This window comes from Amycolatopsis sp. VC5-11 (assembly GCF_037034185.1).
Taxonomy (GTDB): Bacteria; Actinomycetota; Actinomycetes; order Mycobacteriales; family Pseudonocardiaceae; genus Amycolatopsis; species Amycolatopsis nivea.
On record NZ_JBAGKF010000004.1, the window covers coordinates 1 to 56,598 of the forward strand.

The 56,598-nt window shown below is 68.7% G+C and carries 53 protein-coding genes, 1 tRNA gene, 1 other RNA gene and 3 pseudogenes (1 of these 58 only partly in view); 32 read left to right on the forward strand and 26 right to left on the reverse strand.

The window, feature by feature from the left end; translation table 11 throughout:
• The first annotated feature begins 301 nt into the window (after positions 1-301).
• From WA670_RS14810 to WA670_RS14840, 7 genes are all read left to right on the forward strand, one after another.
• Positions 302-375 (forward strand) — tRNA-Met (locus tag WA670_RS14810).
• Between the two features lie 241 nt (positions 376-616).
• The gene (locus WA670_RS14815; protein WP_043832318.1) at positions 617-1,117 is read left to right on the forward strand and encodes a PadR family transcriptional regulator; all 501 of its coding nucleotides are present in this window, start codon (positions 617-619) and stop codon (positions 1,115-1,117) included.
• 64 nt (positions 1,118-1,181) lie between these two features.
• A complete protein-coding gene (prfB, locus tag WA670_RS14820; RefSeq protein ID WP_037818293.1) occupies positions 1,182-2,285 on the forward strand; it encodes a peptide chain release factor 2 in 1,104 nt (367 codons plus the stop codon).
• A 98-nt stretch (positions 2,286-2,383) separates the two neighbouring features.
• Positions 2,384-3,073 carry a cell division ATP-binding protein FtsE gene (gene ftsE, locus WA670_RS14825; RefSeq protein WP_009073292.1) on the forward strand — a complete coding sequence of 230 codons (690 nt, stop codon included), beginning with the start codon at positions 2,384-2,386 and terminating at the stop codon, positions 3,071-3,073.
• A 45-nt stretch (positions 3,074-3,118) separates the two neighbouring features.
• The gene (gene ftsX / locus WA670_RS14830; RefSeq protein ID WP_037818294.1) at positions 3,119-4,012 is read left to right on the forward strand and encodes a permease-like cell division protein FtsX; all 894 of its coding nucleotides are present in this window, start codon (positions 3,119-3,121) and stop codon (positions 4,010-4,012) included.
• A gap of 51 nt (positions 4,013-4,063) precedes the next feature.
• Positions 4,064-4,546: an SsrA-binding protein SmpB gene (gene smpB / locus WA670_RS14835; RefSeq protein ID WP_037818295.1), complete on the forward strand. Its 483-nt coding sequence runs from the start codon at positions 4,064-4,066 to the stop codon at positions 4,544-4,546.
• Complete coding sequence (locus WA670_RS14840) at positions 4,543-5,439, forward strand: amidohydrolase family protein (protein WP_238608433.1); 897 nt, start codon at positions 4,543-4,545, stop codon at positions 5,437-5,439. Before smpB ends, WA670_RS14840 begins: the two co-directional genes overlap by 4 nt.
• Here WA670_RS14840 and WA670_RS14845 read toward each other — a convergent pair.
• From WA670_RS14845 to WA670_RS14865, 5 genes are all read right to left on the reverse strand, one after another.
• Positions 5,429-6,730, reverse strand: a complete 1,302-nt coding sequence (locus tag WA670_RS14845; protein ID WP_336158031.1) for an acyltransferase family protein — start codon at positions 6,728-6,730, stop codon at positions 5,429-5,431. The genes WA670_RS14840 and WA670_RS14845 overlap by 11 nt on opposite strands.
• A 102-nt stretch (positions 6,731-6,832) precedes the next feature.
• Positions 6,833-7,051 (reverse strand): hypothetical protein, encoded by a 219-nt coding sequence (locus tag WA670_RS14850; protein ID WP_037818298.1) that lies wholly within the window; start codon positions 7,049-7,051, stop codon positions 6,833-6,835.
• Positions 7,052-7,130: 79 nt separating this feature from the next.
• Entirely contained in the window at positions 7,131-7,772 is a 642-nt protein-coding gene (locus WA670_RS14855) for a response regulator transcription factor (protein ID WP_037818299.1), read from the reverse strand.
• 57 nt (positions 7,773-7,829) lie between these two features.
• Positions 7,830-8,963, reverse strand: coding sequence for a sensor histidine kinase (locus WA670_RS14860; RefSeq protein ID WP_037818300.1), 1,134 nt, complete (start codon positions 8,961-8,963; stop codon positions 7,830-7,832).
• Entirely contained in the window at positions 8,960-9,652 is a 693-nt protein-coding gene (locus tag WA670_RS14865; RefSeq protein ID WP_037818301.1) for a sensor domain-containing protein, read from the reverse strand. The genes WA670_RS14860 and WA670_RS14865 overlap by 4 nt, the downstream gene beginning before the upstream one ends.
• A gap of 165 nt (positions 9,653-9,817) precedes the next feature.
• Between WA670_RS14865 and ssrA the strand changes: the two genes are divergently transcribed.
• The 3 genes from ssrA (at position 9,818) to WA670_RS14880 (ending at position 12,261) form a co-directional block, all read left to right on the forward strand.
• Positions 9,818-10,192, forward strand: a transfer-messenger RNA (tmRNA) gene (gene ssrA, locus WA670_RS14870).
• 223 nt (positions 10,193-10,415) lie between these two features.
• Complete coding sequence (locus tag WA670_RS14875; RefSeq protein WP_336158032.1) at positions 10,416-11,495, forward strand: type IV toxin-antitoxin system AbiEi family antitoxin; 1,080 nt, start codon at positions 10,416-10,418, stop codon at positions 11,493-11,495.
• A complete protein-coding gene (locus tag WA670_RS14880) occupies positions 11,464-12,261 on the forward strand; it encodes a hypothetical protein (RefSeq protein WP_336158033.1) in 798 nt (265 codons plus the stop codon). The genes WA670_RS14875 and WA670_RS14880 overlap by 32 nt, the downstream gene beginning before the upstream one ends.
• Positions 12,262-12,344: 83 nt before the next feature.
• Here the strand turns inward: WA670_RS14880 and WA670_RS14885 are convergent, their stop codons facing one another.
• Positions 12,345-13,130, reverse strand: coding sequence for an IclR family transcriptional regulator (locus WA670_RS14885; RefSeq protein WP_238608151.1), 786 nt, complete (start codon positions 13,128-13,130; stop codon positions 12,345-12,347).
• A 170-nt stretch (positions 13,131-13,300) separates the two neighbouring features.
• On the opposite strand from WA670_RS14885, the gene hutH reads away from it, so the two are divergent.
• The 8 genes from hutH to WA670_RS14925 all read left to right on the forward strand — a co-directional run bounded on the left by hutH (position 13,301) and on the right by WA670_RS14925 (position 23,098).
• Positions 13,301-14,827 (forward strand): histidine ammonia-lyase, encoded by a 1,527-nt coding sequence (hutH, locus tag WA670_RS14890; RefSeq protein WP_037818304.1) that lies wholly within the window; start codon positions 13,301-13,303, stop codon positions 14,825-14,827.
• Positions 14,828-14,829: 2 nt separating this feature from the next.
• On the forward strand, positions 14,830-16,491 hold the full coding sequence (hutU, locus tag WA670_RS14895) for a urocanate hydratase (protein ID WP_043832335.1): 1,662 nt from the start codon (positions 14,830-14,832) through the stop codon (positions 16,489-16,491).
• Positions 16,488-17,684: an allantoate amidohydrolase gene (locus WA670_RS14900; protein ID WP_336158034.1), complete on the forward strand. Its 1,197-nt coding sequence runs from the start codon at positions 16,488-16,490 to the stop codon at positions 17,682-17,684. Before hutU ends, WA670_RS14900 begins: the two co-directional genes overlap by 4 nt.
• Complete coding sequence (locus tag WA670_RS14905) at positions 17,681-18,985, forward strand: formimidoylglutamate deiminase (RefSeq protein ID WP_336158035.1); 1,305 nt, start codon at positions 17,681-17,683, stop codon at positions 18,983-18,985. The genes WA670_RS14900 and WA670_RS14905 overlap by 4 nt, the downstream gene beginning before the upstream one ends.
• A complete protein-coding gene (hutI, locus tag WA670_RS14910) occupies positions 18,973-20,118 on the forward strand; it encodes an imidazolonepropionase (protein ID WP_037818308.1) in 1,146 nt (381 codons plus the stop codon). Before WA670_RS14905 ends, hutI begins: the two co-directional genes overlap by 13 nt.
• A gap of 182 nt (positions 20,119-20,300) precedes the next feature.
• Positions 20,301-21,506, forward strand: a complete 1,206-nt coding sequence (locus tag WA670_RS14915) for an FAD-dependent oxidoreductase (protein ID WP_336158036.1) — start codon at positions 20,301-20,303, stop codon at positions 21,504-21,506.
• A gap of 228 nt (positions 21,507-21,734) precedes the next feature.
• Complete coding sequence (locus tag WA670_RS14920; RefSeq protein ID WP_336158037.1) at positions 21,735-22,865, forward strand: inorganic phosphate transporter; 1,131 nt, start codon at positions 21,735-21,737, stop codon at positions 22,863-22,865.
• Positions 22,866-22,876: 11 nt separating this feature from the next.
• Positions 22,877-23,098 (forward strand): hypothetical protein, encoded by a 222-nt coding sequence (locus tag WA670_RS14925; RefSeq protein WP_134663390.1) that lies wholly within the window; start codon positions 22,877-22,879, stop codon positions 23,096-23,098.
• Here the strand turns inward: WA670_RS14925 and WA670_RS14930 are convergent.
• A complete protein-coding gene (locus WA670_RS14930) occupies positions 23,095-23,823 on the reverse strand; it encodes a hypothetical protein (RefSeq protein WP_043832345.1) in 729 nt (242 codons plus the stop codon). The two genes, WA670_RS14925 and WA670_RS14930, sit on opposite strands and share 4 nt — an antisense overlap.
• The gene (locus WA670_RS14935) at positions 23,820-24,029 is read right to left on the reverse strand and encodes a hypothetical protein (protein ID WP_336158038.1); all 210 of its coding nucleotides are present in this window, start codon (positions 24,027-24,029) and stop codon (positions 23,820-23,822) included. The genes WA670_RS14930 and WA670_RS14935 overlap by 4 nt, the downstream gene beginning before the upstream one ends.
• An 81-nt stretch (positions 24,030-24,110) precedes the next feature.
• Between WA670_RS14935 and WA670_RS14940 the strand changes: the two genes are divergently transcribed.
• Positions 24,111-25,655, forward strand: a complete 1,545-nt coding sequence (locus tag WA670_RS14940) for a sensor histidine kinase (RefSeq protein ID WP_238608148.1) — start codon at positions 24,111-24,113, stop codon at positions 25,653-25,655.
• The gene (locus WA670_RS14945) at positions 25,652-26,299 is read left to right on the forward strand and encodes a response regulator (protein ID WP_037818314.1); all 648 of its coding nucleotides are present in this window, start codon (positions 25,652-25,654) and stop codon (positions 26,297-26,299) included. The genes WA670_RS14940 and WA670_RS14945 overlap by 4 nt, the downstream gene beginning before the upstream one ends.
• Here WA670_RS14945 and WA670_RS14950 read toward each other — a convergent pair.
• The gene (locus tag WA670_RS14950) at positions 26,271-27,410 is read right to left on the reverse strand and encodes an FAD-dependent monooxygenase (RefSeq protein WP_336158039.1); all 1,140 of its coding nucleotides are present in this window, start codon (positions 27,408-27,410) and stop codon (positions 26,271-26,273) included. The two genes, WA670_RS14945 and WA670_RS14950, sit on opposite strands and share 29 nt — an antisense overlap.
• Before the next feature lie 51 nt (positions 27,411-27,461).
• Here WA670_RS14950 and WA670_RS14955 point away from each other — a divergent pair, with 51 nt between their 5' ends.
• On the forward strand, positions 27,462-28,013 hold the full coding sequence (locus tag WA670_RS14955; RefSeq protein WP_442893099.1) for a TetR/AcrR family transcriptional regulator: 552 nt from the start codon (positions 27,462-27,464) through the stop codon (positions 28,011-28,013).
• On the opposite strand, the gene WA670_RS14960 is transcribed toward WA670_RS14955, so the two are convergent.
• The 4 genes from WA670_RS14960 to WA670_RS14975 all read right to left on the reverse strand — a co-directional run bounded on the left by WA670_RS14960 (position 28,014) and on the right by WA670_RS14975 (position 33,009).
• Positions 28,014-28,772 (reverse strand): ABC transporter permease, encoded by a 759-nt coding sequence (locus WA670_RS14960; protein WP_037818317.1) that lies wholly within the window; start codon positions 28,770-28,772, stop codon positions 28,014-28,016.
• Positions 28,769-29,683 carry an ATP-binding cassette domain-containing protein gene (locus WA670_RS14965; protein WP_037818318.1) on the reverse strand — a complete coding sequence of 305 codons (915 nt, stop codon included), beginning with the start codon at positions 29,681-29,683 and terminating at the stop codon, positions 28,769-28,771. Before WA670_RS14965 ends, WA670_RS14960 begins: the two co-directional genes overlap by 4 nt.
• A 78-nt stretch (positions 29,684-29,761) precedes the next feature.
• Positions 29,762-32,182 carry an ATP-dependent helicase HrpB gene (gene hrpB / locus WA670_RS14970; protein ID WP_336158040.1) on the reverse strand — a complete coding sequence of 807 codons (2,421 nt, stop codon included), beginning with the start codon at positions 32,180-32,182 and terminating at the stop codon, positions 29,762-29,764.
• Positions 32,179-33,009, reverse strand: coding sequence for a glutamate ABC transporter substrate-binding protein (locus tag WA670_RS14975; RefSeq protein WP_275295457.1), 831 nt, complete (start codon positions 33,007-33,009; stop codon positions 32,179-32,181). Before WA670_RS14975 ends, hrpB begins: the two co-directional genes overlap by 4 nt.
• A gap of 98 nt (positions 33,010-33,107) precedes the next feature.
• On the opposite strand from WA670_RS14975, the gene WA670_RS14980 reads away from it, so the two are divergent.
• From WA670_RS14980 to WA670_RS15005, 6 genes are all read left to right on the forward strand, one after another.
• The gene (locus tag WA670_RS14980; protein ID WP_336158266.1) at positions 33,108-33,617 is read left to right on the forward strand and encodes a MauE/DoxX family redox-associated membrane protein; all 510 of its coding nucleotides are present in this window, start codon (positions 33,108-33,110) and stop codon (positions 33,615-33,617) included.
• Between the two features lie 5 nt (positions 33,618-33,622).
• Entirely contained in the window at positions 33,623-34,423 is an 801-nt protein-coding gene (locus WA670_RS14985) for a DsbA family protein (RefSeq protein ID WP_275295456.1), read from the forward strand.
• A 78-nt stretch (positions 34,424-34,501) separates the two neighbouring features.
• Positions 34,502-34,816, forward strand: a complete 315-nt coding sequence (locus tag WA670_RS14990) for a hypothetical protein (protein WP_037818322.1) — start codon at positions 34,502-34,504, stop codon at positions 34,814-34,816.
• Positions 34,813-35,925: a C40 family peptidase gene (locus tag WA670_RS14995; protein WP_037818323.1), complete on the forward strand. Its 1,113-nt coding sequence runs from the start codon at positions 34,813-34,815 to the stop codon at positions 35,923-35,925. The genes WA670_RS14990 and WA670_RS14995 overlap by 4 nt, the downstream gene beginning before the upstream one ends.
• Entirely contained in the window at positions 35,926-36,306 is a 381-nt protein-coding gene (locus tag WA670_RS15000; protein ID WP_336158041.1) for a YbaB/EbfC family DNA-binding protein, read from the forward strand. It abuts the gene before it with no gap.
• Positions 36,303-36,809, forward strand: coding sequence for a YbaB/EbfC family nucleoid-associated protein (locus WA670_RS15005; RefSeq protein ID WP_134663381.1), 507 nt, complete (start codon positions 36,303-36,305; stop codon positions 36,807-36,809). Before WA670_RS15000 ends, WA670_RS15005 begins: the two co-directional genes overlap by 4 nt.
• Positions 36,810-37,242: 433 nt before the next feature.
• Here WA670_RS15005 and WA670_RS45185 read toward each other — a convergent pair.
• From WA670_RS45185 to WA670_RS15015, 4 genes and pseudogenes are all read right to left on the reverse strand, one after another.
• Positions 37,243-39,324, reverse strand: a pseudogene (locus WA670_RS45185) (DNA gyrase subunit A); the annotation flags it as partial.
• A 390-nt stretch (positions 39,325-39,714) separates the two neighbouring features.
• Positions 39,715-40,605: pseudogene (locus WA670_RS45190) on the reverse strand (LAGLIDADG family homing endonuclease); the annotation flags it as partial.
• Positions 40,606-40,608: 3 nt separating this feature from the next.
• Positions 40,609-41,019, reverse strand: a pseudogene (locus WA670_RS45195) (DNA gyrase subunit A); the annotation flags it as partial.
• Positions 41,020-41,051: 32 nt separating this feature from the next.
• Positions 41,052-43,103 (reverse strand): DNA gyrase/topoisomerase IV subunit B, encoded by a 2,052-nt coding sequence (locus WA670_RS15015; RefSeq protein WP_037818420.1) that lies wholly within the window; start codon positions 43,101-43,103, stop codon positions 41,052-41,054.
• Between the two features lie 241 nt (positions 43,104-43,344).
• Between WA670_RS15015 and WA670_RS15020 the strand changes: the two genes are divergently transcribed.
• Both WA670_RS15020 and WA670_RS15025 read left to right on the forward strand, forming a co-directional pair.
• Entirely contained in the window at positions 43,345-44,430 is a 1,086-nt protein-coding gene (locus WA670_RS15020; protein ID WP_037818326.1) for an LLM class flavin-dependent oxidoreductase, read from the forward strand.
• Positions 44,431-44,460: 30 nt separating this feature from the next.
• Complete coding sequence (locus WA670_RS15025; protein ID WP_037818327.1) at positions 44,461-45,066, forward strand: FMN reductase; 606 nt, start codon at positions 44,461-44,463, stop codon at positions 45,064-45,066.
• On the opposite strand, the gene WA670_RS15030 is transcribed toward WA670_RS15025, so the two are convergent.
• The gene (locus tag WA670_RS15030; RefSeq protein ID WP_336158042.1) at positions 45,063-45,683 is read right to left on the reverse strand and encodes a class I SAM-dependent methyltransferase; all 621 of its coding nucleotides are present in this window, start codon (positions 45,681-45,683) and stop codon (positions 45,063-45,065) included. The genes WA670_RS15025 and WA670_RS15030 overlap by 4 nt on opposite strands.
• Position 45,684: 1 nt before the next feature.
• Positions 45,685-46,341, reverse strand: coding sequence for a GNAT family N-acetyltransferase (locus WA670_RS15035; protein WP_336158043.1), 657 nt, complete (start codon positions 46,339-46,341; stop codon positions 45,685-45,687).
• Between the two features lie 108 nt (positions 46,342-46,449).
• Here WA670_RS15035 and WA670_RS15040 point away from each other — a divergent pair, with 108 nt between their 5' ends.
• Entirely contained in the window at positions 46,450-46,857 is a 408-nt protein-coding gene (locus tag WA670_RS15040; protein ID WP_037818330.1) for a PGPGW domain-containing protein, read from the forward strand.
• Between the two features lie 48 nt (positions 46,858-46,905).
• On the opposite strand, the gene WA670_RS15045 is transcribed toward WA670_RS15040, so the two are convergent.
• Genes WA670_RS15045 through WA670_RS15065 form a run of 5 tightly spaced genes read right to left on the reverse strand, consistent with a single transcriptional unit; the run spans position 46,906 to position 54,012 of the window.
• A complete protein-coding gene (locus WA670_RS15045; RefSeq protein ID WP_336158044.1) occupies positions 46,906-49,395 on the reverse strand; it encodes a LamG-like jellyroll fold domain-containing protein in 2,490 nt (829 codons plus the stop codon).
• Positions 49,396-49,447: 52 nt separating this feature from the next.
• Positions 49,448-50,431 carry an ABC transporter permease gene (locus WA670_RS15050; RefSeq protein ID WP_275294231.1) on the reverse strand — a complete coding sequence of 328 codons (984 nt, stop codon included), beginning with the start codon at positions 50,429-50,431 and terminating at the stop codon, positions 49,448-49,450.
• Positions 50,428-51,387: an ABC transporter permease gene (locus tag WA670_RS15055; protein WP_336158045.1), complete on the reverse strand. Its 960-nt coding sequence runs from the start codon at positions 51,385-51,387 to the stop codon at positions 50,428-50,430. Before WA670_RS15055 ends, WA670_RS15050 begins: the two co-directional genes overlap by 4 nt.
• Positions 51,359-52,936: a sugar ABC transporter ATP-binding protein gene (locus tag WA670_RS15060; protein ID WP_336158046.1), complete on the reverse strand. Its 1,578-nt coding sequence runs from the start codon at positions 52,934-52,936 to the stop codon at positions 51,359-51,361. Before WA670_RS15060 ends, WA670_RS15055 begins: the two co-directional genes overlap by 29 nt.
• Positions 52,936-54,012 carry an ABC transporter substrate-binding protein gene (locus WA670_RS15065; RefSeq protein ID WP_043839564.1) on the reverse strand — a complete coding sequence of 359 codons (1,077 nt, stop codon included), beginning with the start codon at positions 54,010-54,012 and terminating at the stop codon, positions 52,936-52,938. The genes WA670_RS15060 and WA670_RS15065 overlap by 1 nt, the downstream gene beginning before the upstream one ends.
• Positions 54,013-54,215: 203 nt before the next feature.
• On the opposite strand from WA670_RS15065, the gene WA670_RS15070 reads away from it, so the two are divergent.
• The gene (locus tag WA670_RS15070; RefSeq protein ID WP_336158047.1) at positions 54,216-55,220 is read left to right on the forward strand and encodes a LacI family DNA-binding transcriptional regulator; all 1,005 of its coding nucleotides are present in this window, start codon (positions 54,216-54,218) and stop codon (positions 55,218-55,220) included.
• On the opposite strand, the gene WA670_RS15075 is transcribed toward WA670_RS15070, so the two are convergent.
• Positions 55,217-55,813 (reverse strand): LysE family transporter, encoded by a 597-nt coding sequence (locus tag WA670_RS15075; protein ID WP_336158048.1) that lies wholly within the window; start codon positions 55,811-55,813, stop codon positions 55,217-55,219. The two genes, WA670_RS15070 and WA670_RS15075, sit on opposite strands and share 4 nt — an antisense overlap.
• A gap of 161 nt (positions 55,814-55,974) precedes the next feature.
• On the opposite strand from WA670_RS15075, the gene WA670_RS15080 reads away from it, so the two are divergent.
• The gene (locus WA670_RS15080) at positions 55,975-56,304 is read left to right on the forward strand and encodes a hypothetical protein (RefSeq protein WP_336158049.1); all 330 of its coding nucleotides are present in this window, start codon (positions 55,975-55,977) and stop codon (positions 56,302-56,304) included.
• 3 nt (positions 56,305-56,307) lie between these two features.
• On the opposite strand, the gene WA670_RS15085 is transcribed toward WA670_RS15080, so the two are convergent.
• Positions 56,308-56,598 carry the 3' end of an alpha/beta fold hydrolase gene (locus WA670_RS15085; RefSeq protein WP_336158050.1) on the reverse strand. It continues 393 nt past the right edge of the window, so the window shows 291 of its 684 coding nt (coding positions 394-684); its start codon lies off the right edge, out of view; it ends in the stop codon at positions 56,308-56,310.

Below are 56,598 nucleotides of genomic sequence, written 5' to 3' on the forward strand. Positions count from 1 at the left end.
GCTGCGAAAAGGCAACGATTGCCGTCGGAAGCACCATGACTTTTCTCGTTGTGGGGGTTGTGTGTTGGCTGTGTGGAATATTCCAATGCTCCCAACGGTTTTTGACTCTCTACACCGGACGCGAGTAGAGGTCTAAACCTGTCGAGTTCTGGGGGCGGCTGGCTTGCGGTCTGGGTTTTGGTCTTTGGGTGAGGTTGATCTGGCAGGGCGGGGCGGGGTGGGGTGTTTTTGCTGGTGAGGGGGTTTTGTGGGGGTGGTGTCGGAGGGGTTTTTCGGGGGTGTAGAGTTGTTTTTACAACGACGCGGGGTGGAGCAGCTCGGTAGCTCGCTGGGCTCATAACCCAGAGGTCGCAGGTTCAAATCCTGTCCCCGCTACGTGGAACGAAAGCCGGGGCTCGTGCGGATGCACGGGCCCCGGCTTTTTTTGTGCGCCATTTGGCCGTCGCTCGGGTGGTGGTTGCGGCGCGGTGATCGTTTCGGCGGTGGTTGCTCAGAGTGGCAGAGTCTATTGTGGACATACCTGCGGACTGGGCTGTTAGAGGGGTTGCCGCTGGCCACAATGGACTGATTGGTGACCACTGTGGACACAGCGGCGGATAAGTGGGACCGTAGAGGGGTGTCCGAATTGAATGCAACCGCCGCCGCTCTGCTCGGTCTGCTCCACGACGGTCCCGCCACCGGCGGGCAGCTCGTGTCGGGCGCCGACGAGCGCTTCGGCGCCTTCTTCAGTGTCACCCGCAGCCAGGTCTACCGCGAGCTCCCGGCGCTCTCGAAAGAGGGTCTCGTCCGGCTCGGCAAGCAAGGGCCCCGCTCGAGCCAGCAGTACGTGCTCACCGCGGCGGGCAAGAAGGCCTTCAAGACGTGGCTCACGTCCGAGGCCGGACCCGACCACCTGCGCAGCCCGCTCATCCTGCGGCTCGTGCACGCCGGCTCCCTGACGGCCAAGCAGCGCGGCGCCCTGCTCGACAGCGCCCGCACCACCTACCAGGCCCAGCTCGAAGAGGCCAAGAACGCCGCCAAGACCGCCGACGGCCCCTACGCCAAGGCAGTCGCCGAGTTCGCCCAGGCGCAGGCCAAGGCCGCCCTGAAGCTGCTCGACTCGATCCCGCAGGCCTGAGCGCCGCCCCGGCCCCACGACCGGTTCGCGACCGGTCGTGGGTTTTGCCGTAACCTTGTCCGACGTGAGCGATGAGTTCGATGCGGCACTGAAGGACCTGACCGGCAAGCTGACGCAGATCGAGTCGGTGATGGACCTCGAAGCGCTGCGCGCGCAGGTCGCCGAACTCGAGGAACAGGCGTCCAGCCCGACCCTCTGGGACAACGTCGAGGAAGCCCAGCAGGTCACCAGCCAGCTGTCCCACCGGCAGGCCGAGCTGCGCCGCGTCTCCGAACTGCGGCAGCGCCTCGACGACCTCGGCGTCCTCTACGAGCTCGCCGCCGACGAAGGCGACACCGGCAGCATGACCGAGGCCGAGGGCGACCTCGCCGACCTCGCCAAGGACATCGACGCGCTCGAGGTCCGCACCCTGCTGTCCGGCGAATACGACGCCCGCAACGCCGTCGTCAACATCCGCTCCGAAGCGGGCGGCGTCGACGCGGCCGACTTCGCCGAAATGCTGCTCCGGATGTACCTGCGCTGGGCCGAGCGGCACGGCTACCCCACGGACGTCTTCGACATCTCCTACGCCGAAGAAGCGGGCATCAAGTCCGCCACCTTCAAGGTGAGCGCCCCGTACGTCTACGGCACCCTCTCGGTCGAACAGGGCACCCACCGCCTCGTGCGGATCTCGCCGTTCGACAACCAGAGCCGCCGGCAGACGTCCTTCGCGCACGTCGAGGTCCTGCCCGAGGTCGAGGAAGTCGACCACGTCGACATCCCGGAAAAGGACATCCGCGTCGACGTGTACCGCTCGTCCGGCCCCGGCGGGCAGAGCGTCAACACGACCGACTCCGCGGTCCGCCTCACCCACATCCCGACCGGCATCGTCGTCTCCTGCCAGAACGAGAAATCGCAGCTGCAGAACAAGGCGGCCGCGATGAAGGTCCTCCAGGCGCGCCTGCTGCAGCGCAAAAAGGAGGAGGAACGGGCCGAAATGGACGCGCTCAAGGACGGCGGCTCCAGCTGGGGCAACCAGATGCGCTCCTACGTGCTGCACCCGTACCAGATGGTGAAGGACCTGCGCACCGAATTCGAGGTCGGCAACCCCACCGCGGTCCTCGACGGCGACATCGACGGCTTCCTCGAGGCCGGGATCCGCTGGCGCAAGCAGGCGAACGCGGCCTGATCCGCGTCGCCGCGGCGACCCGCGCCGGGACGAGGCGCGGGTCACCCAAGGTACCGGCAACCCGGGCTTAACGGGGCCCATGGGTAGGATGCCGAACCGTGATCCGGCTCGAAGAGGTTTCCAAGGTCTACAAGACCTCGACCCGTCCCGCCCTCGAACGGGTGTCGGTCGAGATCGACAAGGGTGAGTTCGTCTTCCTCATCGGCCCGTCCGGTTCCGGGAAGTCGACGTTCCTGCGGCTGCTGCTGCGCGAAGAGGTGCCTTCCAAGGGCCGGGTCATGGTGTCGAACTTCGACGTCGCCAAGCTCGCCCGGCGCAGGGTCCCCCGCCTGCGCCAGACCATCGGCTGCGTGTTCCAGGACTTCCGGCTGCTGGCCAACAAAACCGTCGCGGAAAACGTCGCGTTCGCCCTCGAGGTGATCGGGAAACCGCGGCCCACGATCCGCAAGGTCGTGCCCGAGGTGCTCGAACTCGTCGGCCTCGACGGCAAAGCCGACCGGCTGCCCAACGAGCTCTCCGGCGGCGAGCAGCAGCGCGTCGCGATCGCCCGCGCGTTCGTGAACCGGCCGCTCGTGCTGCTCGCCGACGAGCCGACCGGGAACCTCGACCCGGACACCAGCCAGGACATCATGCTGCTGCTGGAGCGGATCAACCGCACCGGCACCACGGTGCTGATGGCCACGCACGACCATTCCATCGTGGACTCGATGCGGCGGCGGGTCGTCGAGCTGCAGCTCGGTCGCGTGATCCGCGACGACGCCCGCGGCGTCTACGGCATCGGCCGCTGACGCACCCCGCCCTTTTCCGCCCCGACCCAAGGAATTACGAGAGCGATGCGTGCCAGTTTCGTCTTCAGCGAGGTCGTCACCGGTTTGCGCCGGAACGTCACGATGACCATCGCGATGATCCTCACCACCGCGGTCTCGCTCGCCATGCTCGGCGGCGGTCTGCTCGCCGTGCGCACGATCGACAAGATGAAGGCGAACTTCCTCGCCGAAGTCGAAGTTTCGGTCACGCTGGTCGACGACGTGAGCGCGAACGACAAGAACTGCACGCAGGCGCTCTGCACCGGGCTCCGCCAGTCGCTGCAGAACAACCCCGGCGTCGAATCGGTCGTGTACGAGAACCGCGACCAGGCCTACGACCGGTTCAAGAAGATCTTCGCGAGCCAGCCCGAACTGCTCGAGCTGACCGGCCCCGAGGCGCTGCCCGCGTCGCTGCAGGTGAAGCTGAAGGACCCGGACCGGTCCGACGCGATCATCAAGCAGTACACCGGCCAGCCCGGCGTCAAGAAGGTCGACGACCAGAAGAAGTTCCTCGACCGCGTGTTCAACGTCTTCAACGGCGTCCGGAACATCGCGTTCGTGATGGCGCTCATCATGGCCGTCGCCGCCTTGCTGCTGATCGCGAACACTATTCAGGTTTCGGCGTTCACGAGGCGGACGGAAGTCGGCATCATGCGCCTGGTGGGCGCGACGCGGTGGTATACCCAGCTGCCGTTCCTCCTGGAGGCGGTGGTCGCCGGCACGGTCGGCGCCGTGCTCGGGGTGGTGTTCCTGCTTCTGACGAAGCTGTCCTTCCTCGACACGGTCTTCACCGGCGAAGTGTTCCCGCAGATCACCACGCTCGAGGTGCTGTTCCCGGTCGCGCCGATCCTGCTCGCGGTGTCGATCGTGATCTCGGCGATCACCGGGTACGTCACGCTGCGCCTGTACGTGCGGCACTAGCGGAAAGAAATCCGCTGCTCGCCGTCGGACACATCACGTAAAGTGGTCGGTATGCCCAAGGAACGTGGACAGAAGGTCATCGCGTCGAACCGCAAGGCTCGGCACGACTACTCCATCCTGGACACCTATGAGGCCGGGATGGTGCTGCAGGGCACCGAGGTGAAGAGCCTGCGCGCAGGCAAAGCCTCCCTTGTGGACGCGTTCGCGACGGTGGACGACGGCGAGGTGTGGCTGCGCAACGTCCACATCCCGGAGTACACCCAGGGCACCTGGACCAACCACATGCCGCGGCGCACGCGGAAGCTGCTGCTGCACCGGCGCGAGATCGAACGGCTCATCGGCAAGACCAAGGAAAGCGGTCTGTCGCTCGTGCCGCTGTCGATGTACTTCAAGGACGGCAAGGTCAAGGTCGAGATCGCGCTGGCCAAGGGCAAGAAGGCCTACGACAAGCGGCAGTCGCTCGCCAAGCGCGACGCGCAGAAGGACATCAGCCGTGCGATGGGGCGGGCGTTGAAGGGCCGGTTCACGGAGTGACGGCGGGTCCGGCCACCGACGCCGACGTCCCGGGCTGGATCGCCGGGCTCGGCCTCGACGGCATCGTGGACCTGCACGTCCACTTCCTGCCGAAGCCCGTGCTGGACAAGGTGTGGGCGTATTTCGACCGTGCCGAGCAGCACTACGGCATGCCGTGGCCGATCCACTACCGCACGCCGGAGGCGGAGCGGATCGACACGTTGCGCGCGCTGGGCGTGAAAGCCTTCGCACCGCTGGTGTACCCGCACAAGCCGGGCATGGCGGAGTGGCTCACGTCGTGGGTGCTGGAGTTCGCCGAGCAGGTGCCGGAAGCGGTGCCCACCGGCACGTTCTACCCGGAGCCGAGCGCGGCGTCCTATGTGGACAATGCGTTGCGCGCCGGAGCCCGGTGTTTCAAGGCGCACGTGCAGGTCGGGGCGTACGACCCGCGGGACGAGCTGCTCGACCCGGTGTGGGGCTCGCTCACCGAAGCGGGCGTGCCGGTCGTGATCCACTGTGGACACGGACCGTTGCGCGGCGATTTCACCGGGCTCGAGGTGTTCGAGGAAGTCCTGCAACGGCATCCTCGGCTCACCGCCGTCCTCGCGCACGCGGCGATGCCGCAGTTCGCCACCGCGTTCGAGCTGCTGGCGCGCTACCCGCGCGTGCACCTCGACACCACCATGGTCGGCGTGCCGTTCGCGGAGGCGATGTCGCCGCTGCCGCCGGACTGGACGGTCCGGTTGGCGGAGGTGGCCGACCGCGTCGTCCTCGGCACCGACTTCCCGAACATCCCGTACTCCTACGCCACCCAGCTGCGGGCGATCGCCGGCTGGGCAGCCGACGATCGCCTTGGCGAGCCGTTCCTGCGGGCGGTGCTGCACGACACGCCCGCGAAGCTCCTCAGCGTTTGACCGCCACGAGAGCCCGGCTGCGCGTCATCGACACCTGACGTCCGGCCAGTGCGTACCCGGCCGCGACCAGCGCCACCCACGGCAGCGGACCGGTCAGCAGGTTGTCGTTGAGCGGGGCGAACCCGTGCGCGGCCAGTCCCAGTAGACCGCCGGAGGCGAGCAATCCCGCCAGCACCAGCTGCGGCGTCCGAGCGGTCACGACCAGGCTGTCCGGCTGCGTTTCGAAGCGCTCGAACAGGCGCAGCAGACCCAGCAGCACCGCGCCGCACACGGCGATCCAGGCGGGCGCCATCAGGAACCACATCGACGAACCCGGGGTCGGCGTCGAGTAGCCGAGGCCGAGGACGGTCACGCCGGAAACCACGACCAGCGCCGGCATGTGCCAGAGGTAGACCGACATGAACCGCGGGCTGAGCCAGCTGAGCGCAGCGGTGACGCGGGGGAGCGAGACGAGCTTCTCGCGGAACGCCAGCAGGAACCCGATCTGGCCGAGCGCGAGGAACAGCAGCAGGACGGTGGGCGGGCTCATGTTGGACACCGGCGCGCCCGGCATGCCGATCATGCTCGCCGGGTACGGACCGAACGCGACCAGCAGCGCCGTCACCCCGAAACCGGCGGCGGAAACGGCCAGCGCGGCACGGCGGCTGAGCGAGCCGAGGCGGCCCTCGACGTAGTGGAAACCGAGCTGGTGCACGGCGACCCAGACGATGACGGCGTTGGCGTATCCGATCATCCCGAGGTCGGAGAACCGTGCCACGTCCACGAGAACGCCCAGTCCGGCCAGCACCGCCGGAACCGCGAGACCCCAGCGGCGGTGCGCGGCGACCATCAGCGGCGTGAGCAGCACGGTGAGCAGGTAGACCGAGAGGAACCAGAGCAGTTGCGCGGCGATCGCGCTGGCCACCTGGACCGGTTGCGGCGGAACTCCCATGCCGCGCAACAGATCCGGCACGACGAGCCACACCGCCATCAGCGGCAGCACCGGAATGAGCAGCCGGCGAACGCGTCCGGCGAACCAGGCGCGGGTGGATTCCGCACGGCGCAACGAGATCAGGTTCGCCGCGCCGCCTGCGAAGAAGACGAGGGGCATGACCTGCGAGGCCCAGGTGATGATCCACCAGCCAGGCGTCGCGAGGGCGTTTCCGGTGGCGAGAGTGTTGCCGGAGAAGGAAAGCACCGGCATCGTCCAGTGCTGCGCGACCACCGCGAGGATCGCTCCGGCGCGTACCACGTCGAGAAATTTGTCCCGGGTCGCCCTGGTGCCGCGGGTCTGCAGCTGGCTCGTCGTCATGCTGAAGAGCCTGTCGGTTTCCGGGCTCCGAGACAGCGGTGCAGACCACCGAAAACGGGGTTGGGTCAGCAGTAGGCGAAAGGTGGGGTTTGCCCTACCGGGCTAGGACAGGGTGTCCGGCTCCGGTTCGGATTCGTGCGCCTGCACCCGGTACGCCCAGCCGTCCTCGGTGAGGCCGAGTTCGTACCGCGTCTCGATTTTCGGTCCGCCGTGCAGGTGGATGTGCCGCACGACGGTGCCCGGAACCGGTTCCTCGTCGGCGAGTTCCTGCACCCGGCCGTCGAGCGGGCCGCCGAAGAAGCGGACGCTGCGGTCGGACATCGGGTTCTCCTCGCTCGGCATCAGTCCATGGTAGGCGAGGGACCGCCGCCGGGGCTGCCGTCAGTTCGAGTGAGGGGTTTCAGCGGCCGAGGTAGGTGAGCACCGCGCGAACCCGGCGATGTTCCTCGGAACTGGCCTCGAGACCGAGCTTCGAGAAGATGTTGCCGATGTGCTTTTCGACCGCTCCGTGCGACACGACCAGCGAGTTCGCGATGGCGTTGTTCGACAGGCCCTGTGCCATCAGGCCGAGCACCTCGGACTCACGCGCGGTGAGCGCATCCAGAGGGTTGCGGCGGCCGCGAGCCATCAATTGGGCGATGACGTCGGGGTCGATGGCGGTGCCGCCGTCCGCGACGCGACGGACCGCGTCCAGGAACTCGTCCACGTCGGCGACGCGCTCTTTCAGCAGGTAACCGACGCCTCCCGCGCCGCCGGACAGCAGCTCGACCGCGTAGCTTTCCTCGACGTACTGGGACAGCACGAGCACCGGCAGACCGGCGATCTCCTTGCGGGCCGCCAACGCCGCGCGCAAGCCCTCGTCGGTGAACGTCGGCGGCATCCGGACGTCGACAATCGCCAGGTCAGGACGGTGTTCGGTGATCGCGCCGAGCAGATCGTCGCCGTTGTCGACCGCGGCGACGGTCTCAATGCCCTCGTCGGCGAGCAACCGGGTGACCCCGGCCCGAAGCAACACGGCGTCTTCGGCGATCACTACTCGCATCAAGGCCCCCAGGTCCGTGAGTGAAAAGCTCCCGGAGGCTATTCACTCACGGACGGGTCACCATTGACACGGCAGGTCCGCCCTGATGACCGTCGGGCCGCCGACCGGGCTCACGACGGTGATCACGCCGTCGATGGTCGCTGCTCGGTCGGCCAGCCCGGCGAGCCCGCCGCCGGGGCGTACCTCGGCGCCGCCGTGGCCGTTGTCGGTGATTTCGGTGATGACGTGGGTGTCCGAGCGCCACACCTTCACCATCGCCTCGGTCGCGCCGGAGTGCTTGGCGATGTTGGTGAGGGTCTCGCCGACGATGAAGTACGCGGTGGTCTCGACCGCGGCCGGCGGGCGGGGCTCGACGTCGACGTGCACGTCCACCGGGATCGGCGACTTCGCGGCCTGTGCGGACAAAGCCGCGTCGAGACCGCGGTCGCCCAGTACGGCGGGGTAGATGCCGCGGGCGAGGTCGCGCAGTTCGGAAACGGCGAGCTTGGCGTCCGAATGCGCCTCGTCGATCAGGTCGCGCACCGCGTTCGGGTCGTTGTCGAACTTCGACTTCGCCCGGCCGAGGCTCATCGCGACCGCCACGAGCCGCTGCTGGGCGCCGTCGTGCAGGTCGCGCTCGATCCGGCGGCGTTCGGCCTCCGCGGCGTCCACGCCCCGAGCCCGCGACGCCTGCAGGTGCTCGGCCTTCTTCTCCAGCTTCTTCGTGCGGTTCGGGCCCAGCAGCGACAGCGCCAGGTTGCCGTGCAGCCAGCCCAGCCACGGCGTCACCCAGATCGCCATCGGCAGCAACACGATCGACGCGAGCGCGATCGGCAGCTCGACGATCGACAGGGGGAACGCGGCCAGCAGATAGGCCAGGTCGCGCCAGGTCGTCGGGTCGGACAGCCGGGTCAGCCAGCGACGGGTCATCGGCTGCCCTTCCAGCGGCAGCCGTTCGACCGGGCCCAGCGGGGTGCCGAGCATCCGGCGGGCCCAGCGCCGCTCGAGGTCGCCGGACCAGCGGATGAAGCCGGTGACGGCCAGCAGGATCGGGAAGCCGACCCAGATGATCAGCGTCGCCGTGCCGACGGTCGCGCCGACCACGATCAGGATGAACTGCAGCAGACGCAGCACGAACGTCGGAATCATGTACCCGATCGTGCGAGCCGGATGCGGACGAGGGTGCTCCGGAGGCGGGTCTTGCGCAGTCATCCGGCCACCGTGATCCCGTCGATCTCGTTCCAGGAGCGCTCCATGCGCCGCCGCTGAGCGACCGTCGGCCGCAGGAACCCGGCCGCGAACGCGGCGTGCAGGGCCGCCAGCCCCTTGGTGAGGGCCACGGCGATCGCGGCGAACAGCACCCCCAGCGCCGCCCAAGGCAGCGCGGCCACCGTCGAGTCGACGACGAACCACTGCACATCGTAGCTCGGGAAGGCGTAGACCCCGTCCGGAAGGAAGCGGTAGTAGATCGGCAGTGCGACCAGGCCGAGACTGACCGCCCACACCGTCACGACCAGCACGAACTCCACCAGGCCGAGCGGGAAGAGCAGGAAGAGGTAGGACAGGTCGCGCCAGGTCGCCGGGTCCTTCAGCCGGGTCAGCCAGCGCTGCTTCTGCCCCGACGGCGGCAACGGCAGATACGGATCGTCGATGTACACGTCGAGCAGCGCGAACACCCGCCCCCGCTCGACCCGCCCCGCGGTCCGCGCGAACAGGACCAGCAGCGCGAGCAGCGGAACGCCGAGCCACACGACGATCGTCCCCAGCCCGGCCGACCCCAGCGTCACGATCAGCGTGAACGAGAGGATCCCGATAGGCAGGTTGAGCAGGAGATACGCCAGCGCCCCGCCCAGCGGCGGAGTGCGGCGCCCAAAACTGCGACCGGCGGGCACGGTGACCATGGCGGGGCTCCCTCACTGCGGAAACTGACCTGCTCAGCATGGCCGGGCCGGCACCGGGCAACCAGGGGGCGAGCGGGCATCTTCGAGGTGGGGACAGCCCTACCCCGTGCCGGAATTATCGGGTTGCCGGGCGGGTTATGATGGTGAGGTTACAAGCACCTACAAGGGGGTGAACGGTTTCGACTCTGGACGTTGAATCAAGGGAAGCGTGCCGGTGCAGGCGAGAGACCACCGTAAGCGTCATCGCAACCTAATAAGCGCCAAGGCCAATAGCCAGCGCGACTTCGCTCTCGCTGCCTGATCGCAGTAGAGCAAGTCTGTCGGCCCGGGGTCGCCTCCGACCCGGTCGCCGGCATCAGCTAGGAGGCTTACCGCCGGTCCCGGCCACGGGGCCCGGTAGGGAAGCAAACAGTGGCTGGGCTCGTCACTTCAGCTTGTTCGCGTGACTGAAGGGGCCAAGCAGAGACATAGCGGACTGCGCACGGAGAAGCCTTGAGGAGGCGCTAGAGGACCCGGGTTCAATTCCCGGCACCTCCACTCGATTCGCGGGAGAGCCCTGCCAACGCTTGCGCGTTGGCCAGGGCTCTTCTTCGTATCCGTCTTTGGGGGTCGGACCCCCAAACCCCCGCCAGGGGGCTGCGCCCCCTGGACCCCCATCGTGGTGGTTGCGTTGCGTGGGCTGGTTGCGCTGGGTGCGTTGGGTGGCTGGGTGGGTTGGGTGCGTGGGTTGCGGGGGAGGGTGGGGTGTGTTCAAAATATGAGCATGTTCAGTTCAGATGAACATGCGGGTTTGCTGAACGCGATGGGCTGGCCTGCTGAGGTGCGAGCCAGGCTCGAGGAACTTGGCTTGCGGGTCGAGGTGCTCGACGCCGAGGCATCGGCTCCCGATGGCCCGCGCGGACGTCAGATGGATGCCGTCGTGCGGCTCACCACGGAGTCTGGTGCCGTCCGGACGTACGGGGTCGAGATCAAGCGGCGGATGACCGCGGAGCTGGCCACGGCGGTCCATTTCCCGTCGGCGCTTCCGCCGCTGTTGTTCACCGCGCACCTCGGTGATCCGGTCGCCGAACGGCTGCGTGCCCGGGGGATCGACTACGTGGACACTGCGGGCAATGCCCACCTCGCGTGGGATGACGTTCTGATCGACGTACGAGGCCGCCGCAAGCCTGCCGCGTCTGCAGGGCGAGCCTCGATGCGAGGCGCGGGAGCCTTTGGCCGAGCTGGCCTTCAGGTTCTGTTCGTCCTGCTCAGCTGGCCGGAGGTGACTGGCTTTTCCTACCGTTTGCTGGCTGCGCTGAGCGGTGTGTCGCTCGGTACGGTCAAGACGGTCATCGACGAACTCACTAATGCCGGTTACTTGTACCAGGCAGGAGACGAGCGACGGCTTGCCCGCGGAGCCGAACTGCTTGACCGGTGGTCGGAGGCGTACACCATCACTCTGGAACCTGCGCTTGCCCTCGGCGAATTCGAGGCCGCAGACCTTTCGTGGTGGCGGAATTCGCAGGAAGCCCTTTTTTCCCTGCAAGCCCAAGTAGGCGGGGAAGCGGGGGCCAGCCTCCTCGATCCGCATTTGCGGCCCGCCTCACTCACGCTTTACGTCGAAAGCTTGCCTGTCCGGCTCATCGGTCAGCATCGCATGGCCCGGGCGGAAAAAGACGGCAACGTGCACATCCGGACCCGGTTCTGGAAGGAGCCCGCGCCCCAGCCGTGGTCGGAGTCCTGGATCGTGCCCTCTCCCCTGATCTACGCCGACATGCTTGCCTCCGGAGATCCGCGCCAGCGCGAGCACGCAGACCGTATTCGGAGCAGTGATGATCGACTTAAGCGCATCGACCGAACCTGATCTTCATCTCGCCGCGAAAGTACTGACTCGGGTGGACGCCGTCGCCAAGGCGGTGAAAGTCGATTATCTCGTGGTCGGGGCAACGGCACGCACGATCTTGTCGGTCGGACTGGTCGGCAGCCCGCCTGAACGGGCCACCCGGGACATCGACATCGCCGCTGCGATGGGCAACTGGGACGATTTCGAACGATTTGCGGCCAGGCTGAAACGGCGTGGCAGGAGCGTCCATTCTTTTCTGGTAGAGGGCGTCGAAGTCGACGTGGTGCCCTACGGCGGCATCGAGGAGGAAGGCCGGACCATACTCTGGCCCGACGACCATCGGATGAACGTCCGGGGGCTGAGCGAAGCCGTTGCGTCGGCCGAGCAGGTGCTGCTGCCCGGCGGGCTCGTCGTCAAGATTCCCGCAGTGCCCGCGTTGGCCCTGCTCAAGCTCCTGACCTGGTGGGATCGTCGCTTCGAGACCACCCGCGACGCCATCGACCTCGGGACGATGATCGGCTGGTACTCGTCGGGGCCATATCTGGAACGGCTCTATGAAGAGGAAAACAAAGCCCTCGAACGGCAGGACTACGACCCCGCTCTCGCGGGAGCCTGGCTTTTGGGAACGCACTTGCCTGGTCTGCTCGATGTCGAAGGGGTTGAGGTATTGCTCGACATCGTCGGCGATGACGACGTGCTGGGCCGGTTGGCCAACGATGTTCGCCTCGTTCGGGCACCGGACCTGATTTCCGCGTTGGCCGACGGCATCAAGGAAGCGGTTGCCTAGGCGGAATGGGTGTCCGGCACCGGCCCTCAGTATCGCGGGAAGCTTTCTGTGCCACCGGTTGCCGTGCGAGCGGAGCTCGGATCTCATTTTGGGCGGGTGCCGCCGATGTGTGTGGTTAGGGTTGCGGCTGTTGCGGCGACGGCTTCGGCTAGGTCGGGGAAGGTCTCTTCGCAAGGGCCCTCGTCTGGGCAGAGGTGGCGCAGTGTCACGCTGATCGCGGCCATCGGCCTGGAGCCGTGGTCGAACACTGGGGCGGCGACAGAGGCGAAGCCCGCTGTCACGTGACCGTCTTCCACTGACCAGCCGAGGCGGCGTTCGGTCGCCAAGGTGCGGCGTAGTGCGGCCAGCGAATTGGGGCCGCGTGGAGTGCGCAGGACGAACGACGTGGCGGCTGGGAACAGGGCGCGGACGTGGGCGGCTGGCAGGTGTTGCAGCATCGCGCGGCCGGACGCGGTCAGGTGCGCGGGCAGTCGCACGCCGACATCGGTGACGAGGGTTTCCGGGCGGGCTGGGCGTTCCTTGATCAGGTACAGCGATTCGTTGCCGTGCAGGACGCCCAAATGTGCGGTGTGGCCGATGCGGTCGACGAGTTTGCGCAGCAGCGGTCCGGCCAAGCGCTCCAGTGGGTCGTGGCGCAGGTAGGCCGAGCCGAGTTCGAAGGCGGCGATGCCGAGGCCGTAGCGGCGTTCGGCGGGCAGGTGGGTGACGAAACCGGCTGCGGTCAGTTCGTTGAGCAGGTGATACGTCGTCGACCGAGGCAACTCCAGGTCGCGCGCGATGGCCGCGGCCGAGACCGGGCCCGCGTGGCCGGCGAGCAGGCGCAGCACGGAGAGGCCGTTGCGCAGGGCGGGAACGTCGGAACTGCTCACTGGGCCTCCTCCGGAAGTGGCGCGAGGGGACCCCTCGCACTGCCCGAACGGAGTATGAGGGGTCCCTTCGCGCCGGTGGTCGAGGCTCTCGCCACGTGTTGTCTTGAATACCAGACACTACCGCGAACTCCGCTCTGTCGCGCGGGCCCGCCGGGAGGTGCAATGGCGGCATGCCGGAACCAGTCCTCCTGAGCTCGAAGCCGATGACCGCGGCGCAGGTTGTCGACATCGTCCGTGGGCACGCGCACGTCGGGCTCGCCGAGACGGTCGAGAAGAACCTCGCCGCCACCCGCCAGCACATCGAAGACCTCGCTGACGCCACGTCGCCGACCTATGGGGTCTCGACCGGGTTCGGCGCGCTCGCCACGCGCCACATCCCCGTCGAGAGCCGTACCGCGCTGCAGCGCAGCCTGATCCGCTCGCACGCCGCTGGCGCCGGGCCCGCGGTGGAGCCGGAGGTGGTGCGCGCCCTGATGCTGCTGCGCCTGCGCACGCTGGCCAGCGGTTACACCGGGGTGCGGCCGCAGACGGCGCAAACGCTTGCGGCGCTGCTCAACGCGGACATCACGCCGGTCGTGCACGAGTACGGTTCGCTCGGCTGCTCCGGCGACCTCGCGCCGCTGGCCGCGGTCGCGCTCGCGTTGATGGGCGAGGGCGAGGTGTTCCACGCGGGCGAGCGGAAACCCGCCGCGGACGCGTTGCGGGCGGCCGGGATCACGCCGCTGGTGCTGGCCGAGAAGGAGGGCCTCGCGCTCACCAACGGCACCGACGGCATGCTCGGCATGCTGCTCCTCGCTGCCGCCGACCTGCACCGGCTGCTGGACGTCGCGGACCTCACCGCGGCGATGAGCGTCGAGGCGCTGCTGGGCACCGATCGCGCGTTCGCCGCCGATCTGCAGGCGCTGCGCCCGCATCCCGGCCAGGCGACCAGCGCGGCACGGATGTTCGCGGCGTTGCAGGGGTCGAAAATCGTGGAGAGCCACCGCGGTCCGGACTGCAACCGCGTGCAGGACGCGTACTCGCTGCGGTGCGCGCCGCAGGTGCACGGCGCCGCGCGGGACACGCTGACGCACGCGGAACTCGTCGCGGAGCGGGAGCTCTGGTCCGCGGTGGACAACCCGGTGGTGCTGGCCGACGGCCGGGTGGAGTCGAACGGCAACTTCCACGGCGCGCCGGTCGCGTACGTGCTCGACTTCCTCGCGGTGCCGGTGGCGGACGTGGCGAGCATCGCCGAACGCCGCACCGACCGGATGCTCGACCAGGCGCGTTCGCACGGGCTGCCGCCGTTCCTCGCGCACGACCCCGGCGTCGACTCCGGGCACATGATCGCGCAGTACACGCAGGCCGCCGTGGTCAGCGAGCTGAAGCGGCTCGCGGTGCCCGCCTCGGTCGACTCGATCCCGAGCAGTGCGATGCAGGAGGACCACGTGTCCATGGGCTGGTCCGCCGCGCGCAAGCTGCGCAAGGCGGTCGACGGCCTGACCACCGTGCTCGCCGTCGAACTGCTCACCGCTGCCCGCGCGCTCGATTTCCGCGCGCCGCTGCAGCCCTCGCCGGTCACCGGACGCGTCCGGGACCTGCTGCGCACCAAGGTCGAGGGTCCTGGCCCCGACCGTCACCTGGCGCCCGAGATCGCGGCCGCCGAAGAACTCGTGCGGTCGGGCGCTGTCCTGGCCGCGGCCGAACTGGAGGCCTGAGCATGACTAGCACCGCCCGTACCGTCCGCGCCGCCCGCGGCACCTCGCTGACCGCGAAGAACTGGCAGACCGAGGCCGCGCTGCGGATGTTCCACAACAACCTCGACCCCGAGGTCGCCGAACGGCCCGAGGACCTGGTCGTCTACGGCGGCACCGGCCGGGCCGCGCGCAACTGGGCGAGTTTCGACGCGATCACCCGCGAGCTGACCGCGCTGGAGCAGGACGAGACGCTGCTGGTCCAGTCCGGCAAGCCGGTCGGCGTGTTCCGCACGCACGAATGGGCGCCGCGGGTGCTGATCGCGAACTCGAACCTGGTGGGCGACTGGGCGACCTGGCCGGAGTTCCGCAGGCTCGAGCAGCAGGGCCTCACCATGTACGGGCAGATGACCGCCGGTTCGTGGATTTACATTGGCACGCAAGGCATTCTGCAGGGCACCTACGAGACGTTCGCCGCGGTCGCGAAGAAGCGGTTCGGCGGAACGCTGCGCGGCACGCTCACCGTCACCGCCGGGCTCGGCGGCATGGGCGGCGCGCAGCCGCTCGCGGTCACGATGAACGACGGCGTGGCGTTGTGCATCGAGGTCGACGCCCAGCGCGCGCACCGCCGCGTCGAGCACCGCTACCTCGACGAGGTGGCCGACGACCTGGACGACGCGATCCGGCGGGTCACCGCGGCGAAGAAGGAGCGGCGGCCGCTGTCGGTCGGCGTGGTCGGCAACGCCGCCGAGGTGCTGCCGGAGCTGCTGCGCCGCGACGTCGAGGTGGACATCGTCACCGACCAGACGTCGGCGCACGACCCGCTGTCCTACCTGCCCAAGGGCATCAGCGTGGACGACTGGCAGGACTACGCGGCCAAGAAGCCGGACGAGTTCACCGACCGGGCGCGCGAGTCGATGGCCGAGCACGTCGACGCGATGCTCGGGTTCCTCGACCGCGGTGCCGAGGTCTTCGACTACGGCAACTCCCTGCGCGGCGAGGCGAAACTCGGCGGCTGCGAGCGCGCGTTCGACTTCCCGGGCTTCGTGCCCGCCTACATCCGGCCGCTGTTCTGCGAGGGCAACGGGCCGTTCCGCTGGGCCGCGCTTTCCGGCGACCCGGAGGACATCGCCGCGACCGACCGCGCGATGCTCGAACTGTTCCCGGAGAACGAATCGCTGGCCCGCTGGATCAAGATGGCCGGCGAGCGCGTGGCGTTCCAGGGCCTGCCCGCCCGGATCTGCTGGCTCGGCTACGGCGAACGGCACCTGGCCGGCCTGCGCTTCAACGAGATGGTGGCCAGCGGCGAGCTGAAGGCCCCGGTCGTGATCGGCCGCGACCACCTCGACTCGGGCAGCGTCGCCTCGCCGTACCGCGAGACCGAGGGCATGGCCGACGGCTCCGACGCGATCGCCGACTGGCCGCTGCTCAACGCGCTGGTCAACACCTCGTCCGGGGCGAGCTGGGTGTCCATCCACCACGGCGGCGGGGTCGGCATGGGCCGGTCCATCCACGCCGGGCAGGTGAGCGTCGCGGACGGCACGCCGCTGGCGGCGCAGAAGCTGGAGCGGGTGCTCACGAACGACCCGGGCATGGGCGTCATCCGGCACGTCGACGCCGGATACGACCGCGCGGCCGAGGTCGCCGACGAGCGTGGCGTCCGGGTGCCGATGCGGGAGCAGGCGTGACCGCATCCGGGCTGCTCGGCGAGATCGCCGACGTCGGGCGCGACGCCCGGCGCGGCGGTTACTCGCGGCACGCGTTCGATTCGCCGGAACACGACCTGCGCACGTGGTTCGTCGAACGGGCGCAGCAACTGGGCCTCGACGTCGAGACCGATCGCAACGGCAACCTGTGGGCGTGGTGGGGCGCTCCTGGCGCGGACGCGGTCGTCACCGGCAGCCATCTGGACTCGGTGCCGGGTGGCGGCGCGTTCGACGGTCCGCTCGGCGTCGTGAGTGCGCTGGCGGCGGTGGAAACGTTGCAGGCCAAGGGTTTCCGCCCGGCCAAACCGTTCGCGGTGGTGGTCTTCGCCGAAGAGGAGGGCGGGCGCTTCGGCGTGCCGTGTCTCGGTTCGCGGCTGCTCACCGGGACGATCGACGCGGACCGGGCGCGGGCGCTGCGGGATCCGTCCGGCGTCACGTTCGCGGAGGCCGCGGCGAAGTCCGGGCTGGACGTGGACCGGGTCGGCGCGGATCCGGACCGGCTCGGAATGATCGGGCAGTTCCTGGAACTGCACGTCGAACAGGGCAGGGGACTGATCGACCTCGGGTCGCCGGTAGCGGTCGGCAACACGGTGATCGCGCACGGCCGGTGGCGATTCTCCTTTGCCGGGCAGGGAAACCACGCGGGTGCGACGTTGCTCGCGGACCGGGTCGACCCGATGCTTCCCGCCGCCGAGACCGTGGTCGCGGTGCGGCGGCTGGCGCGGAAGACGTCGGACGCGCGGGCGACTGTGGGACGGCTGGTACCCACGCCGGGCGGGACGAACGTGATCGCGTCCACTGTGGACATGTGGTTGGACGCACGCGTTCCGGGCACTGCGACGCCGGTGCTGGTCGAGGAGATCACTCAGGCGGCGCGGGCCGCTGCCGAGGCGGAAGGGTGCGAGCTGGCGGTCACGCGCGAGTCGTACTCCGACGACGTGGTGTTCGACCAGGCGCTGCGGCGGTCGCTGGGGGAGTGGCTGGGCAATCCGCCCGAGCTGCCCACCGGCGCCGGGCACGACGCGGCGATCCTGTCGGGATTCGTGCCGTCCGGGATGCTGTACGTCCGCAATCCGACCGGGATCAGCCACGCGCCCGAGGAATTCGCTGAGGCGGACGACGTCGAGGCCGGTGCGCGGGCGCTCGCCGAGGTGCTGGAGCGGCTCGCGAGATGACCACGTACTGGTGCGAACGGGCCTGGCTGCCCGACGGGGTCGCGGAAGCGGTCCGGATCGAGATCGCCGACGGCCGGATCGTTTCGGTGACCGCCAACGCGGAGAAGACCGGAACCATCCTTAACGGACTGACGCTCCCCGGGTTCGCCAACGGGCATTCGCACGCGTTCCACCGCGCGTTGCGGGGCCGGACGCACCACGAGCGGGGCACGTTCTGGACGTGGCGGGAGCGGATGTACTCGCTCGCCGCCCGGCTCGATCCGGATTCGTACTACCGGCTCGCTCGGGGCGTCTACGCCGAGATGGTGCTGGCGGGGTACACGAGCGTCGCCGAGTTCCACTATCTGCACCACGGTCCGGGCGGCAAGCCGTACGCGTCGCCCAACGCGATGGGTGACGCGTTGCGGCAGGCCGCGCGGGACGCCGGGATCCGGATGACCCTGCTCGACACCTGCTACCTCGCGGGCGGCATCGGCGTGCCGCCGGACGAGGTGCAGCAGCGGTTTTCGGACGGTTCGGCCGAGAAGTGGGCGGAACGCGTTGCGCTGCTGAAGGAAGACGACCTGTTCCGCGTCGGCGGGGCGATCCACTCGGTGCGTGCGGTGCCGGAGTACGAACTGCCGAAGGTGGACAACGCGGTGCCGAAGGACCGGCCGTTGCACATCCACCTGTCCGAACAGCGTGCGGAGAACGAGCAGTGCGAGGCCGCGTATCGCTGGACGCCGACCGGGTTGCTCTGGGATTACGGCGTGCTCGGCGAACGGCTCACCGCGGTGCATGCGACGCATCTGACCGAGCAGGACATCAAGTGGCTGGGTGATTCCCGAAGCGGCGCGTGCTTCTGCCCGACCACCGAACGGGACCTCGGCGACGGCATCGGCCCGGCCCGGAGCCTGCTGGACGCGGGCGCGCGGCTCGGCATCGGGAGCGACAGCAACGCGGTGGTCGACGCGTTCGAGGAGACCCGGGCGTTGGAGCTGGACGACCGCCTCGCCAGCGAGGAGCGCGGCCGGTTCACTGCGGAAGAGCTGCTCGCCGCCGGCACCGAGCACATCTCCGCCGGCTGGCCGGAGACCGGCACTCTCGCGGCTGGCGCTGGAGCGGACCTGGTCACGGTCGCGACGGACACGGTGCGCACGGCCGGGATCGAACCGTCCGGCGTGCTGTTCGCCGCCGCGGCCGCGGACGTCCGTACCGTGCTGGTGGCCGGGCGGGAAGTGGTGCGCGACGGTGCGCACGTGCTGATCGAACGACCGGAAACCTTACTGGCCAAGGAGATCGATGCGCTGTGGCAGTTCTGATCACCGGAATCGGCGAGCTCACCACGAACGACCCGGAGCTGGGCAAGCTCCGCGACGCCGCGCTGGTGCTCGACGGCGAGACCGTCGCGTGGGCAGGTCCGGCCGCGCAGGCTCCGGACGCCGACGAACGCGTCGACGTCGAGGGCCGCGCCGTGCTGCCTGGGTGGGTCGACAGCCACACCCATCTCGTGTTCGCGGGCGACCGCACCGCCGAGTTCGAGGCGCGGATGGCCGGACAGGCTTATGCGGCAGGCGGAATCGCGGTCACCGTCGATGCGACGCGGGCGGCTTCGGACGAGCAGCTGGCGGCGAATCTGCGTCGACATGTCGAGGAAGCGGCTGCGCAGGGCACGACCTGCCTGGAAACGAAGACGGGATACGGCCTCACGGTCGCTGATGAGGCACGGTCGGCGCGGATCGCGGGCGAGGTCGCGGACGAGGTGACCTTCCTGGGAGCGCATCTCGTGCCGCCGGGCGCCGACGCGGAGTCCTATGTGGACTTGGTCTGCGGCGAGATGCTGGACGCGGTCGCGCCGCACGTGCGGTGGGCCGATGTGTTCTGCGAGACCGGGGCGTTCGACGAGGCGCAGTCGGCGCGCGTGCTCAAAGCGGCGGCGGAGCGCGGGCTTGGGCTGCGGGTGCACGGCAATCAGCTCGGCGAAGGGCCGGGCGTGCGGCTGGCGGTGGAGCTGGACGCGGCGAGTGTCGACCACTGCACGTACCTGAGTGATGCCGACGTCGAGGCGCTCGCGTCGTCCAACACGGTCGCGACGATCCTGCCCGCGTGCGATCTGTCCACCAGGCAAGCGCTGGCACCGGCGCGTCGACTGCTGGACGCCGGCGCGACGGTCGCATTGGCCAGCAACGCCAATCCCGGCAGCTCGTACACCACGTCGGTGGCGTTCTGCGTGACGACGGCCGTGCTTCAGCTGCGGATGACCGTCGACGAGGCGGTGTGGTCGGCGACCGCCGGCGGGGCGCGGGCACTTCGCCGCGACGACGTCGGCTACCTGCGCCCGGGTGCGCGGGCGGATGTGCACGTACTCGACGCGCCGTCCACTACGCATCTCGCTTATCGGCCCGGGGTCCCGTTGACCCACTCGGTGTGGCGGAAAGGGGCAAGGGTGCGTTAATCGGTGGCGACGGCGTCCGCGGCTGCGCTAACGTGAAAGGGAACAGGACGCGCGAAAGACCATTGTCCGGTATGGGTTAGGCCGGACGACTCATTCGCTCTGTTTCCGAGCGCCCGGCTAGGCGGGCCGAGCCCAGTGCGTCCCTCTCGAACCAGAACGTTGGTACGGAAGGGACTTCGCTGATGGCGAATAACGTGAACAACGCGGACAACACGGTGCTCGTGATCGGGGCCGGGCTCGGCGGGCTGTGTCTCGCGCAGGGCCTGCGCAAAGCCGGGATCCCGTGCGAGGTCTACGAACGCGATTCCGCGCTGGACGCGCGTCGGCAGGGGTATCGGCTGCACATCGATTCGCGCGGCGACCAGGCGTTGCGGGAAGTTCTGCCGCCGCAGCTGCACGAGTTGTTCCTCGCTACCTCGGGCCAGCCGCGCAACGCCACCACGATCTACGACAGCCAGCTGACGCCACGCACCGAGTTCGTGCTGGACGACGGCGAGGTCCAGCGCAATGTCAACCGGTTCACCCTGCGGCAGATTCTGTTCGAGGGCCTCGACAACGTCCATTTCGACAAAGAGTTCGTCCGGTACGAGAAGCACGAGAACGGCGTGATCGCGCACTTCGCCGACGGCACTCAGGCGCGCGGTGCGGTTCTCGTCGGCGCGGACGGGGTGAATTCGCCGGTGCGCCGCCAATATCTCCCGCACGCGCGGGTCGTCGACACCGGATTGCGTCAGCTGTACGCGAAGATCCCGCTCACCGAGGCGACCCGGGAACTGTTCGACCCGGAGATGTTCGCCGTGTTCAGCATCGTTTCCGGGCCGCACAAGCAGATGATCGGGTTCGCGCCGGTCGACTACCCGGAGCCGATCGCCGACGCCTGCGCGCGGCTCGCGCCGAACGTTCGGCTCAGCCCCGACGAGCCGTATATGACCTGCGCTTTCGGTGCGCGCCAGGAAGTATTCGGGCGGACGGACGACGAACTCCGCGCGCTGTCCGCGGACGAGATGCAGCAGCTCGTGCTCGACCGGGTCGCGGACTGGAACCCGCGCGTGCGCCGGATGGTCGAAAGCTGGCTTCCGGACTCGCCGTTCCTCGTTTCGATCCGGACCAGCGTGCCGATCGGGCCGTGGGAGCCGTCGCGGGTGTGTCTGGTCGGCGACGCGATCCACGCGATGAGCCCGGCTGCCGGGGCGGGTGCCAACACTGCGATGCGCGACGGTGCTGCGCTCGCTGCCGCGTTGAGCAGCGGCTCGGCGGATGCGATCGGGGAATACGAGGCGGAAATGCGCCGGTATGGCTTCGCCGCGGTCCGGGAGTCCGCCGCGAACGGGGTGCAGCATCTGGGGCAGAACCCATTGCCGGAAATGTCTTCGGCGTCCTTTTCCTGACCGGGTGCGGGGGCAGAGTTCCTGCCCCCGCGCCCAGCCGCGCGCGCAGTCCGGAAGCTCAAGGGCGACGATGAAAAAGGACCAGCAGGTAACCGGCGGAAAACCGGCGGCGTCGGCAAGATCTCGTTCATTCAGAGTTCAACTACTGGCCACCCGCTGAGGGATCTGGAGACCCCGCCCGCGTAGGTACCGTCACTCCCGCAGGACACTCCGGACTGGAGAGCGGGCATGGACTTTTCTCTCATCGTCCTGGTGGTGATCGTCGCGGCGCTGGCCTTCGACTTCACCAACGGGTTCCACGACACGGCCAACGCGATGGCCACCTCGATCGCCACCGGTGCGCTGAAGCCCCGGGTCGCGGTCGCGATCTCGGCGGTGCTGAATCTCGTCGGCGCGTTCCTTTCGATCGAGGTCGCGAAAACCATTTCCGGCGGGATCGTCGACGACACCAAAGTCACGCCGGTGGTGATTTTCGCCGGATTGGTCGGGGCCATCGTCTGGAATCTCGTGACGTGGCTGGTCGGGCTGCCGTCGAGTTCGTCGCACGCGTTGTTCGGCGGGCTGATCGGGGCGACCTGGATCGCGTCCGGCGCGGACGCCGTGCACTTCGCGAAGGTCGTCGAAAAGGTGCTGATCCCGGCGATCGCGTCGCCGGTGGTGGCGGGAATCGTCGCGATCGTCGGCACGTTCCTCGTTTACCGCATCACCGCCAAGGCGCGGCAGGACGTGGTCGGCAAGGGGTTCAAGACCGGTCAGGTGCTTTCGGCGAGCCTGGTGTCGCTCGCACACGGCACCAACGACGCGCAGAAGACGATGGGCGTCATCACGCTCGCGCTGATCGCGGGCGGTTCGCTCGCGCCGGGGTCGAACCCGCCGGTGTGGGTCATCCTCGCCTCCGGCGCGGCGATCGCGCTCGGCACCTACTTCGGCGGCTGGCGGATCATCCAGACGATGGGCAAGAAGCTCACCGAAATCCAGACGCCGCAAGGCTTTGCCGCCGAGACGAGTTCCGCGGCGGTCATCCTGGCCTCGTCGCACCTCGGCTTCGCGCTGTCGACCACGCACGTCACCTCGGGCGGCATCATCGGCTCCGGGCTCGGCCGGAAACTCGCCGAGGTCCGCTGGGGCGTCGCGGGCAAGATGGTGCTCGCCTGGGCGCTCACGCTGCCCGCCGCCGCGATCGTCGGGGCCGTCGCCGCCGCGGTCTCCACCCGCGGCAGCTGGGGAACCGTCCTCGTCGGCGGCGTCGGAGTGCTGCTCGCGCTGGGCATCTGGCTCGCGTCGCGGCGCAACCCGGTCACGCCGGCCACCGTCAACAACGAGCCGGAGGCCGCCGAGGCCGCCCCGGTCGCGGCCTGAGGGAGCACGACATGGCGATCAACTGGGGTGCCCTGGGCATCGTTTTCGTGGTGGCGCTGGCTGCGGCGGTTGTGCTGACCGGGCTGTTCGCGTACGGCGTGCGCGGCCTCTCGGAGCGCGTGACGGCGCGGGCGCACGGTGGCAGCGGCACGGTTCAGCTGACTGGTGCGGTGGTGTGTTTCGCGGTTTGTGCCGCGGTGATCGGGTATGGGATCTATCTGATCGTGGCTTAGGCGAGTGCCGCCTCGGCGCGGGTTCGCAGTTCTTCCGGAAGCTCGTCGAGCAGCGGTCGTACCGTCGCTCGGCGGGCTTCGTTCAGGTGGGCCAGGACGTCCAGCGCCGGGGCCCACAGCGACTCGTCCGCCGCGGCGGTGCGGACCAGTGCGGGCAGGCGGTCCTCGCCGACCAGGCTGAGTACGTGGTCGATCCGGCTCCGGTCGTCCAGCACGTATGCGGTGTGCAGGAGACCGGCATCGTCCAGGAGGCCTACGCAGCGGCGGACCGTGTCGTCCGGCAGGTGGCCGACGAAGCGGCCCAGCGTGATCCAGTCTTCGCGGCGGGTCAGTTCCTCGGCGACCGCCACGACGGTCGTTACCGGGATCCGGGTGATGATCGAAGTGGCCCGCCGCGGGTCCAGTTCCGCCGCGACCGAGGCGAGGAACTTCGGCGACAGCCGTTTCGCGACGTCGACGCCGCGTGACACGTCGACCAGTCCGGCGATCCGCGCGCACAGCAGCGGGCCGAACACCTTCTCCGCGATCTTCGCGGTCACCCCGGCCGGCAGCAGTTTGCTCGCCAGCGCCATCCGCTCCAGCACGACGAGGTTCGCGTCGAACAGCGTGGTCGTCATCTGTTCGCGCAGCAGCCGGACCTCGCCCTGGTCGACGTCGGCGAGGTAGTCGAGCCGGGCGGGGTCGACGTCGAGCACCCGGGCGAGTTTGAGGATTTCCGGGTTCACAGGCCGACCGCTTTCCGCACCGCGCCGCGCAGCAGCGCGGGCACGTACTTCAGGCTTTCCTCACCCGCGCGGGCGAGCGCCTGCGCCTGCCGGTGCCGGGCATCCCGCAAGGCCGCCGACAGATCCTGTTTGTGCTGCTCAGACAGGGATTCGATGCCGTCCGGCAAGGGAGCGCCGAGCTGCTCGGCCAGGGTGCGTTCAGCCATGGTGACCCATCATGCCTCACGATCTCGACCTTGACTTTCGGCAGTGGTGACGAATCAGGCGGCCCTTGTAGCGTCAGCGGAATGAAGGAGGCGACGCGAGTCCGCTGGCGCGTGACGTTCGACGTGCTGCTCTGGGCCGCGTTGTGCGGGTTCGTCGTGCTCGACGGCCCGCTCGACCCGAACGTCTGGGAACTCGTCTACGGCCTGGTGTCGGTCACCCTGGCGATGGCCACCGCCCGCGTCTACCCGGCGTTCGCGCTGGCGGTGGCGATGGCGACGGCGCTCGTCATCGCGTTCGGATGGGGCGGCCGGGTGGCGGTGTGGGAGTTCTTCCTGATCGTCGTGATCTCGTACCTGGCCGGGCTGCGGCTGGCCAGGGCGCGCGTGGCGATGATCTGCTTCTTCGCCATCGCGGTGGCCGGGATCCCGCTGGCTTTCCTGCCGACGGCGGGCTTCGACGCGTGGGGCGCGGTGCTCGGCACGCTCGCGTTCGCCGGGGTCGCGCCGTGTCTGCTCGGCCGGCACGTGCGGCTGCGGCGCGAGCTCGCGCAGGACGGGTGGCGGCGCGCGGAGGAGATGGAGAGCAGGCACCGGCTGGTCGCGCAGGAGGCGCGGCTGCGGGAGCGGGCCCGGATCGCCAGCGACATGCACGATTCGCTCGGCCACGAGCTGAGCCTGATCGCGGTGCGCGCGGCGGCTCTGGAGGTCGACAGCGAGCTTGGCGAAGCGCAACGCGAGGCCGCCGGACAGCTTCGGGCGGGCGCGGCGACGGCGACGGAACGGCTGCGCGAGATCATCGGCGTGCTGCGCGAGGACGCCGCGCCGATCGAGCCGGTGCAGGGCGATCTGGGGGAGCTGATCGACCGCGCGCGGGCGTCTGGGATCGAGATCGGCGCGCGGATCGACAAGCTGGACGGCGCACCGCCGATGGTCGCGCGGGCGGTCTACCGCGTGGTGCAGGAAGGGCTCACGAACGCGGCGAAGTACGCGCCCGGCGCGGCCGTCACGGTGGTCGTGACCAGCAACAATGAGTCGACCGACGTCCGGGTCCGGAACGCGCCGCCGCCCGCCGGACCGTTGCCCGGCCGGTCCGGGCAGCGGGGGTTGATCGGCCTGCAGGAGCGGGTGCGGCTGGTCGGCGGGAGCCTGACCGCGGGCCCGGCGGACGGCGGGTTCGAGGTGGCGGCCCGTCTGCCGCACGATTCGGCGCCCGCGCCGGAGCAGGACGACGGGATCGGACAGGCCGCGCGCGAGCTGGAGCGTGCCCGTCGCGCCGTGCGGTCGAGCCTGGTGCAGGCGATCGTGGTGCCGCTGGCGCTGTTCGGAGTGGTCATCGGCGGGGCGGGCGTGACCTTCCTGGTGCAGTGGTCGTCGTCGGAGCTGCCGCCGGACTCGTACGCGCGGATCCAGATCGGCATGCCGCACTCGGCCGTCGAACCGCTGCTGCCCGCCCGCCAGCGCACGACGCTGCCGTCGATCAATGTGCCGCCGCAGCCTTACCGGAGCACCTGCGAGTACTACGGAGCCGGCCGGAGCTGGCTCAACTTCAACTATGCCGTCTATCGACTGTGCTTTGTGGACGATCGAGTGGCGAGCAAGGATCTTTACAGTGAGGACGAACCGTGATTCGCGTACTGCTGGCCGACGACGAAGCGATGATCCGCGCCGGCGTGGCCGCGATTCTGGCCTCGGACAAGGAAATCGAGGTGGTGGCCGAGGCCGCGGACGGACGCGCGGCGGTCGAACTGGCGCGTGCGAACCGGCCGGACGTCGCGCTGCTCGACATTCGCATGCCCGGGCTCGACGGGCTGGCCGCGGCGGAGGAAATCCGCAAACTGCTGCCGGACACCGGCGTTCTCATGCTGACGACGTTCGGGGAGGACGAGTACATCGAACGCGCGCTCGGCCTCGGCGCGAGCGGATTCCTGCTCAAGGCGGGCGATCCGCGCGAACTGCTCGCCGGGGTGCACGCGGTGGCAGACGGCGCGGCGTTCCTTTCGCCGAAGGTCGCGCACCGCGTGATCACGCGCTTGTCCGGCAGCCGGTTCAGCCGGGCCGCGACCGCGCGCGAGCGGGTGAGCGTCTTGACGAACCGCGAGCGGGAGGTGCTGGTGCTGCTCGCCGAAGGACTGTCCAATGCGGACATCGCGGCGCGGATGTTCGTGGTGGAAGGCACGGTGAAGGCGCACGTGAGCACGATCCTGACCCGGTTGGACGTACGGAACCGGGTGCAGGCCGCGATCACGGCGTTCGAGGCTGGACTGGTGTGAGCCTCGGCGGTTGCCAGCGACTGATGCCGGCTCCGACGCGAGTGGTGACCGCTGCGGGCAGCAGCCGGGTGAAAGCCGCTCGCAGTGCGACCGCCGCCGGGTTGCGGAGAAGCGGACCGCTGGCACCGGCCTGGATCGACGCCTTCGCGACCTTCTGCGTGCGCGGTCGGCGTTCCGCGTCATAACATCGGAGCGCTTCGTCCACTGTGGACTTCTGGACGTGCGAGGCCAGCACCACCGCGTCCTCCAACGCCTGGCAGCCGCCTTGCCCGAGGAACGGCGGCATGGCGTGCGCGGCGTCCCCGAGCAGCGCGATACGGCCCCGGGTGTAGCTGGGCAGCGGCGTGGCGAGGTGATGCGTGTCGTGCAGCAAGATTTCCGGCGTGGCGTCGATGAGCTGTGGAATCGGGTCGTGCCAGCGGGCGTACTTCGCGCTCAGGTACGCGCGGATGTCGTCGTGCCGGATCCCGGCCGGACGAGCTTCGGAAACCCACCAGTAGACCTCGTCGTCCAGCAACGGCAGGACGCCGATTTCGATTCCCGCCGCCCACGTCGTGCTCAACGTGGGTTTCAGCGGCAGCTTGGCGATCCCGCGGAACGCCGCGCCACCGCTGTACTCCACGCGTGCGGCCGGGAAGAGCGCCTGCCGGATCGGGCTGTTGATTCCGTCGGCCGCCACGACCAGGTCCGCCTCGACCGAGCCGGAATCGTGGTGCACCACGCCGTTCTGCTCGACGCTCGTCACCTCGACCCCGGTCTTGAGGCATTCGCCCGGAAACTCCGACCGCAGCGTTTCGATCAGATTCGCCCGGTGGATCGCGCCCAGCGGCAGCCCGTGACTGCGGACGAAGAGGTCCGCGTCCCACCTCGCCAGCCGACGTCCGCGCCAGTCGACCAAGCCACCGCCGCGCTGCGCCGAGATCCGCGGCTCGACGCCCAGTTCGGCCAGTGCCCGCTGCGCGTTGGGCCACAACGAGATTCCCGCGCCGATGGCGGTCAGCTCCGGTGCCCGTTCGAGCACCGTGACCTCCCAGCCGACCCGGCGCAATCCGATCGCCGTGGCCAGTCCGCCGATGCCGCCCCCGACCACGACCGCGCGGTGCGAAGCCATGCCGACCTCCTCTACGTCTGTAGAGGACTCTACACCTGTAGTGTGCCGAGGGTGGAACGGACAGCTGTGATCGGCGACGCAGCCATCGAGGTCATCGCGGCCGAGGGCATGCGCGGGCTGACGCACCGCGCCGTCGATCGGGCGGCCGGGCTGCCCGCGGGTTCGACGTCGTACTACGCGCGCACCCGCGTCGCGTTGCTGGAGCTGGCCGCGGACCGGATGGTCGCGCTGGACCAGGCCGAAATCGTCCCGCCGGAAGGGAAACTCGCGGAGTTCCTGGGCGCGACGGTCCACCGCTCGATCACCGTCGGACGCACCAGAATGCTCGCGCGCTACGAATTCGCGCTCGAATCGACCCGGCGGCCGGAGCTGCGCGCTCGATACGACGCCGGCGGGCTGGAATTGCGCCGCCGGTGCGCGGAAGTGCTTGCCGCGGCCGGGTCTCCGACTCCCGAGGACCACACTCGCGTGCTCATCGGGTGGCTCGACGGATCGATCTTCGACGCGCTGGCAGGCACGGGCTCCGTCAACCCGCCGACCGAAGCCGACCTGGTTGCCGGAGCCCGTGCCGTGCTCGCCGGATTGGGGCTGCCGCACGCCTGATCAGGCGTCGCGGCGGTTCAGCAGCGCGGTTCCCGCGGCGATCCCGGCGGCCGCCCAGGCGAGGCAGACCAGCACGCCGACCCAAGGCCCGTACGGCGGCAGGCTGCCCAGCAACGGGTTCGGGTCGCCAGGCGGCACCATCGCGTTCATTCCCGCGAAGGCCGGGAAGTAGTTCATCGCCGGAGGGAACACGTACGACGACATCAGCATCGGCAACGGCAGCAGCAGCACGATCACCACCACCAACGTGCCCGCCGCACTGCGCAGCACGAACGAAATCCCCAGGCACAGCACGCCGAGCAGTGCGAAATACGCACCCATGCCCAGCGCGGTGACCGCCCCTTGCGACAGCGACGTGGAACCCCCAGCCCCACGCATCAGCACCGAGGCGACCCCCATGCCCAGCACGGCGACGACCACGCCGTAGACGAACAGCACCGGCACCAGCACCGCGGCCTTGGCGGCGGTGACCCTCGCCCGCACCGGAACCCATTGCAGCGTCGAACGAATCGACCCGCTGGTGTACTCGCTGGTCACGAACAGCGTCGCGACCGCGAGCACGCAGAACTCGACCAGGTAGATCGCACCGCTGTTGACGATGCCGTGCGCGGTCTGCTGCCGTTCGCCGCCCGCGTGCTGGGAGATCCCGGTGACGACGGAATAGAACGCCATCAGCAGCACTCCGCCGATCAGCGACCACCACGTCGCCCGCACCGACCAGAACTTGGTCCACTCCGCCGAAATCGCCAGCTTCGTCATGCCGTAACCCCGTATTCCACCGATCCGGCGGTCAGTTCCATGTACGCCTGCTCGAGCGAAGCGGTCCGCTCGGCAAGTCCGTGCAACCGGACGCCCAGTTCGTAAGCCACATCCCCGATCTCGGCCGCGGACGCCTCGTCGACGAGCAGTTCGCTGTCCTCCCCGGGCAGCACCGACCGGCCGTTCCCCCGAAGCCAGTCCGCGAGTTTCGCGCGCTCCGCCGGATCCGGCACGAGGACCGCGACCGACCGGCTCGAGTTGCCCGCGATGAAGTCGCCGATCGCCGCGTCGGCGAGGATCGAGCCCTTGCCGATGACCAGCAGCCGGTCCGCGGTCAGCTGCATTTCGCTCATCAGATGACTGGAGACGAACACGGTGCGACCTTCGGCGGCGAGCGAACGCATCAGCTGCCGCACCCAGCGGACGCCGTCCGGGTCGAGGCCGTTGACCGGCTCGTCGAACATCAGCACGCCAGGGTCACCGAGAAGTGCGCCGGCGATGCCGAGCCGCTGGCTCATGCCGAGCGAGAACGTCCCGGCGCGCTTGCCCGCGACGTCGCTCAGCCCGACCGTCGCGAGCACTTCCTCGACGCGGCTCGCGGCGATCCCGTTGCTGTTCGCCATCGCGAGCAGGTGTTTGCCCGCACTGCGGCCGGGATGCATGGCCTTCGCATCCAGCAGCGCACCGACTTCCCGCAGCGGAAACCGTAGCTCTGCATACGGTTTGCCGCGGATCAGCGCGTCGCCGGAGTCCGGCCGGTCGAGCCCGACGGTCATCCGCATGGTGGTGGACTTGCCCGCGCCGTTCGGGCCGAGGAACCCGGTCACCGTGCCCGGCTCGATGACCGAGGTGAGGCCGTTGACCACTGTCTTCTGGCCGTAGCGCTTCGTCAATCCGCGAAACGTGATCATAGGGCGAAGTCTGCGCCCGCGCGGGGTGCGCGGACATCAGCCGACCGTCCCGGACCGACCCCGACTTTCGGCAGGGGGTCAGCGCGACCTGCGGGTGGTGTGCCGGGTCGGGGTGGCGGTCGCGGGGTCCTCCGGCCACGGGTGTTTCGGATAGCGGCCGCGAAGGTCCGCGCGGACGGCGGCGTATCCGGTGCGCCAGAAGGACTCGAGATCGGCGGTGACCGCGGCCGGGCGGCCGGCGGGCGAAAGCAGGTGCAGCACCACCGGGACGCGGCCGTCGGCGAGCGACGGCGTCTCGGTCCAGCCGAACGTCTCCTGCAGCTTCACCGCGAGCACCGGCTGGTCGCCGTGGTAGTCCACGCGGTAGTGCGAACCGGACGGGACTTCGAGCCGGTCCGGCGCGAGTTCGTCGAGCCGCGCGGCTTCGGGCCAGGGGAGCAGGCCGCGCAAGGCAGTTCCGGCGTCGACGTCCGCCAGATCGGCTCGGCGGCGGACTCTCGACAGGTCCAGCCAAGTGTCTACTTCGGACAGCAGCGCCTCGTCGTCCACCGAAGGCCACGGATCGCCGAGTACCCGGTGCAGGAACGCGAGGCGTTCGCGGAGGCGGGTGCCGTCTTGGCTCCAGCGCAGCAAACTGAGGCCTTCGGTGCGGAGCCCGGTGACGATTGCGTCGTGGACTAGCTGCGGATCTGGGTTGCGTAGCGGTTTTTCCGACAGAACGATCGCACCCAGCCGACGGACGTGTCGGGCGACGACATCGCCGTCCCAATGCACTTCGTCCACTTCGGACACTAGGGTCGGCGCGGCTCGGGTCGCCAATGCTTCGTCGGCGGTCGCGGCGAGGCGGATGGTGCCGTGCACGCGGCCCGGGTCGCGGGTGGCTTCGGCGACGGCCAGCCAATCGGCGTTGCCCAAACCGCTGCCGCTGGGCAGTTCCGCCGCTGTGCCGCTGGCCATCAGATACACCGGGGCCGATCCCGCGCGCCGCCGCGCCAAGCGTTCCGGGTGAGCGAGGGCGACGACCAACGCGGCGTCCGGGTCTGCTTTGGCCGGGGAATTGACCAGTGTGGCCAACCGTCTCGCGTCCCGCTGCCATCGGCGCGCCGCGTCGTCGTGTGCGGAACGAAGCCGGCGCAATTCGGCCTCGACATCGGTCAGCGTCGCTCCGGTATCGAGCAGCGCGACCACTTCCGCGGCGGCCCTGGCTCCGACGGCCTCGGCGCCGTCCAGCAACGCGCGGGCCAGCCGGGGATGCAGACCCAGGTCGGCCATCTTTTGTCCGCGGGATGTGACAGCGCCTTCCGAGGTGGTCGCGCCGAGCGTGACGAGCAGGCTTCGCGCGGCGGCGAGCGCACCTTCGCCGGGCGGATCCCACCAAGCGAGGCCGGTTCCGTCCGGAGTGGACCAGCAGGCGAGTTCCAACGCGAACCGCGCCAGCTCGGCGGTGCGGATCTCCGGCTCCGGATACGCGGGCAGCGTCGCTTGCTCGTGCTCCGGCCAGCAGCGGTACGCGCGGCCAGGCGCTTCGCGGCCCGCACGACCAGCGCGTTGTTCCGCCACCGCTGCCGAAACCCGCACCGTGGCGAGCCCTGCGAGACCACGTCGATGGTCCACGCGAGGAACGCGCGCGAGACCCGAGTCCACGACCGCGCGGACGCCGGGAACGGTCAGGCTCGACTCGGCGACGGCGGTCGCGAGAACTACCCGGCGGCGGTCTCGTGGCCGCAATGCTTCGTCTTGCCGTGCAGCGGAAAGCCGTCCGTGCAGCGGCAGCACGTCCGCGTCCAGCGAACTCAGCAACGCCGACGTACGCGCGATTTCCCCGGCTCCCGGGAGGAACGCGAGTACATCGCCGTCTCCTTCGGTGAGGGCCTTCCGGACCGCCGAAGCGACTGCGGCTTCCGGGCGTTCCCCGCGCGCCGGAGCGCGGTAGCTCAGCTCGACCGGATACGTGCGCGCGTGCGCGGTGATCACCGGGGCGTCGCCGAGCAGTTCGGCCAGCCGTCCGGACGCGACCGTCGCCGAGGTCGCGAGCAGCCGCAGGTCGTCGCGCAATCCGGCACGGACGTCGAGGAGCAGGGCGAGCAGCAGGTCAGCGTCGAGATGGCGTTCGTGGCATTCGTCCAGCAGGACCGTCGACACCCCGGCCAGCTCGGGGTCGTGCTGCACCCGCCGCACGAGCAGCCCCGACGTGACCACCTCGATCCGCGTGCGCGACGACACCTTCCGGTCGCCGCGCACGGCGTACCCGACCGTCTCGCCGACCGGTTCGCCCAGCAGCGCGGCCATCCGCCCGGCCGCGGCCCGGGCAGCCAGCCGACGCGGCTCGGCGACCACGACGCGTCCTTCGCCCCGGTTCAGCGCGAGCGGCACGAGAGTGGTCTTGCCGGTGCCGGGCGGGGCGACGAGCACCGCGGCGCCGTGGTCGTCGAGCGCGCTCAGCACGGACGGCAGCACCGCGCGGACGGGCAGGTCCGGCAGCGAGGCTAGGTCGGTCACTGCTCGGTAATCTCCGGTGGATTCGGCAACGGGTAGTTCGACGGCCCGATGTTCGTCTCCAGCGACTTCCGCCAGGCCCCGGTCGACACCATCTTCCGGATGGCGTCGTCGACCGCGTGCTGGCCCTCGGTGTCGCCCTTGCGCAGGCCGATGCCGTACCGCTCAGTGGAGAACGGACGGCCGACCACCTTCAGCAGCTCCGGGTTCTGCGCGGCGTACCCGGCGAGGATCACCGCGTCCGTGGTGACCGCGTCGACCTGGTTCGCCAGCAGCGCGGTCACGCAGTCCGGATAGCGCGGGTACTCGACCAGCTTCACCATCTGCGCGAACTTGTCCTTCACCGTCTGCGCGGGAGTCGAGCCGGTGACCGAGCAGAGCCGCTTGCCGTTGAGGCTTTCCGGGCCGGTGATGTCCGGCGAGGTGAGCCGCACCAGCAGGTCCTGGCCGGTGACGAAGTACGGGCCGGCGAAGCCCACCTGCTGTTTCCGCTTGTCGGTGATCGAATAGGTGGCCACGACCAGGTCGACCGCGCCCGAGGTGAGGTCCGTTTCGCGGCGCGCCGGGGTGGTCTCGTGCCAGGTGATGTGGTCCGGTTCGACCCCCAGTTCGCGTGCGACGAAAGTAGCGACATCGACGTCGAAACCGGCGAGCCTGCCGTCGACGGTCCGCTGCGAAAGCCCGGGCGCGTCGAACCGGATTCCGATGGTCAGGTGGTTGCCGTCACGCGCCCGGGTGGGAAGCGGATCGTCCTTCGATACCTCCGACGACCCGCACGAGACGCAGCTGACCAGCAGAAACACGGCGGCGAGCGCTGCGCGTAACCGCATCGGTGCCTCCGCTTCGCCGGTTGGCTGCTCACATGGTTCTCAGGTCAGACGGCTAGCCTAAGCGCGTGCGCCGACTGCCCCAACCTGTACTCGACACCATCGGCACCCTCGCCCGGCTCGGGCTGGCTGCCGTGTGGCTCGTGTCCGGCGGCCTGAAGATCGCCGACCCGGGGCAGACGTACATCGCCGTGCAGGCCTACGACGTGCTCCCGCACGCGCTGGTGCGCCCGGTCGCCACCGGGCTGCCGCTGCTGGAACTGGTGCTCGGGCTGCTGCTGCTCGCCGGGCTGGCCACGCGCTGGGTCGCGGGAGCCTCGCTGCTGCTGCTGGCCGTGCTCGTCGCGGGCATCGCGCAGTCGTGGGCGCGCGGGCTGAGCATCGACTGCGGCTGCTTCGGCGGCGGCGGGCGCGTGGACGCCGGGCAGACCGAATACCCGCAGGAGATCCTGCGCGACACCGGTTTCGCCTTGCTCGCGGTGTGGCTGCTCGTCCGGCTGCGCACGTGGCTTTCGGTCGACGGCTGGCTCGGCTGGGGCAAAGGCAGGAACGCCGGGAACTCGGGCGAGGCCTCGGACGACTACCCCAAGGGCATCGCGGAAGGGAATTAGGAACAGTGGGTGGAGCTGCGCGCAACGCGCGGAAAAGCCGTCAGCAGGCGGCGGCCGCGAGGTCGGTCGCCCAGGCGCGGGGCTCGAAGAGCGACCGGAACAAGATCATCGCGATCGCCGTGGCCGTCGTGGTCGTCGCCGCGCTCGTGATCGGCGGCGTGCTCTGGATCAACTCGAGCAAGAACGCGACGCAGGACAGCGCGATCCAGCCGGGCACGACCTCGGCGCTCGGACCGGGCGTGGTCGAGAAGCGCGACGGGGCCGTGGTGACGGTCGGCAAGCCGGGCGCGCCGAAGACCATGGACCTCTACGCGGACTTCCTGTGCCCGTACTGCGCGAAGCTGCAGCAGGACTTCGGGCCGCGGATGGAGAAGGCGATCAACGACGGCCAGCTCGCCGTGCGCTACCACATGGTGATCCTGCTCAACAAGAACTCGGACCCGCCGGGCTACTCGCTCGACTCGGCGAACGCCGCGCTCGCCGCCGCCGACCAGCAGAAGTTCACCGCCTTCCACGACGCGCTGTTCAAGAACCAGCCGCAGGAAGGCGGGCGCGGGTACGACAAGGCCCAGCTGATCAAGCTCGGCCAGGACCTCGGGATCAGCGACCCGAAGTTCGCGCAGGCGGTCAACTCCGGCGCCTACGACCAGCAGCTGCAGGCGGCGTTCCAGCAGATCCAGAACGACCCGAAACTGCAGCAGGACTTCGGCAACGGCCAGATCGGCTTCGGCACGCCGACCGTCGCGGTCGACGGCAAGGCCGTTCCGGCGCAGGGCGACTGGCTGACGAAGATTCTCAACGGCTGACCTGATCCGGTCAATTCGCCTGTCCGGGCACAACTCGTCCGCTAACCTGGGCCGCAGGGTTCAGGGGAGGGGCGGGTTGTGTCCGGTTTTCATGTCGACGACGGCGCGTACGAGAACTACGCGAAGCAGGTCGACCCACTCGGCGACGAGGTGCGTTCCGCGGCGAAGGCGCACATCGGTCCGCACGTGACGCTGTCCGGCGACGGATTCTCCGCGATCGGGGACGAATCCGGGTTCGCCGGCGCGTACGGCGCGCGCATGCGGGCATTGCAGGAACGGATGCACGCGCTCGGCGGCGGCTGGCACAACGTCGGCGAGGCCGCTCGGCGCACGCAGGGCAACTACGCCGCGGTCGAGCAGGAACACGGCGACGCGATGCGCAGGCTTTCGTGAACGCTCCCGTCGATCATCTGGTCCGCAACGGGCTGGACACCACGAATCAGTTCGCCGCGAAGCTGAAGCACGACCCGTCGGCGATCCACGGCGCGCGCGACGGGCACGTCGCGCTGCAGACGTCCGTCGGCCAGGCCAATCAGCACGCCGGCGCGCAGCGGGTGAATCTGGCGCACGCGAGTTCCGGGGCGACCTCGGAGCGCGCGGTCCAGACGTCGAAGGATCTGGAGAAGGAAGTCCAGGACCTTCTCGACGAGAGCGCGGAAATCGAGCGGGCGGTCGCGGAGGCGGCGGAGACGCTGCACGTCGGCGAGATCCGCAACGATCAGGTGCGGGACCAGATCCTGCGGGAGATCGCGTCTTCGATGAAGGCGCTGGCAGCGGTCAACGGGATTCAGCCGCCGGAAAGCCGGGCGGCCGCGGCTCGGCAGATTCTCTTGCAGCTGCAGACGAAGATCGGCCAGCTGACCGGGCAGGCGGCCACGTTCACCGAGGAGACGCTCGGAAAGCTGACCGGACTGGGGCAGCGGCTCGGCGGTTCCGAGTCGACGTCCGCGAGCAGCGCGACGACATCGGTGCCGCAGGCGTTCAACAACAACGGCGCGCACGTCAGCCACGGTGGCGGCGGAGGCGGCGACAGCGGCGGTGGAGGCGGCGGCGGGTATGCCGGGAAGCCGCGGTTGCCAGTGGCCGTTCCGCCGCAGCCGGGCAGCGGCGTCGGGATCAACCTGCCGGGCGGGAAAACCGTGATGGCGCCGAACGAAACCGCGGCCAAAGCGGTGCGGGCGGCGTTGTCTCAGCTGGGCGTGCCGTATGTGTGGGGCGGGACCGCGCGCGGGCAGGGGCTCGACTGCAGCGGGTTGACCATGACGTCCTATCAGGACGCTGGGTTGCAGTTGCCGCGGACGGCGAAGCAGCAGACAGTCGGGGCCGAGGTGCCTTCTATTGATCAGTTGCTGCCCGGGGATTTGGTGGTGTGGTCCGGGCACGTCGCGATGGTGATCGGCGACGGGCAGATGGTCGAGGCCGGGGACCCGGTGCAGATCAGCAAGATCCGGACGACCAACGCCGGGCAGCAGTTCATCGGGTTTTACCGGCCGACGGGGTGAGTGGTGGCTGAATTCGACATGGATCGCGCGGTGGCGCGGGTGATGGAGGAGGCTTCCCGGACCGGGGAGGCGGCCGCGGCTCGGTTCGAGTGGGCTGGGCCGGTGGTCGGGAAGGCTGCTGCCGGCGGGGTTTCCGTCGAGGTCGCGCCTGGCGGGTTGCTGACTGGGCTGACGGTTTCCCGGGCTGCGTTGCGGGGCGGGTCGGAGGCTGTTGCCGCGCAGATCCTGGAGTTGTCGCGGCGGGCCGAGCGGCGGGCCGGGGATCGGATGTATCAGGTGCTGTCGCCGGTTTTGGGGGCGGATGCTGTGGCGGCGTTGGGGTACGCGGCGTTGGCTGAGGATGATCCCGATTTTTATGACGAAGAGCCGGTGGTGTTGTGAACACTCGGGAGCTTATCGACCTGGCTCGGTCTCGTGAGGAGGCGTTGGGGCAGGTCGCTTCGTTGATGGGGGAGGCTCGGGGGTCGGCTCATGCGTTGGATGGGTCGGTTGAGGTGACTGTGGATGCGTTGGGGGCGTTGAAGCGGTTGTGGCTTGCGCCTTCCTTGGCGTCGGCGGATCCTTCTCGGGTTTCGGCGTTGGTGCTTGAGGTTGTGCGGGTTGCGATGGCTGAGGCTGAGCAGGATTGCTACAACCGGGTGGGGTTGTTGTTGGGGGAGGAGGCTGGGTTGCTTGTCGAGGCGTTGTCCGGGAGGGCGGCTCCGGCTCGGTCTTCGGATGATGATCCTGGGATGACAGTGGAGGAGTTTCAGCGGTTGAGGGCGGAGAGGGTTGGGGAGAGGCGGTTTCCTGCTCCTGCCGCTGCTTCTGCTTCCGCTGCTGCTGAGTCTGTTGAGGATGGGTGGGAGGACTTTGATCCGGCTTCGTTGCGGTCGGATCGGTGAGTGGTTGCGGCTTCGGTATTTGGTGAGTTGCGAAGCTGTGGGCTTCTGCTTTTGACGGGTAGGTCCGTTTAGTGGCGGGGGCTGACGCCCCCTTCGGGGGTGGTGGTTGCGTGGGGCACCCCGAAGTTTGATTGTCACTACGGCGCGGGGGTGCTTGTCAAGGCGGGAAAGATGCCTTGACAAGCACCCCCGCGCCGTGTTTTTGGCTTCGTATCGGGGTTGGGGGTGGGGTGGGTGCCTCGCTCGTTGGGTGCATCGCTGCCTGTTTAGGGCTTTGCGTTGTTGTGGTGAATGCTGGTGCGGCGGATTCGTTGCTTGTCGAACTGCTGAGAGAAATTAATGTGCCTGTCCCCGCCGAATTGGGGTGGGCTGGGTGAGTGAGGGGAACCCTGAGGAACTCTGATTCCCTTAGGGTTCCCCTCACGTACTGGTGTTAGCCGCGTTCGATGAGGTGGCCTACTACTTCTGGGCCTGGGTGGGCGTGGCCCGAGCCGTCTCGGCGGAGGTCGATTTCTGGGAGTTCTACTGGGTCTCCGGTACGGCTCGCGCCTGCTGGGCGGGGGCCTACCCACGCGACCTGGACTTCGGTTTCTCCCTTGAGGAAACGGTGGGTTCGCACGCCGCCGGTGGCTCGGCCCTTCGCTGGGTATTCGCTGAAGGGCGTGACCTTGACGCTCTGGCCCGTTGCCGTCACGACCATGGGTTCGCCGTGTTCTTCGTCGTCGGTGCGGATGGCGCCGAAGAAGATCGCGGTGGCGTTTGCGGACAGTTTCACGCCTGCCATGCCGCCGCTCTTGGTGCCTTGCGGGCGGATCAGGCTCGCGGCGAAGCGCAGCAGGGACGAGTCGGACGAGATGAACGCCAGGGTTTCGTTTCCGTCGGTCAGCCAGGTCGCGCCTACGATTTCGTCACCATCCTTGAGGCTGATGACTTCGAATTCGTCGGAGCGCACGGGCCAATCCGGGGCGCACACCTTCACTACGCCGCCGCGGGTGCCGATGGCCAGGCCTGGTGAGTCGCCTGCTTGTTCGCCCAGTGGGGCGATGCCTACGACGCGTTCGCCCTTTTCCAGCGGTACCAGCTCTTTCGCTGCCATACCGCCGCGCAACGAGACTGTGCCTGCTTGTTCTGGGAGCACGGGCAGGGGCAGCACGTCCGTCTTGAACGCGCGGCCTCGGCTGGTCACCAGCAGCACCTGGCCGCGTGCGGTGGTGTGCACGACGGCCGACACGGCGTCGTGTTTTACACGGCCGTTTCGGCGGCGGACTTCCGACGCCTCTTCGGATTCCGCTGCGGTGCGGGCGACCAGGCCGGTCGCCGACAGGATCACCTGGCACGGGTCGTCCGCCACTTCCAGCGGGCCGGACGGCTTCGACGCGGCCAGGACTTCCTTCAGGTCGCCGTCGATCAGGCGGGTGCGGCGGTCGGTGGGGAAGTCCTTGGCGATCTTCGCCAGTTCCGTCGACACGAGCTTCTTCAGGACCGACTCGTCCTCGAGGATCGTGGTCAGTTCGGCGATTTCCGCGCGCAGCTTGTCCTGCTCGTTTTCCAGTTCCAGGCGGTCGTACTTCGTGAGGCGGCGCAGCGGGGTGTCCAGGATGTAGGTCGCCTGGATCTCGGACAGCTTGAACTTCGTCATCAGGCCGTCCTTCGCGGCGGCCGCGTTTTCGCTTTCGCGGATCAGCCGGATGACCTTGTCGATGTTCAGCAACGCGATCAGCAGACCGTCCACCAGGTGCAGGCGCTCTTCGCGCTTGCGGCGGCGGTAGCGCGTGCGCCGCGTGACGACCTCGTAGCGGTGCTTCAGGAAGACTTCCAGCAGCGCCTTCAGGCCGAGCGTCTGCGGCTGGCCGTCGACGAGCACCAGGTTGTTGATGCCGAACGACTGCTCCAGCGGCGTGAGGCGGTAGAGATCCGCCAGCAGCGCCTGCGGGTTGACGCCCACCTTGCACTCGATGACGAGCCGCGTGCCGTTCTCGCGGTCGGTGAGGTCCTTGACGTCCGCGATTCCGGTGAGCCGCTTGGACTTGTTGACCTCGTCGGTGATCTTCTCGATCACCTTCTCCGGGCCGACGCCGTACGGCAGTTCGGTGACCGTGATCGCCTGCCGGCCGCGGCTGCCTTCCAGCGGGCCGGTCTCGACGTTCGCGCGCATGCGGACCACGCCGCGGCCGGTTTCGTAGGCCTTGCGGACCTCGTCCAGGCCCAGCAGGCTGCCGCCGGTGGGCAGGTCGGGGCCGGGGACGTACTCCATCAGCTTGTCGAGCGTGGCGTTCGGATGGTTGATCAGCCACCGCGCGGCGCCGATCACCTCGCCGAGGTTGTGCGGGATCATGTTGGTCGCCATGCCGACCGCGATCCCGGACGTGCCGTTGACCAGCAGGTTCGGATACGCCGCAGGCAACACCGACGGTTCCTCGAGCGAACCGTCGTAGTTCGGCCGGAAGTCGACGGTGTCCTCGCCGAGCTCGCCGACGAGCAGCATCGCTTCGTTCGACATCCGGGCTTCGGTGTTGTGGTTGACGAAACCACCGGCCAGGAACGAGTGGTCCTCGGTGGTTACCCGCACCGAATAGACCTCGGCGGGTTCGGCCGCGGTCGCGTCTACGACCTCTTCGAACCGGTAGCCAGAGTCCATGATCGGCAGGATCGTCGCGAGGACCTCGGTGTCCTTGATGCGATCGATGATCCGGAGCCGCTCGGTTTCCCACCGTTCGATGCGGTCGAAGTTGTGCTGGGTGAGCCATTTCCGGCCGCTGCCACGACGGTCGAAGTCGAGCGCGCCGCGCACGTAATCGGCTACGAAGGGCACCTTGTCCGAACTGAGCCGGTGCGTGCGCAATACGGACCGCTGCAGGAGCTGCCGCAGCCTCGCCTGCTTCGACTTGAGGAAGCCGACACGCTCAGCGAACGCGCGGACGTTGCGCAGGCCGGACACCACAAGGCGGTGCTCGATCGAACCGTTGGGCCGGGTGTACTGCCGGTGCGTGGCGATGACACCGAATTCGGCGAGCATTTCCTGAAGCTGCGCGGCGAGCCGCGGGCTGTAGCTCGAGTACTGGACAGTGAAGCCGTCGACGGCGACCCGGCAACCGCCGTCTCCCTCGAACGCGGCCATCAGGAACGCGCGTTTCACGCCGGGGCCAGCGTTCCAGACGAATTCGGGGACGACCTTGTCCCGGGCCTGATGACCGATGAACTCGGCCAGGGGGCTGGCCCGGAAGGCGTCCATCGCTCCGGAGTAGTCCTGGATGTCAAGTTCGCGGATCCGCTTGCGGTCTCGTCGCGTCGTGCGTTCCGACACGTAGCGCTTGCCTCCGACCACCTGGTCGTAAGCGTGCAGGACCTCGCCGAAGAAATGTTCGTCGGTGTTGTTGAAGCCGGCGCGGTTCTCGCTCGCGAACCCTTCGGACACCCAAGCCCCGGCGAGGACGCCGAGGTTGTACTCGCGCGAGGTCGGGACCACCTGCGTCCACGCGTTGCGGGCAAGACAAACGACGGTTCCCGGTTTGACCTCGTCGAGCTGCCGCCACTGGAACATCGGCACGCCCATCGGCGCTTCCAAGCACAGCACCGGGTGGTTTTCGCTGCCCCGGAGGGAAAAGCCGGACTTGGTGCGGATCTGGACGGTCGGGTGCACGCCCGAGTTGAAGACCTTGTCGACCTGGACTGCCTTGCCGTCCTTGTCGAGCACCTCGAAGTCGGCGTCGGCTTCGGAATCGGCGGGCAGGTTCACCACGTCGGCGATGCGCGGGCTGGAGCCGTCCGCCAGGCGGATCCGGGTGTCGCCGGCCAGGCAGTACCGGCTCGCGGCCGGTCCGTCGTCTGGGGACCCGAAGTTTCCGTGCCCGTCGATCAGCGGGGCGTTCATCGAGAAGTCCTGCGCCAGCCGGACCATCGCGTCGTAAATCGCCGTGTCGCCGTGTGGATGGTACTTGCCCATCACGTCGCCGACCACGCGTGACGACTTCACGTACGCGTGTGTCGGGCGGTAGCCGTTCTCGTTCATCGAGAACAGGATTCGGCGGTGTACCGGCTTCAGGCCGTCCCGTGCGTCCGGGAGGGCGCGGGAGTGGATCACCGAGTACGCGTACTCCAGGTACGAGTCTTCGATCTCCGTCTTCAGCGGGTTGTCGAAGACCTGTGCGCCCGGCGAGTCGAACGCGCTCGGGTCGACCCGGGTCACCGGGGTCTTGCTACGGCGAGCCATGGCTCACAACTCCTTGGGAACGAACGGAAAACTCAGACGTCGATGGCGTCGCGGTCGACGCGGTCGGACGATTCGACCAGCCAGTTGCGCCGCGGCTCGACCTTCTCGCCCATCAGCAGCTCCAGCGCCAGCTCCGCGGCCTCGACGTCCTGGAGCGTGATCCGCCGGACTGAGCGCGTCGCCGGGTTCATCGTGGTTTCCCACAGCTCGTCGGCGTCCATCTCGCCGAGGCCCTTGAACCGCGGCACCGGCGTGACGACCGTCTTGCCCGCCGCTTCGAGTTCGGCGACCTTCTGCTCCATCTCGCGCTGGGTGAAGGTGAAGACGGTCTCCGAACCGCGGCCCTTGGTGGTGATCTTGTGCAGCGGCGGCATAGCCGCGTACAGCCTGCCGTCTTCGATCACCGGGCGCATGTACTTCGCGAACAGCGTGATCAGCAGCGTGCGGATGTGCGAACCGTCGACATCCGCGTCCGCCATCAGGATCACGCGGCCGTAGCGCATCGTCGACAGGTCGAACGTGCGGCCGGTGCCCGCGCCGAGCACCTGCACGATCGACGCGATCTCGGCGTTCTTCAGCGTGTCGCCCAGCGACGCCTTCTGCACGTTGAGGATCTTGCCGCGCAACGGCAGCAGCGCCTGGTACTCCGACACCCGCGCCATCCGCGCCGAGCCGAGTGCGCTGTCGCCCTCGACCAGGAACAGTTCGCTGCGCGAGACGCCGGTGGTGCGGCAGTCGACCAGCTTCGGCGGCATCGCCGCGCCCTCGAGCGCGGTTTTGCGCCGGGCGGCGTCCTTCTGCTGTTTCTGGGTGAGCCGCACGCGTGCCGCGTCGACCACCTTCTGCAGCACGATCTTGGCCTCGGACTTGGTTTTCCGGTCCTCGGTCCAGGCACGCACCTGCTTGTCGACGATGCCCTGGAGGACGCGCGTGATGCCCGCCGTGGACAGTTCGTCCTTGGTCTGCGACGTGAACTGCGGCTCCGGCAGCCGGACGTGGATCACCGCGGTCATGCCTTCCAGCACGTCCTCGGTGGTCGGCGGGTCCTCCTTCGCCTTGAGCAGCCCGCGCGTCTTGCCGATCACGTCCTGCAGCGCACGGGTGACCGCGCGGTCGAAGCCGCGCCGGTGCGTGCCGCCGTGCACGTTGCGGATCGTGTTGGTGAAGCATTCCACGGTGCGCTCGTAGCCGGTGCCCCAGCGCAGCGCGACCTCGACCTCGGCGTGTCGCTCCACATTGGACTGCATGACGCCGTTGGCGTCCGCCGCGTTCTCCTTGTACGTGCCCTCGCCGGTGATCATCAGCGTGCCGCAGACGGGTTTTTCGCTGTCCGGGGCAAGGAAGTCGACCATGTCCGCCAGCCCGTTCGGGAAGTGGAAGGTCTCCTCGTTGATGGTGTCCTCGAACGTGGTGCGCAGCACGTACGTGACGCCCGGCACGAGGAACGCGGTGTTGCGCAGCTTCGTGCGCACGCCCTCGACGTCCAGCGCCGCGCCGGTTTCGAAGTACCGCGCGTCGTACCAGTAGCGGATCGACGTGCCGCTGCGTTCGCCGCGCTTCATCTTGCCGACGAGGTTGAGGCCGGAGCGGCGGGTGAATTTCGCCTTCGGGCCGGGGCCGTCGAACACGCCGGGCACGCCGTGCGCGAACGACATCTGGTGCACCTTGCCGTCCTGCTTCACCGTGACGTCGAAGCGGTGCGACAGCGCGTTGACCGCCGAAGCGCCGACGCCGTGCAGGCCGCCGGACGTCTTGTATCCGGAGCCGCCGAACTTGCCGCCCGCGTGCAGCCGGGTCAGCACCAGTTCGACGCCGGAAAGGCCCGATTTGGCGTGGACGCCGGTGGGGATGCCGCGGCCGTCGTCGTCCACCTGGACGCTGCCGTCGGCGTGCAGCGTGACGACGATGCGCGAGGCGTGGCCGGCCACGCCCTCGTCGGTGGAGTTGTCGACGACCTCGGAGAAGAGGTGGTTGATGCCTCGGCTGTCGGTGGAGCCGATGTACATCCCGGGGCGCTTGCGGACCGCCTCTAGTCCTTCGAGGTGGGTCAGGTCGTCGGCCCCGTACAGAGTCTCAGCGGTCACGAGGTCGTTCTCCCGGATCGAGGCGTGCTGTTCGGTGGGCAAACAGGTGGCCGGAGCAGGGGCCCCGGGCCGTCACCGTACTGCAGGATATCCGCACCCCCTGACAGGAACTGGCCGCTGCGCCTCCGACGGCGTCCGGAAGCGTGTCCCAGGTCACCGGTATAGTCCTGTAGGAATACATCTTCCACGCGAGTAGTTGTGCCGACAAGCAAGGTACGAAGCAACCGGCTAGGGAGCGGTCATGCAGTTCGGAATCTTCTCGGTGGGCGACGTCACGACCGACCCCACCACGGGCGCCACGCCCTCGGAGCACGAGCGCATCAAGGCGATGGTCAAGATCGCGCTCAAGGCCGAAGAAGTCGGTCTCGACGTCTTCGCCGTCGGGGAGCACCACAACCCGCCGTTCGCCGCGCCGGCGAACCCCACGGTGCTGCTTTCGAACATCGCGGCGCAGACGGAGAAGATCGTCCTCTCGACGTCGACCACCCTCATCACCACCAACGACCCGGTGCGGCTGGCCGAGGACTACGCCATGCTGCAGCACCTCGCCGACGGGCGGCTCGACCTCATGATGGGCCGCGGCAACACCGGCCCGGTCTACCCGTGGTTCGGCAAGGACATCCGCGAGGGCATCCCGCTGGCCGTCGAGAACTACGCGCTGCTGCACCAGCTCTGGCGCGAGGAGGTCGTCGACTGGCAGGGCAAGTTCCGCACCCCGCTGCAGGGCTTCACCTCGACGCCGCGCCCGCTCGACGGCGTGCCGCCCTTCGTGTGGCACGGTTCGATCCGCAGCCCGGAGATCGCCGAACAGGCCGCCTACTACGGCGACGGGTTCTTCGCGAACCACATCTTCTGGCCGACCTCGCACTTCCAGCAGCTGATCGCGTTCTACCGGCAGCGCTTCGAGCACTACGGGCACGGCAAGGCCGACCAGGCCATCGTCGGGCTCGGCGGACAGGCGTTCATCCGGCCGAAGTCGCAGGACGCGTGGAACGAGTTCCGGCCGTACTTCGACAACGCGCCGGTGTACGGGCACGGCCCGTCGCTGGAGGACTTCACCGAGCAGACGCCGCTGACCGTCGGCAGCCCGCAGGAGGTCATCGACAAGACGCTGACCTTCCGCGAACACTTCGGCGACTACCAGCGCCAGCTGTTCCTGATGGACCACGCCGGGCTGCCGCTGAAGACCGTGCTGGAGCAGCTCGACCTGCTCGGCGAGGAGGTCGTGCCGGTGCTGCGCAAGGAACTGGACGCGAAGCGCCCGGCGCACGTGCCGGACGCGCCGACGCACGAATCGCTCAAGGCAGCCCAGGCTGTCAACGCCTGACCCAGGTACCCCGGATCGAGTGGAGAGGTCATGACTGCACGCACTATCGCCGTGGTCACCGCGGGGTTGAGCCAGCCGTCGTCGACGCGGCTGCTGGCCGACCGGCTGGCCGAGGCCACCCGCGCCGCCCTCGTCGACGACGACGTGACGGTGAAGGTGTTCGAACTCCGCGACATCGCGGTGGACATCACCAACAACATGCTCACCGGGTTCCCCAGCCCGCAGCTGCGGGAAGTGATCGACACCGTGACTCGCGCGGACGGCGTGATCGCCGTGACGCCGGTGTTCACCGCTTCCTACAGCGGGCTGTTCAAATCGTTCTTCGACGTGCTGGACAAGGAAGCGCTCGACGGCAAGCCGGTGCTGCTCGCCGCGACGGGCGGCACCGAACGGCATTCGCTCGCGCTCGACTTCGCGTTGCGGCCGCTCTTCGCCTACCTTCGCGCGACCGTGGTTGCGACAGGCGTGTACGCCGCGTCGTCGGATTGGGGCAGCGTCGAGGCGACGGGTGCGTTGCAACAGCGCGTGGAGCGGGCTGGCCGCGAGCTGGCGCAGCTGGTGGCAGCGGCGCCTGAGGCGAAGCCGGACGACGAGTACGCGTCGGTGTCGTTCGAGCAGTTGCTGGCTGGTCACTAACGGCTCCTGGCGGTCAAAAGTGCCTGCGGCGCCGGGGTTTCCGGGTTGAGGAGCAGTTCGGCCTCGACGGTGAACCCGGCGTCGCGCAGCCACGTCGTCATGCGTTCTCGCGGGCGGCGGTGCACCTGGACGTTCATCGGGTGGCCGCCGTAGCCCTCGGTTTTCAGCCGCGTCTCGTCGCCGACGTGGAAGAGCAGTTGAAGCAATCCGCCGGGACGCAGCGCTTGCCGGAAGTTCGCGAGGACGGCCGGGAGCAGTTCGTCGGGCAGGTGGATGACCGACTGCCACGCCACGATCCCGGCCAGCGACGCGGCCGGCAGCGGATCGGTCATCGAGCCGACCTCGAACCGCAGCTCCGGATAGTCGCGCCGGGCCACCTCGATCATGCCGGGGGAGAGGTCGACTCCGTAGGCGGCCACGCCGAGCCCGTTGAGGTGGGCGGTGACCTGGCCGGGGCCGCAACCGACGTCGGCGACTGGGCCGTCGTCGACTTGTTCGGCGAATAACCGCAGCGCGGCAAGCAGATACGGCTGTTTGCCCAGTGCGTCGCGGACGAACGTGGCGTAGTCCTCCGCCACGGTGTCGTAGGACGTTCGGGTGTCGGCGAGCCATTCCATGTCAGCCTGCCGGGTTCTGGGCGATGAGGACGGTGGCGCGCGTGGTCCAGCCCAGCGCCGAGTACAGCTGTTGCCCGTCCGCGGTGGCGACGAGGATTCCGGTGGTCGCGCCGTGTGCCACGGCGTTTTCCGCGAGCGAACTCATCACCACGCTGCCGAGACCGCGGCGGCGATGCTCCGGGACGGTTTCGATCCGGTCCGCGATCGCGTCCGTGCCGACCACGGCCATGGTTCCGCGCGCCGCGACACCCGAATCGGGATGTCGCAGCACGGTTTCGCACACCGCCCCGTGCACGGTGGTCGCACCGGTGTAGGGCGGCGGAGTTGGACGCGCTGGATGTCGGCGCAGGGGAATGGTCATGAGCGCTTCGCGTGCGTCGCGGAGCTTCAGCCCGGCCTCGCGCACGATCGCTTCGACTTCCTCCGGCCGATTCGTCGGCACGGTCAGCCAGGTCGGGCGTTCTGCCGCGGCAACTTCTTCGGCGAGGCCGCGCAGTACGTCGGTTTCGGCGGACAACGCGACGACCTCGCGATGCCGATCCGGTTGTTCGAGCAGGACGTGCAGCCCGCCGCGGCTTTCCTCGGCGGGCCGGAATCCTCGGGACGCGCCCCATCCCGCCTGCCAGCGGCGGATGAGGTCAGGTAGTGATTCGATCACGCTGAGCAGCTAACCACCCGGCACCGACAAAAACGGGCCAGCGCGGTGCCGGGTCCAGTATGGACAGTCCGGCTGGCAGTACCGCGAGCCCGGCGGCACACTGGCCCGATGGGATTGGGCAAGCCAGTGCGCCGGGTGCTCCTCTCGGTCGTCGGCGGGGCGCTGGTGATCGTCGGGGTCGTGCTGCTCGTGCTGCCGGGGCCGGGATTGCTGCTGGTGCTCGCCGGACTGCTGGTGCTGGCGTCGGAGTTCCCGGCGCTGCAGCGATTTGTCGACCCGGTGCGGACGCGGGCGATGCAAGCCGCGGAGGAGAGCGTGTCCTCGCCGCTGCGCATCGCCGGCTCGGTGCTGGCCGGTCTGGCGCTGCTGGCCGCGGGAATCGTGTGGGGGACGGTGCGGTCGCTGCCGCTGAGCGGGTGGAGCACGGGGACGAGCTTGATTCTGTCCAGCTTGATCTTGTTCGCGCTGCTGATCTGGAGTTACCGGCGGGTGCGGGCGAAGCGGGGAGAGCCGTGAAGGACTCCTTGAGGGAATCTGATTCCCTCAAGGAGTCCTTCACGGACATCAGGACGCGTACAGCTTCGCCACCTCCGCAGCCGACAACGCCCGGTCGTACAGATGCACCTGGTCCACCGCCCCGTTGAGGAAGTCGACCGGGTTGCCGCCGTACTTGCCGCGGCCGATCACGGTGTGGCCGGTCGACGCCTCGCCTAGGCAGACGCTCTTCGACGCCGCCAGCTGCCCGTCCACGTACAGCGCGAGCTGTCCGGTAGCGGCATCCCGAACCCCGACCAGGTGGTACCAGCGGCCGGCTTCCGGGGTGAGCGGGGCGAGTGCCCGCGTGCCCACGAAGCTGAACGCCAGCTTGTGGTCCGCGCCGGAGTACTGCAGGAAGAACGCGCTGTGGTCGTTCCCGTCCTGGCTCACCACGGTCTGGAAACCGTCGCCGACCGCGTTGAACTTGACCCACGCGGCGACGCTGTAGCTCAGGTCGGTCTTCACCAGCGGCGCACCGGTGTCCGCGTACTGGCCGGAGCCGTTCACCGCCAGTGCCGAACCGCTGTGTCCCGCGGTCCAAGAAGCGCCGCCGACGAGCGTGGCGTCGTGCTGGCCCACGGTGTCCGCTGCCGTGGTGCCGCTGTTCTCGTCGAACGGGTACGCGGCGATTCCGTCGATGCCTGGGGTGCCTGGCGGGATCACCGGACCTTGTTGCGGCGAGCCGTCGACGCCGTTGATCACCGACAGGTTCGCGGCCCGGACGGCGGCGAAGTCCATCTTCTTCACCTGACGGTCGTAGGTGAAGAAGCCGTTGACCTCCTTCTCCACGTCGGTGGTCTGCGTGTACACGCCTGCCGACACGCCACATTGCCGTCCGGCGAGCAGGAGGCGTTGCTGGAGTTCGGCGTAGCGGCGCGTGAGCGTGGCGCTGTCCGGTTCCATCTCGTACGCGAAACTGCCGGCCGGGTCGAACTGGTGTCCGTCGACCTTCAGGCCCAGGCCGCCGTATTCGCCGTCGACCGCGGCGCGGGTGGCGTCTGGCACGGGGGTTCCGGGACCGGTGTAGGTGTGGTCGTCGTAGATGTCGCCGCGGCCGCTGTCCGGTTCGGAACGGCAGCAGTTGACGCCGGACTCCGCGTCCACGAGCCGCGTCGGGTCCCAGGCCTTGACCTGGTCGGCGATCCGGCCGACGGCGTAGTCGCCCCAGCCTTCGTTGAACGGGACCCACGTGACGATCGACGGGAAACTGCGGTGCTGGTCGATCATCCGGTGCAGCTCGGATTCGAAGTTCGCCTGCGATGCGGGCGTCGGCTCGATGTCGTCCTTCATCGCGGGCATGTCCTGCCACACGAGGAGCCCGAGCTTGTCCGCGTAGTAGTACCAGCGATCAGGCTCGACCTTGATGTGCTTGCGCACCATGTTGAAGCCGAGCGCCTTTTCCTGCTCCAGGTCGAACTTCAGCGCCGCGTCGGTGGGCGCGGTGTAGATGCCGTCCGGCCAGAAACCCTGGTCCAGCGGGCCGAGTTGCATCACGAACTTGCCGTTGAGCAACATCCGTTGCTTGCCGTCGGCGGTTTTCCCGATGGAAACCGACCGGAGGCCGAAGTACGAGCCGACGCTGTCTCCGGAGGTCAGCGAGACCCGTAGGTCGTACAGGAACGGATCGTCCGGCGTCCACAGATGTGGTTTGTTCACCTTGAGTTTCAAGGGGGTGTTCGCCGGTCCGGACGCGAAGCCGACGACGCGGCCGTGGTCGTAGGCGATGGCTTGCACGCGTTGTTTCGTCGGCCCGCCCACCACTGCGTTGACGGTGACCGAGCCGCTGGCGACGTCCGGCGTGGTGTCGACCCGGGAGATGTAGGCCGGGGTCACCGGTTCCATCCAGACGGTCTGCCAGATGCCGGACGTCGGGGTGTAGAAGATTCCGTCGCCGGGTTTGCGCTGTTTGCCGAGCGGTTGTCCGCCCGCGTCATTGGGGTCCGTGACGCCGACGACGACTTCCTGGTCTTTCCCGGTGGTCAACGCGTTGGTGACGTCCGCGGAAAACGCGTCGTACCCGCCGGTGTGGCGGGCGACCTGATGGCCGTTGACCCACACGGTGGTGTCGTAGTCGACCGCCTGGAAGTGCAGGATCAGCCGCTCGCCCCGGCCGCCGACGTGCCAGTTCTTCGGCACCTGGAACGTCCGCCGGTACCACATCGACGTTTCGTGCCGCATGATTCCCGACAACGCCGATTCGACCGGATACGGCACGAGGATGCGTTCGTCGAGACTGCGTTTGATCGGCGGGGAATCGCCCGGTTTGGCGGAGGAGAATTCCCAGACGCCGTTGAGGTTCTGCCAGTTGTCGCGGGTCATTTGCGGCCGCGGGTATTCGGGAAGGGCGTTGTCCGGCGAGACCTGGCCGGTCCACGGGGTGGTCAGGGGAGGGGTGAGGCGGTGCCACTGCGGCGGATCGGCCGCGGCGGCGGGGACACTCGACAACCCGGACACGGCCACGGCGAGCGCGGCGGCCGCCGTGGCCAAACGGCCGGGTCTGCGGGCAGGACGGACCATCGTCGAACCTCCTACTAACAGGTGGATCTCCTGCGAAGGGGGACTGCGCGGATCAGGATCGGCGGGAGCGGGCCAGCAGTCGCTGGATCACGACGACGACCAGCAGGAACGCGCCGCTGACCACCGTCTGGTAGTTGGAATCGAGGGTGCCGACCTGGTTGATGACGTTCTGGATCAGCGTCTTCAGCAGCACGCCGACGAGCGTGCCGATGACGGTTCCCGCGCCGCCGGTGAGCAGCGTTCCGCCGATGACCACGACGGAAATCGCGTCCAGTTCCGTGCCGACGCCGAGCACGGTGACGCCTGATTGCAGGTACGCCGCGGTGAGCACGCCGGCGAATCCGGCGAGCGTGCCGCTGAGCGTGTAGAGGGTGATTTTGGTGCGGGCCACCGAAAGACCCATCAGCAGCGCGGACTGTTCCGAGCCGCCGAGTGCGAAAATCGACTGGCCGAACCGGGTCCGGCGCAGCAGCAGACCGCCGAGTCCGAAAAGGACCAGAGCGAGATACACCGGTACGCCGATGCCGAAGATCTTGCCCTGTCCCAGCCAGAGCAACGCCGAACCTGGCTCTACTTTGTACGTCGTCGCGCCCTCGTTGGTCAATGCCAGCAGGAGACCGCGAGCGAACAACAGCGAGGCGAGCGTGACGATGAACGGCGCCATCTTCGTGCGAGCGATGAGAAGCCCGTTGATGAAGCCGATCAGTCCGCAAACGACTAATGGCAGCAGGATCGCCACGACTAGGCCGTATTGGGAACCGTACGCGGCCAGCACGCCGCCGAGCGCGTACACCGAGCCGACGGACAGATCGATCCCGCCGGAAATGATCACGAACGTCATGCCCAGCGCGATCACTGCCAGGAAGGAACTTTGCAACGCGAGGTCGCGCAGGTTGTCCGCGGATCCGAAGCGCGGGAAGGCAAACCACGCGGCAGCCACGCCGAGAACCAGCACTACGGCCGCGCCTTGGCGTTGCAGGACTGCCGCGAACGCCGCGCCGCGTTCCGACGGCGGGGCGGCGGTGGTCGCGATCATCGCGTGCTCCGTTCCCGGGCGACGTACACCGCGGCGACGATGATGGCGGCCTGCACCATTTGCGCGGCGGAATCGGGCAGGTTGTGCTTGATCAGCGTCGCGTGCACCAGTTGCATGAGCAGCGCGCCGAACACCGTGCCGAGCACGCGTACGCGGCCGCCGGTGAGCGGAGTCCCGCCGACCACCACCGCGGTGATCGCGGACAGTTCCATCAACAGGCCGAGGTCGTTGGGATCGCTCGCGGCGAGCCGTGCGGTGGACAGCACACCGGCGATGGCCGCCAGCGTGCCGGACATGGCGTACACGCCGATCAGGACGCGTTTCACCGGCAGTCCGGCGAGTGTCGCAGCGGGACGGTTCCCGCCGACCGCGACTAGGTGTCGGCCGAAAGTGGTGCGCCGCACCAGCAATCCGGCCAGTACCGAGAGGACAGCGGCCACCAGGACCATGATCGGCACGCCGAGCACGTCGCCGGTGCCGAGCGCGAGGAAGTCCGGGTTGTGCAGCTGCACCAGCTGCCCGTGCGCGATCACGAGCGCCAGCCCGCGACCGCCGACGAGCAAGGCCAGGGTCGCGATGATCGGCTGAATGCCCAGCTGGGCTACCAGGAATCCGCTGAACAGCCCCGAGGCGACCCCGGCGATCAGCGCGACCACGATCACCATCACCGGCCCGGCCCCGAGATACAGCGGGACGAGCGCCGCGGCGACCGACATCACTGAGCCCACCGACAGGTCGATGCCCTCGGTGCCGATCACCAGCGCCATGCCGAGCGCGACGATGCACACCGGCGCGGCCTGCACCAACTGCGTGCGGAAGTTGGCCGCGGAGAGGAAGTTCTGCGTGAACGCGATGTTGAACAGCAGCAGCACGACCACGGCCAGGTACACGCCGTAGTTCTGCAGCCAGCTTGTGACGCGGGCGCGGTCAGGTCTCGTCAGTGTCGCGGTCGACATCGTTGTCACCCCCTGCAGCTATCGCCGCCAGCACGTTGTCTTCGGTGACCGCGTCGCCGGCCAATTCGGTGGCGACGCTGCCGTCGCGCAGGACGACCACCCGGTCCGCGCCGTCGAGAATCTCTTCCAGTTCGGACGAAATCAGCAGCACACCGAGCCCGTCCTGCGCCAGTTCGTCGATGAGCGCCTGCACCTCGGCCTTCGCTCCGACATCGATGCCGCGCGTGGGCTCGTCCAGCAGCAGCACTTTCGGTCCGGTGGCGAGCCAGCGCGCCAGCAAGACCTTCTGCTGGTTGCCGCCGGACAGCTCGGACACCTTCTGCTCCGGACTGGAGGCCTTGATCCGCAACCGTTCCATGAACGTCTTCACCACTCGGTCCTGTTTGGACCGGCTGACAAAGCCGAAAGTGGACAGTCGCGGCAACGCGGCGAGCACGATGTTCTCTCGCACGGACAGGTTCGGAATGATCCCGTCCGCCTTGCGGTCCTCCGCCAGCAGCGCGATCCCGGCCCGCATCGCCGCGGAGATCTTCCCGCGCTTCAACGGCTTACCAGCCAGCAGCACGGTGCCGCCGTCGAGCGGGAACGCCCCGACCACAGCCCGCGCGGTCTCGCTGCGGCCGGACCCGAGCAGCCCGGCCAGCCCGACGACCTCGCCCGGCCGCACGCTCACCGAAACGTCGTGAAGTTTGTTGCCGCCGGAAAGATTCGAAGCCTGCAGCAACGGTTCCTTCTCCGCATGATGCTCCTCGCCGAACGCTGTGACGCCCTCAGCGCGAATCTGCCGGATCTCCCGGCCGAGCATCATGGACACCAGCTCAATGCGCGGCAACGGCTTCAGCGGTCCACTGTGGACCACACGGCCGTCGCGCAACACCGTGACGCTGTCGCACACCCGGTACAGCTCGTCCATCCGGTGGCTCACATAAAGCACCGAGATGTCGTCTGCGTGCAACCTCGCCAGCACCTCGAACAGGGTGTCCACTTCGCGCGGTTCGAGCGACGACGTCGGCTCGTCCATCACGACCACACCGGCCTTTGTGGACACCGCACGAGCCAGCGCGACCATCTGCTGCGCACCGACGGCGAGCGTGTGCAGCGGACGCCGCACGTCGGTGTCGATTCCGTACCCGCTGAGCAGTTCGCGAGCCTGCGCGTTCATCGCGGACCAGTCGATCAATCCGGTGCGGGTGCGCGGTTCCCGGCCGAGGAAGACGTTGCTCGCCACGCTCATCAGCGGGACGAGGTTCACCTCCTGGTAGATGGTGGAGATCCCGGCGCGCTGCGCGTCGATCGGCCTGCGGAACTCGACCGGTTCGCCGAGGTGGCGCACCTGGCCCTCGTCCGGCCGGTACACGCCGGTGAGGACCTTGATCAAAGTGGACTTGCCCGCGCCGTTTTCCCCGACCAGCGCGTGGACTTCGCCGCGGCGCAGGCTGAAGGAGACGTTGTCGAGGGCCACGGTGCCGGGGAACCGTTTGGTCACCCCGGTCACCTCGAGCACCGGTGCGGTCATGGTCGCCACCTGGGTGTCGGCCGTGCTCGTCATCAGTACGCGTTCCCGACCTTCTGGGCCGCGTTCGATTCGTCGTACGAGTCGTCGGTGATGACGATGCTCGGCGGGATCGGCTTGCCGTCCTCGAACTGCTGCAGCGTCTGGAACGCCAGCTGCCCGAAGCGCGGGTTCGATTCGATGACCGCGTTGTAGCTGCCGTCGACGATCAGCTGCACCGCGTTGCGGGTGCCGTCCACGGACACGACCTTCACGTCCTTGCCGGGGTTCTTGCCCGCGGTCTTGAGCGCGTTGACCGCGCCGATGCCCATCTCGTCGTTCTCCGCGTACACCGCGGTGAGGTCCGGATGGCTCTGGATCAGCTGTTCCATCACCGACTGGCCCTTGGACCGGTCGAACTCGCCGGTCTGCTCGGCGACCACGGTGAGGCCGGGCGTCTTCGCCAGCTCGTCCTTGAAGCCCTTGGTGCGGTCGGTGGTCACGTTGTTGCCCGAGGAGCCGAGCAGGATCGCGACCTTGCCGTTGCCGCCGGTGGACTTCGCCAGCGCGGCGGCCGCGCGGTGGCCCTGTTCGATGAAGTTGGAGCCGATGAAGGTGAGGTAGTCGGTGCACGGCTTCGACGTGACCTGCCGGTCGATGGTGACGACCGGGACCTTCTTCGCCTTCGCCGCGTCGAGCGCGGGCTGCAGGCCGTCGGAGTTCAGCGGGGCCACGATGAGCAGCTGCGCACCCCGGTCCAGCAGCGATTTGATGTCCGAGATCTGCTTGTTGAGGTCACTCTGCGCGTTCGTGGTGAGCAGGTGGTCGGCCGGGATGCCGAGCTTGCCCGCCTCGGTGCGGATGGACTGCGTCTCGGCGATCCGGAACGGGTTCGCCTCCTTCTCCGACTGGGAGAAGCCGACGATCGCGGTCTTCGGGTCGAGTTTCGGGTAGCCGGTCTTGTCGAGGGTGCAGCCGTCGGCGGTCGGCGCGGCGGACGCGGCCGAGGCGGCGGGGCCGGAGCCATTGCTTTGCGCGGCCGGGGTTTCCTCGCGGCTGGTGCAGCCGGCGAGCACGAGTGCCGTGGCGGCCCCGGCGACGAGGGCGAAGCGGGCAGGGACGGACGGGGACACGGCGGACTCCTCGCAGCCGACGACTGGGGCAACCCGCTCGGCGGAGTGACGGCCGTCACCCCGCTGAGCTCCGGCTATTTTTACATCGTTGGAACAACGTTGTAAACAGGCAAAACGTCGCTACACTACGTGGTCGTCGGGGCTGGTGCGGAGAGCTTCGCGGGCTCGTGATGGGCTCTGGGCGAACGAGATGAGGAGTCAGCGTGGCCGTGACCCTGAAGGACGTCGCGACGCTGGCGGGCGTTTCGGTGAAAACCGTGTCGAACGTGGTGAACGGCTACGCGTTCGTGAAGCCCGAGAACCGGCGGCGCGTGGAAGAGGCACTGGCCGCGACCGGGTACCGGCCGAACGTCGGCGCGCGCAACCTGCGCCGCGGGCGGACCGGGTTCCTGGCGTTGATGGTGCCGGAGCTGAGCATTCCGTACTTCGGCGAAATGGCCGGGCTGGTGATCACCGCCGCGCAGCGCCGCGGGTGGAGCGTGCTGATCGAGCAGACGCAAGGGACGCGCGATCGAGAACGGGCCACTGTGGACTCATTGGGCCCGCATCTGGTCGACGGCGCGCTGGTGCATCCCGAAGCGCTCGAAGCGGACGATTTCCCTGACGCGGAAGGGAAAATCCCGCTGGTGCTGCTCGGCGAGCACGCGGTGGACGTCGCGCTGGACCGGGTGGCGATCGACAACGTGCGGGCCGCGCACGTCGCGGTGTCGCACCTGGTGTCGCTCGGCCGCCGACGGATCGCGGCGATCGGCGCGAACCCCCAGCGCGGGACGTCGTCGCTGCGGCTCGCCGGCTACCGGGCCGCGTTGGCCGACGCTGGTTTGCGGTCGGCGGACTCCCTGGTGGAACCGGTGGCGAAGTACCACCGCGCCGAGGGAGCGGCGGCGATGAAACGGTTGCTGGCACAGGAAGAACCGCCGGACGCGGTGTTCTGTTTCAACGACCTGCTGGCCGTGGGTGCTTTGCGCTCGGCGGCGGAGCACGGGCTGCGGGTCCCCGAGGACATCGCGATCGTCGGCTTCGACAACACCGAGGAGAGCGCGTTCAGCCTCCCCGCGCTCACCACGATCTCGCCGGACAAGGCGGCTATCGCCGAGGCCGCGATCGACCTGATCGACAGCCGCCTCGCCGGTACGGAGAGTGACGCGCCGCGCTCGGTACAGCCCCCATTTTCCCTGGAGGTAAGGGAAAGCACGGTCGTTTCCTAGAGGAGCCGCACCGCCAGCACGAGGATTACCGCGCTGGACAGCAAAGCGGTGCCGAGCCGTCCGCGCGGGCCGGTGAGGCCGCGTCCGAGCAACGCTCCGCCGACGGCCAGCACCAGTTGCCAGCTGGCCGAAGCGGCGAACGCGGCGGCCGCGAACACGGTGCCGTTGGCCGGCCGGTCGCCGAGGACGAGCGCGGTGAAGTAGATGATGGTGGACGGGTTCAGCAGGGTCAGGCCGAGCAGCGTCGCATACGCCCGCAGCGGATGCGGTTCCGTTGCCAGCAAAGGCGTTTCCGGGGATCGATAACGCCGGATCGCCCGGACCGCGGTCCACGCGGCGAGCAGGAACAACGCGACGGCGGAGGTCAGGCGCAGGGGAGTGGCGATTGGGGCGAGCACCGGGGCCAGCGCGGCCCCGCCGGTGGTGGCGAGAACGGCGTAGACGCCGTCCGCGGTAGCCACGCCCATCGCCGCGGCCGCTCCGACCCGCCACGACGTGCGAGCGGTGAGTTCGACCAGGTAGACGCCGATCGCGCCGACCGGCATGGCGATCCCGTACCCGGCGACGAGCCCCGCGACGAGCGCGGCGCTCATCGCACTGCCTGGCGGGTCCCTTCCTGCGCCGTCTGCTGCTTGCCGCGCGCGGCGAGACAGCGGGACGGGCAACGACGGGCGGGTTCGGTGGTCATGACCGGAATACTCGGCTGTCCGGCCGGGACTGGGCAACTGAATTTCCGCCGTGCCAGGATGGGCGGATGCCGGTTGAACTGCCTGTGCCGCTTGTGGTCCGGTACCGCGCGGTGGATCGCGAAACGGTGGGATCCGCACTGGTGGACACTCCGAGCCACCTCGAAGCCCTCGCCGAGGACATCGCGCGGAACGGAATCCGGGCGCCGTTGCGGCTCGGATTCTGCGAAGACTTCGGCACGCTCGACGGCAATCACCGGATCGCCGTCGCGCTGCGGCTCGGCCTGACCACGGTGCCGGTCACCGTGGTCAGGGAGCCGAGCACTCCGCGCCCCGCGCACGCGCGACCAATGCGGGAAGCCGATTTCGCGGTGCTCGCGGCCGCGGCGGGGAAGTAGCCGCTACTTGCCGCGCGCCGCCACCTTGTCGATCACCGTCGCCACCGCGTCCGGTTGGGACCACAGCGAATAGTGACTGGCCGCCAACTCGACACAGTCCGCCCCAGCCCGCTCGGCGAGCCAGCGTTGCAGGTCCGGGTTGAGGATCCGGTCCTCTGTGGACACTGCGTAAGCGGTCGGCAGGTCGCGCCAGGCACCAGGACCGGCGGGCACGCCGAAGCACTCGGCACGCGCACGGCGTTGCACCGCGGCCAGTGCGGTGGCTCGTTCGGGAGCCACGTCGGCGGCGAAGGC

Excerpts from the sequence above, each read along its gene's own strand:
- WA670_RS15025 (WP_037818327.1), top strand. The coding sequence starts at position 44,461 with ATGACTGCACGCACTATCGCCGTGGTCACCGCGGGGTTGAGCCAGCCG.
- WA670_RS14865 (WP_037818301.1), bottom strand. The coding sequence starts at position 9,652 with ATGGTCACCGTGCCCGCCGGTCGCAGTTTTGGGCGCCGCACTCCGCCG.
- WA670_RS14950 (WP_336158039.1), bottom strand. The coding sequence starts at position 27,410 with ATGGCTTCGCACCGCGCGGTCGTGGTCGGGGGCGGCATCGGCGGACTG.
- WA670_RS15020 (WP_037818326.1), top strand. The coding sequence starts at position 43,345 with ATGCAGTTCGGAATCTTCTCGGTGGGCGACGTCACGACCGACCCCACC.
- WA670_RS14850 (WP_037818298.1), bottom strand. The coding sequence starts at position 7,051 with ATGTCCGACCGCAGCGTCCGCTTCTTCGGCGGCCCGCTCGACGGCCGG.
- WA670_RS14960 (WP_037818317.1), bottom strand. The coding sequence starts at position 28,772 with ATGACGAAGCTGGCGATTTCGGCGGAGTGGACCAAGTTCTGGTCGGTG.
- WA670_RS15030 (WP_336158042.1), bottom strand. The coding sequence starts at position 45,683 with ATGGAATGGCTCGCCGACACCCGAACGTCCTACGACACCGTGGCGGAG.
- WA670_RS14905 (WP_336158035.1), top strand. The coding sequence starts at position 17,681 with ATGACCACGTACTGGTGCGAACGGGCCTGGCTGCCCGACGGGGTCGCG.
- hutH (WP_037818304.1), top strand. The coding sequence starts at position 13,301 with ATGCCGGAACCAGTCCTCCTGAGCTCGAAGCCGATGACCGCGGCGCAG.
- WA670_RS14915 (WP_336158036.1), top strand. The coding sequence starts at position 20,301 with ATGGCGAATAACGTGAACAACGCGGACAACACGGTGCTCGTGATCGGG.
- WA670_RS15045 (WP_336158044.1), bottom strand. The coding sequence starts at position 49,395 with ATGGTCCGTCCTGCCCGCAGACCCGGCCGTTTGGCCACGGCGGCCGCC.
- WA670_RS15060 (WP_336158046.1), bottom strand. The coding sequence starts at position 52,936 with ATGACGAGCACGGCCGACACCCAGGTGGCGACCATGACCGCACCGGTG.
- WA670_RS15050 (WP_275294231.1), bottom strand. The coding sequence starts at position 50,431 with ATGATCGCGACCACCGCCGCCCCGCCGTCGGAACGCGGCGCGGCGTTC.
- WA670_RS14940 (WP_238608148.1), top strand. The coding sequence starts at position 24,111 with ATGAAGGAGGCGACGCGAGTCCGCTGGCGCGTGACGTTCGACGTGCTG.
- WA670_RS14875 (WP_336158032.1), top strand. The coding sequence starts at position 10,416 with ATGTTCAGTTCAGATGAACATGCGGGTTTGCTGAACGCGATGGGCTGG.
- WA670_RS14845 (WP_336158031.1), bottom strand. The coding sequence starts at position 6,730 with ATGACGACGAGCCAGCTGCAGACCCGCGGCACCAGGGCGACCCGGGAC.
- WA670_RS14855 (WP_037818299.1), bottom strand. The coding sequence starts at position 7,772 with ATGCGAGTAGTGATCGCCGAAGACGCCGTGTTGCTTCGGGCCGGGGTC.
- smpB (WP_037818295.1), top strand. The coding sequence starts at position 4,064 with ATGCCCAAGGAACGTGGACAGAAGGTCATCGCGTCGAACCGCAAGGCT.
- WA670_RS14860 (WP_037818300.1), bottom strand. The coding sequence starts at position 8,963 with ATGACTGCGCAAGACCCGCCTCCGGAGCACCCTCGTCCGCATCCGGCT.
- WA670_RS15075 (WP_336158048.1), bottom strand. The coding sequence starts at position 55,813 with ATGAGCGCCGCGCTCGTCGCGGGGCTCGTCGCCGGGTACGGGATCGCC.
- WA670_RS14920 (WP_336158037.1), top strand. The coding sequence starts at position 21,735 with ATGGACTTTTCTCTCATCGTCCTGGTGGTGATCGTCGCGGCGCTGGCC.
- WA670_RS14965 (WP_037818318.1), bottom strand. The coding sequence starts at position 29,683 with ATGATCACGTTTCGCGGATTGACGAAGCGCTACGGCCAGAAGACAGTG.
- WA670_RS14925 (WP_134663390.1), top strand. The coding sequence starts at position 22,877 with ATGGCGATCAACTGGGGTGCCCTGGGCATCGTTTTCGTGGTGGCGCTG.
- WA670_RS14880 (WP_336158033.1), top strand. The coding sequence starts at position 11,464 with ATGATCGACTTAAGCGCATCGACCGAACCTGATCTTCATCTCGCCGCG.
- hutU (WP_043832335.1), top strand. The coding sequence starts at position 14,830 with ATGACTAGCACCGCCCGTACCGTCCGCGCCGCCCGCGGCACCTCGCTG.
- ftsX (WP_037818294.1), top strand. The coding sequence starts at position 3,119 with ATGCGTGCCAGTTTCGTCTTCAGCGAGGTCGTCACCGGTTTGCGCCGG.
- WA670_RS14975 (WP_275295457.1), bottom strand. The coding sequence starts at position 33,009 with ATGCGGTTACGCGCAGCGCTCGCCGCCGTGTTTCTGCTGGTCAGCTGC.
- WA670_RS15080 (WP_336158049.1), top strand. The coding sequence starts at position 55,975 with ATGCCGGTTGAACTGCCTGTGCCGCTTGTGGTCCGGTACCGCGCGGTG.
- WA670_RS14935 (WP_336158038.1), bottom strand. The coding sequence starts at position 24,029 with ATGGCTGAACGCACCCTGGCCGAGCAGCTCGGCGCTCCCTTGCCGGAC.
- WA670_RS15055 (WP_336158045.1), bottom strand. The coding sequence starts at position 51,387 with ATGTCGACCGCGACACTGACGAGACCTGACCGCGCCCGCGTCACAAGC.
- WA670_RS15040 (WP_037818330.1), top strand. The coding sequence starts at position 46,450 with ATGGGATTGGGCAAGCCAGTGCGCCGGGTGCTCCTCTCGGTCGTCGGC.